Source organism: Streptosporangium sp. NPDC020145 (assembly GCF_040631275.1).
GTDB lineage: Bacteria > Actinomycetota > Actinomycetes > Streptosporangiales > Streptosporangiaceae > Streptosporangium.
Window position 1 is genome coordinate 1 of record NZ_JBEXZT010000009.1, and the last position, 57,177, is coordinate 57,177.

Consider the following 57,177-nt stretch of genomic DNA (forward strand, 5'->3'; position numbering starts at 1 on the left):
CCCAATGGATGATTGGGTTGATAGGCCGGGTGTGGAAGCGCGGTAACGTGTGGAGCTGACCGGTACTAATAGGCCGAGGACTTGACCTCAAGGTTGTTTTTGTCCATCACAGACCATGGTTGTGGTGTGGTGGGGTTTTGCTCGCGTCCACTAGGCAATTCTGAGACAACAGACACCCGTGTTGGTACGGTGGTTGTTTGTGTGTTTCACAGTGTTACGGCGGTTATGGCGAAGGGGAAACACCCGGTTACATTCCGAACCCGGAAGTTAAGCTCTTCAGCGCCGATGGTACTGCACCGGGGACGGTGTGGGAGAGTAGGTCGCCGCCGGACAATCTTTTGTGGGGGGTCGCTTTTGGGCGGCCCCCCTTTTTTTTGTGCCTGGCCTGGGAGTTGGTGCCTGGCCTGGGAGTGCGGGGGTGTTTGAGGGGTAGCGGGGCTGCCCCTTTTGCGCCTGGCTCCGGGGGTCCCGGGGGTGTTTGGTGCGGGTGGGGTTGCGTTCTGGGCGGGATGTCTGGGGGTTAGGGGTGGCGAAAGCCGCCCCTTTTTTGTTTCAGGAGCGGGGTGGGAGGGTGTGGGGTTCGCCGGACAGGACGGGTTACCGCTCGTCCGCTCGTCCGGTCTTCCAGGGGTGTTTGTGGTGGGTGGGGTGGCCGGTGGAACGATGGGTGAAAACTGATCCTGTGGCGACGGGCGGGTTCCAGGGGGCCAAGATTCAGCCGCTGTTGACAACGGCTGCCCCTTTTTCTGTTGCGGGGGCGGGTGGTGGGAGGACCAGGTGGTGCCGTAGAGGTGTGTTCCATTGCTTGAAGAACGGTGCCTGGCGAGAACCGCTCTTTTTGTGCGCGGTATGAATAAACCGGCCCGGCGGAGGAGAAGCCGACCCTACACCTTTCATGTCCAACCAGCTGGCCAACCGGATCAGTGAGGAATCTGCCGAGCGGCACGGCGTGTCCTCAGCGGGCCGGGTGATCAAGATGAGCATGCCGTCGAGGACGACATAGGCCAGGTAAGAGGCCTTCAGCGAGGCAGCGTACGTGTGGTGTGGTCGGCTTTCACATCTGTGTTGGTCAGTGCCATCAGGTCGTGAAGTTCTCAAGGTCGGCGAGAGCCATCGTGATGGTTGGCCGCTGCCGCCGGTTGACTCCTCCGGGTGAGGGCCAGGTGTCTTCCGCGACCCATGTCCCCCACCGACGCACGTAGTGCCGGAACCCGGTCTCCGTCAGTGGCATCTCCGGCCACTCCTGGGCCGCGAGTCTGAACTCGCGCATGGCCAGGGCATCGCGATGTCGGTCCCGTAGCCGGCGGGCCAGCCATCGAGGACGTCGTCGATTCCCATCCAGGCGCTGTAGAGCTCGCCTACTTCCGGCAGGTGCTCGAAGTACGGCCTCTCCGTACAGTTCCACGCCGCTTCGCGGACGAAGCCACTCATCTGCTCCACATCCCCACTGACGAGGACGCTCTGCATGAGCGGATCAATCTTCGCGGCGAATCCAGTGAGCAACTCCAGACCGACAGGCTCAAGATCGGTCATGGCTTCAGCATCGCAAGAGGTGCGATCTGCTTGCTGTTGGCGCGGCCAGGGTTCTGCTGATCGTGGGGCTCACCGGCTATGAGCTGCGATTTCAGGATAAAAAGACTCCAGGGAACAGTACGGGGGCTGCGGAACTGTAAAGGCAGGTAGGGGCTGGGCAGTCCGTATCCTTGGCCGCCTTCGATACGACGGCATAGGCCTCCGGACTTTGAGTGGCTTGCTAGGCTGGAGGAGCCGGGCCGCCCCACCGAGGGTGGCCTTCGTTGCGCCAGACCACGATAGGACAGGGCAGCGATAGCGAACGGGATGTGTCCTGCGGCCGGAGATCGCCCGCACAGCGAATCGTCCCATTCATCTGAAGATCGGGACGCGCTCGCCGAGTGAGCAAACGAAATGGAACCAGAAGTGAACAGTGACAACGGGCGTGACGGCGCGGGCCGGCGCGAAGAAGGCGAAAACCGCGGATTCGGCGGTCAGGGGGGCTACCGCGACAACCGCGGGGCTGGCGGCAGGGGACGTCCAGGGGACGGTCCTCGATATGGCGAGCGCCGAGAAGGGCGTTCAGGAGGTTCGTACGGTTCCCGTGATCGGGGGGATCGTCCTTCGTATGGTCGTGATGACCGTCCCGGTGGTGGTTACCGCGACAACCGCGGTGGCGGTGAGCGCCGTTCCTACGGTGACCGTGACCAGTCCCGTGGTTCGTACGGTTCCCGTGATCAGGGTGACCGTCCCGGTGGTGGTTATCGGGACAACCGTGGTGGCGGTGAGCGCCGTCCCTATGGTGACCGTGACAACCGTGGTGGTGGCGAGCGTCGTTCTTACGGTGATCGTGACCAGGCTCGTGGTCCGCGTCCTGGGGGGGATCGTCGTCCGTTCAACCGTGACGACCGTCCCGGCGGTGGCTACCGCGACGACCGCGGCGGAGAGCGTCGCTCCTACGGCGATCGTGATCAGGCTCGTGGTTCGTACGGTTCCCGTGATCGGGGGGATCGTCCTTCGTATGGTCGTGATGACCGTCCCGGTGGTGGTTACCGCGACAACCGCGGCGGCGGTGAGCGCCGTTCCTACGGTGACCGTGACCAGTCCCGTGGTTCGTACGGTGACCGTGACAACCGTGGTGGCGAGCGTCGTTCTTACGGTGATCGTGACCAGGCTCGTGGTCCGCGTCCTGGGGGGGATCGTCGTCCGTTCAACCGTGACGACCGTCCCGGCGGTGGCTACCGCGACGACCGCGGCGGAGAGCGTCGCTCCTACGGCGATCGTGATCAGGCTCGTGGTTCGTACGGTTCCCGTGATCGGGGGGATCGTCCTTCGTATGGTCGTGATGACCGTCCCGGTGGTGGTTACCGCGACAACCGCGGTGGCGGTGAGCGCCGTTCCTACGGTGACCGTGACCAGTCCCGTGGTTCGTACGGTTCCCGTGATCAGGGTGACCGTCCCGGTGGTGGTTATCGGGACAACCGTGGTGGCGGTGAGCGCCGTCCCTATGGTGACCGTGACAACCGTGGTGGTGGCGAGCGCCGCTCCTACGGTGATCGTGACCAGGCTCGTGGTCCGCGTCCTGGGGGGGATCGTCGTCCGTTCAACCGTGACGACCGTCCCGGCGGTGGCTACCGCGACGACCGCGGCGGAGAGCGCCGTCCCTACGGCGACCGCGACAACCGTGGTGGCGAGCGCCGTCCCTACGGTGACCGCGACAGGCCTTCCTATGACCGAGGCGACCGAGGTGACCGGGGCGGCGCGTTCCGCGGCGAAGGTGAGGGTTCCCGCACGCGCTACAGCAGGAACCAGGAGCCCGGCGAGCGCGGTGAGGCCCCGGCCAACGCGCGCGAGGAACTGCCTGCGATGGCTCCCGACATCACCGCCGAGGAGCTCGACAAGGAGGTCAGGGAAGAGCTGAGTTCCCTCCCGCTCGACCTCGCGGACCTGGTCTCCCGCCACCTCGTGGCGGCGGAGCGGGCCCTCGGGGAGGACGAGGCCGAGCAGGCCTACGAGCACACGAAGGTGGCTCGTCGTTTCGCGGCCCGCATCGGCGTGGTCCGCGAGGCCGTCGGCATCGCCGCCTACCGGGCGGGGCACTTCGCGGAGGCGCTCAGCGACCTGCGCGCCGCCCGCCGCATGACGGGTTCCGATTCCTTCCTGCCGGTCATGGCGGACTGCGAGCGGGGACTCGGTCGTCCTGAGCGGGCGCTGGACCTGGCCCGTTCGAAGGAGGCGGAGCGTCTCGACAGGGCCGGCAAGATCGAGCTCGCCATCGTGGAGTCCGGTGCCCGTCGTGACCTTCACCAGAAGGACGCCGCGGTCATCACCCTCCAGCGTCTGCCTGAGCTGCGTGACACGCGTCCGCACCCCTGGTCGGCGAGGCTCGCCTTCGCCTACGCCGACGCGCTCGCCGACGCGGGGCACGAGGAGGCCGCCACCGAGTGGTTCGGCCGTGCCATGGCCTTCGACGAGGACGGCGAGACCGACGCGGCCGAGCGGTACGCGGAGCTGACCGGAACGATCATCGACGACATCGAGGATCTTGAGGACGACGAGGACTTCGACCTCGACGGGCTGGACGCCGACGAGGTGGCCGACCTTCCCGAAGCGGAGGACGAGGGAATCGTCGTGGAGACCGTCATGATCGACGACGCCGCCGTCCTCGACGCGGAGATCGAGGCTGAGGACGACCTTCAGGACCTTGAGCCTGTGGGCGACCTCGCCGCTGGAGAGCCGCTCCTCGGCGAGGCCGAGCTCAAGCCCGAGGGCGAGGAGGACAAGGTGACGGAGCGGATCGAGCCCGGCGTCGGTCCTGCCTTCATCGAGCCCGACTTCGGTGACACGCTCGGTGACTCTCCGGCCGACGACGACGATGACGTCGCCAAGGACGAGAAGAAGAAGTGACCCGTACCCGTCCCGGGTGAGGCGCCTGCCCGCCCGGGACGGGACGTCGTCTCACGGCTGGGCGCGGTCCAGCCAGTGGATGATCCCCGCCACGTTGGACGGAGCGCCGCTGAGCAGTTCGAACTGTTCGGCTGTCGCGTCGTCGGCCTGCAGTGCCGCGTATCTCTCCCGGGTGCGTTCCCTGACCATCGCCACGGCGTGGTCCAGGTCCATACCGGCGGAGTGCGCCTGGCGGGTCAGGTCCACCCAGACGCGTAGTTCCTCAGCGGAACGCTCCAGAGTCTCCTGGACGTCGTCAACGGGCCCGTAGTGGCTGAACAGTAGCCGCTGCGGGCCCAACGCCTCGAACAGGGCGATCGAGTCCAGCGCGGTCCGCAGGTCGAAGTCCGGCGGGGGAGTGGCCGGACGCAGATCTCCGGTCTGCGGCAGGTAGACCCCGGCGGCGTCGCCGACATACAGGTCGCCGGTCCCCGAGTCGATCAGTCCCACATGGTGTTTGGCGTGGCCCGGCGAGTAGTGGCTGCTGAGCGTACGGCCGTTGCCGAGGTCGACGCTTCCCGTGTCGCCGAGCGCGCGGATTCTCGCAGCCTCGGTCGGGGACATCTCGCCGAACAGAACGTCCAGCTTGTCACCCCACACCATTCTCGCACTGGCCATCAGCCGGGAGGGGTCGGCGAGGTGTCTGGCGCCTTTCTCATGAACCACGATCTCCGCCTCGGGATAGAACCTCGCCAGATCGCCGACCCCACCGGCGTGGTCCAGATGGATGTGCGTCACCACGATTGTCGCGAGATCACCGGGGCCGACGCCGAGGGAGGCGAGGGCGTCGCGGACCACGGGAGCGGAGGTCGCGGTTCCTGTCTCCACCAGACAGGGACGATCTCCCAGAATCAGGTATCCAGCCGTGATACCTGAGTATCCCGCCATCCTTGTGTCGATCTCATAGACCTCTCCGCCGAGGGCGGTGATGTTGTCCACAGGCCACCTCAGAACTGGAACGGTTATCCCCAGAACGGCGTTCTAGTCGTTCCGGCACAGCTCACATCGTAAAGAGTGGTCCTCGGTCGGCAGAGATCGAAGGAGGATCCGATGGACCGCAACGAGGTCACACTTGTGGGTCGACTGCCCGAGGCGGTGCGCATCCGGTCACTGCAGAGCGGCGGCACGCTCGGCACCTGGCGGATGATCGTCAGACGGCAGCGCCGTGGCAGAGGAGGCCAGGTGGACACCATTCCGTGCGCGTCGTTCGAGCCTGAGGTCACCGTGACCGCAGCCGAGTGGCTCGCCGACGACATGGTGGAGGTGGAGGGAGCACTGCGTCGCCGTTGGTGGGGAAGTGAGGGTTCGAAGTCGTCGGGTTACGAGGTCGAGGTCCGCTCGGCCAGACGTCTCGGGCATCCGGGCGAGCCCGCAGGTGGAAAAGAGGGCGGAGTTTCCGGCCCGGAGCAGCCCACGCCGGTGATCACGTCGTCGGCGGCTCCGGGGCAGGCGTCTGAAGGCGGGGCCGCTCTTACGAAGGGCGCTCACGAACCGGCCTCGCCTGGGCGCCCCCCGGAGGGCGTAGATCCGGTGTCCTTTCCCGGGGCCAGGAGAGCGGGGCGGGCCCGTCTGGTCACGGGCATGAGCCGATCGGATGGTGGTTGACCGGGAGTCTTCTTCCGTACGGAGCCTCAGCCGAGGGACAGCACGCGCAACACCAGTCCCGTGCGGGGTTTGGGGCCGAAGGAAGTGGACTTGCGCGGCACCCGCTCCGCCTGGGCCGCGACCGCGAGCACGTCGTCGACCGTCAACGGGTTGAGCAACACGGCCGTTCCCCCGCTCACCCGCGCGAGCCGTACGGCTGCCGCGGGGTCGTGGTGCACGATGCGTACCGTCTGTTCGTCGTCCCGCAGTCCCCAGAGTCCGGGCAGGACGAACTCCGCGAGGACGGCGGTGTTCAGCGCGCGCCATCGAGCGGAGCGATGTTCGGGCATGGCGCTGCCGAGCCGCACGGGGTCAGGGTCGGTGAGCAGATACGTGTCGTCTCCGTCCGACAGGAGAAAGGAGGGTTCCTCCGCTTGGGTCAGGGCCGCCAACCCCTCCGTGAGGTCGGTGTGCCGGCGGACTTTCCAGGCCTGCCCGGCTCGGTCCACGGCCTCCCGAAGCGGCAGACCCGGGATGACGCGGTGGATGGCCCGCAGGTTCGGCGGATAGGAGTCGGAGTCCACCAGAAGAGCCAGACCGAAGTCCCAGGGCCCCGGCTCAACGGGCTGATCCTGTGTGCTCGCGCCCGGCGGAAAGCTGTTCATCGGGGAAGCGGTGCCCGCAGAAGAGGAAGGAGCAGAGCCGGAGGCGGCGTGGTGTTCGCGCTGAAGGGCGAGATAGGTGGCGTAACGGTGATGGCCGTCCGCGATGAGGGCCTGGCGGGAACGGAGGTCGGCGTTGATGCCGGAGAGTTCCTCCGGATCGGTGACGGCCCACAGCCGGTGCCTGACCCCGTCCTGGGTCCATGCCTCGACCAGGGGCGACCGGTCGGCGGCGATCCGGTCGACAAGGCGGGTGGCGGTTCCTCCCGCGCCCTCGTAGAGAAGGAAGATCGGCTCCAGGTTCGCCTCGGTCACCCGCATGAGGGCCAGGCGGTCGGCGACCGGGCCGGGCATCACGTCCTCGTGCGGCAGGATGACACCCTGTTCCGGCTCGGCCAGGCCGACGTCGCCGATGAGCCCGCGTTGCAGGATCCCGGGGCCATCCTGCTCGTAGACGTAGACGGCCGGCGTCTCGTCGGCGGCCAGCACCCCGGAGGAGAGCCACGCGTCCAGGGTCTGCCGTGCCTCGGCGTACCGGTGGCGGTCGGCTCCGGGAAGGATGAGCCGCACCACGTTGTTGGGATGTGAGGTGAGCAGGTCCTGAACGCCGTTTTCCTCGATGAGGTCGTAGGGGGGAGAGGTCACCTCCGCGGGATTGCCGACCGTGAACCGTACGCCACGGAACGGGCGAAGCACGAGCCCGTCGTGTATCGGCAGTTCAGGATTCGCCATATAGGGCATGCTGCCATAAAGGCCTGAAACGTCCAGGGGCCGCCTCGGTGATGCGGTACCCGGGTCCGTCAGGGGATCGGTCAGATCTGTCGTCTGTCGATGAAGGAGGCCTAACGCATGGTCCAAGGACGTAGCGGTCCGTCTGATTCCCCCAACCCCGAGACGGGCGCTCCGGTCGGGGACGTCTATGAATGGTTTCAACGAGGGATGAAGCTGCTGGGCGAGGGCAGTCCGGCCGCGGCCGCCGCGCTGCTGGAACGCGCCGCCGACGCGGAGCCGGAGTCGCGAAGCATCCGCGAGGCACTCGCCCGTGCCCAGTTCAACTCCAGACAGTACGCCGACGCCGCCGACAGCTTCCGATGGATCATCGACGCGAACCCGGCCGAGGACTACGCCTATTTCGGGCTCGGGCTCGCTCTGTGGCGGACCGGTGACATGGAGGGGGCACAGGAGCCCCTTGCCATCGCCGTCGCCATGCGTCCCGACCAGCGGCACTACGTGTCGGCCCTGAAGAGCGTCCGGGCGACGCTACGCGCCCGCCGGGCGTGATTCCCGAGGGTGATGGAATGGGCGGGTGGACACGCAAACGTTGATCGACCCCTATGACACTCTTCTCCTCGATCTCGACGGGGTGGTGTATCTCGGGCCCGACGCCGTGCCGGGGGCTCCCGAGGCGCTGCGTGAGGCGGTGGAACGCGGCGTACGGCTCGCGTACGTCACCAACAACGCCTCACGCACTCCTCGCGCGATCGCCCAGCACTTGAGCGCGCTCGGCGCTCCCGCCACGCCCGATGACGTGGTCACCTCGGCTCAGGCCGCCGCGAGACTGGTGGCCGAACGGGTCGATCCGGGTGCCGCGGTGCTGGTCGTCGGCGGGATGGGTCTGCGTGACGCCGTACGCGCCCATGGGCTGCGTCCGGTCAGCACCGCCCTGGAAGACCCGGCGGCGGTGGTGCAGGGCATGGCCCACGGCATCTCCTACGGCTTGCTGGCCGAGGGGGCGCTGGCCGTACGGCAGGGGGCTCTGTTCGTGGCCGCGAACGCGGACTCGACCATGCCCACGGGACGCGGTGAGGTGCCGGGCAACGGCGCGATGATCAGGGTGATCGCCACGGCGACCGGGGCCGAGCCGATCGTCGCGGGAAAGCCGGAGCCGCCACTGCACCGCGAGTCGATCCTGCGGACCGGTTCGAAGCGGCCCCTGGTGGTCGGCGACCGGCTTGACACCGACATCGAGGGAGCGACCAACGCCGGGGTCGACGGGCTGCTCGTGCTGACAGGCGTGACCACTCCGCTGGACCTGCTGACGGCGCCACCCGAGCACAGGCCCTCGTACGTCGCGGCGGACCTGTCGGCTCTGCACCTGCCCTACCCTCAGGTGCGACGGGCCGGAGACGGCTGGTCCTGCCGCAGGTGGAACGCCCGCTGGCAGGAGGGCCGTCTCAGGCTGGAGGGGGAGGGGGACCCCGTCGACGGCCTCAGGGCGGCCTGCGCCGCGGCGTGGGAGGCGGCCGGTGCCGGCCGGGCGGACGAGGACGCCGTGAAGGCCGCCCTCGGCTCCCCGCTCTCCGGCCGGACGTCCTCACCCGGGTGAGACGTCCCGAACCCGGGGGCCGTGACGGCTCACAGGAGCTTACGCAGGCGCATCAGGTCGCCGAAACTGGCATCGATCTTGACACGGCCGCCGAACACCGCGCGCCCCATGTCGAGTTCACCGTTGACCAGGGCGATCAGGTCGTCACTGCCTATGGTCAGCTTCACGTTCGCGGATCTGGCGTCACCCGGAGGAAGGTCGTCGAAGGGGCCGAGCCCTCCGTGGTGGATGCGGCCGTAGAAGGTGACCCCCAGGTCGCTGATGTGACAGCTGATGCTGCGGTCGACCACGTGCCTGGCGCGGCTCTCCTGGTCGAGTTCGTCGAACTGCTCGCCGAGTTTGCGCAGTGCCACCCGGCACTCGTCGACGGTCGCCATCGTTTGGCGCTCCCTTCTGTCCGGGCGGCCCGAACTCCTTGTCGTCTCTACGGACGGTAGCGTTCCACATCGATGTGGCACGTGATCCGGTGCGTGCGGGAAGCCTCCCGACACGGTGTTCCTGGATGACGTGAGGGTACGCGCGGGCGGCCTTCCGTTCCATCAAGGTGACAACGGGCGAGACACGTACAGTAGTTCGCGGACCGCCCACTTCGGTCGGTGAGTGGCCGATGCGACGCGCGGCACGGCTTCCGATACGGTCAAGGCGACACGGGGCGGTGTGGATCCGTTCCCGTGCGACCACCACGCCGGCCGCCGAGCCGGCGGGGAACGGCTTTCGATGGGGGGCGCATGACGGACCTGCCGGGGGAGACCGGAGAGGAGCGGGTCGACACGGCGCTGGGCGGGCTGGCCCGGCTGGGTACGACGCCTGTCTCCGCGCACGCGAGTGTGTTCGAGGAGGTGTTCGCCGGGCTCGAGCAGGCACTCGCCGCGGCGGACGGCACCGCGGACCAGCACCGGTGAGCCGCCGAACACGCCTCGACAGCGAACTGGTACGGCGCGGCCTGGCCAGGTCCCGCGAACAGGCGTCCCAGCTCATCGAGGCGGGCAGGGTCACCGTCGGCGGCCAGGTGGCCGCCAAACCGGCCACCCAGGTGGAGACCGCCTCCGCGATCGTGGTCGCCGAGGCCGCGGAGGGCCCCGACTACGTCTCGCGGGGGGCGCACAAGCTGCTCGGCGCCCTTGAGGCCTTCGGCCCCCGGGGGCTGACCGTCGAGGGACGCCACTGCCTGGACGCGGGAGCCTCGACCGGGGGTTTCACCGACGTGCTGCTGCGCAACGGCGCCGCGCACGTGCTGGCCGTCGACGTCGGTTACGGCCAGCTGGCCTGGTCGTTGCGGACCGACGAGCGGGTCACGGTCATGGAGCGGGTCAATGTCAGGGACCTGACCCCCGAGATGGTCGGGCAGCCGCCCACGCTGATCGTCGGGGACCTGTCGTTCATCTCGCTGCGTCTGGTGCTGCCCGCCCTGGTCGCCTGCGCCGCGGAGCGGGCGGACTTCGCGATGCTGGTCAAACCCCAGTTCGAGGTCGGCAGGGAACGGGTCGGCGCCGGCGGGGTCGTCAGGGACCCGGTGCTGCGGGGCCAGGCCGTACAGGACGTCGCCGACAGCGCGCGGGCGCTCGGCCTGACCGTGCGGGGTGTCACCGCGAGTCCGCTGCCCGGCCCTTCGGGAAACGTCGAGTACGTCATCTGGCTGGGCCGGGGAGAAGGCCCGCCACAGGTAGCGGACGTCGCGGCCGAGATCGGGCGCGCGGTCGCGGAAGGTCCCCAGTAGTGCCCGCCCTCCGGGAGAGTGGAACATGACTGCCAAGCGCACCGTGCTGGTCACCGCCCACACCGGGCGGGGCGCGGCCGTCGACAGCGCCCGTCTGGTGATCGGCAGGCTGGTCAAGGCCGGGCTGACCGTCCGTGTCCTGAGAGCCGAGGCCGAGTCGATCGCGTGCGCGGGCGTCGAGGTGACGCCCGCGGGTGAGACGGCGGTACACGGCGCCGAGATGATGATCGTTCTGGGCGGTGACGGCAGCCTGCTGCGGGCCGCCGAACTGGCCCGTCCGGCGGGGGTGCCGCTGCTCGGCGTCAACCTCGGGCACGTCGGCTTCCTGGCCGAGGCGGAGGTCGAGAACCTCTCGGACGCGGTCGACTCCGTGGTGCGGGGCCGCTACGACGTCGAGGAGCGGATGACCGTCGAGGTCACCGCCCGCCTCAACGGGCAGCTGCTGGCCGACACGTGGGCGCTCAACGAGGCCACGGTGGAGAAACGCGAGCGGATGCTCGAAGTGGTCGCCGAGGTCGACGGACGGCCGCTGTCGCGCTGGGGGTGCGACGGGGTCATCTGCGCCACGCCGACGGGTTCGACCGCCTACGCCTTCTCCGCGGGCGGCCCGGTGGTGTGGCCGGAGGTTGAGGCGATGCTGCTGGTGCCGATCAGTGCCCACGCGCTGTTCGCCAGGCCGCTGGTCGTTTCGCCCCGTTCGACGCTGGCGCTGGAGGTCCAGCCCGCGACGGCGGGGGCGGTGCTGTGGTGCGACGGGCGCCGCCGGTTCGACCTGCCCGCCGGGGCGCGCGTCGAGGTCCGCAGAGCCGACCTCCCCGTACGGCTGGCGCGTCTGCACGGGATCGAGGACACCGGGGCGCCTTTCACCGACAGGCTGGTCGCCAAGTTCGACCTTCCCGTCCAGGGGTGGCGCGGCCGGACGCGAGCCTAGATCGTCCGGGCGGTGGTCGTCCCGAACGCGTAGGATCGTGCCCGCGCACCGCACTGATGTTCGGTGAATTCGATGTGACGGGAGGGACCAGTGCGACCCAGGGTCGAGGAGGTCCGCATCCAAGGGCTCGGTGTGATCGACGAGGCCGTCCTGGTGCTCTCGCCGGGGTTCACCGTGCTCACGGGCGAGACGGGTGCGGGTAAGACCATGGTTGTGACCGGTCTCGGGCTGCTGTTCGGAGGCAGGGCGGACCCGGCCCGTGTCCGGCCCGGTTCGGACAGGGCGACGGTCGAGGGCACTCTCGTGGTCGATCCGGAGGGCCGGGTCGCCCAGCAGGTGCAGGACGTGGGCGGCCAGGTCGAGGACGGCGAGCTGATCATCTCCCGCACCGTCTCGGCGGAGGGCCGCAGCCGGGCCTGGCTCGGCGGGCGGAGCGTGCCCGTCGGCACCCTCACCTACCTGGCCGAGGATCTGGTCGCCGTGCACGGCCAGATGGACCAGCAGCGGCTGCTGCAGCCGGGACGCCAGCGCGCGGCCCTCGACCGCTACGTGGGCGAGGAACTGGTCAAGCCGCTGCGCTCCTACGAGCAGGCCTACAAACGGCACAGGCAGGTCGCCGACCAGCTGGCCGAGCTCACCGACAGGGCCAGGGAACGCGCCCAGGAGGCGGACCTGCTCAGGTTCGGGCTTCAGGAGGTCGAGCAGGCCGACCCCAGACGTGGGGAGGAGACCGAACTGCGTGAGGAGGGGGAGAGACTCGCCCACGCCGACTCCCTCAGGAGCGCGGCCGAGACCGCGCACGGCGCGCTGCTCGGCGACCCGATGTCCGGCGAGGGGGAGATGCAGGACGCCGTCACCCTGGTCGGACGGGCACGAGCCGCCGTCGAGGCGGTCCGCGAATTCGACCCGGTGCTCGCCGGGATCGCCGACCGGCTCGCCGAGGCGGGTTACCTGATCTCGGACGTGGCCACCGAGCTGGCCTCCTACGCCGAGTCCGTCGAGGCGGACCCGGCTCGGCTTGCGGCCGTGCAGGAACGGCAGGCCGTGCTCAACCACCTGCTGCGCAAGTACGGCGAGGACACCGGCGTCGTGCTCACCTGGGCCGAGCAGGCCGCGGCGCGGGTCGCCGAACTGGAGGGTGACGACGAGCGGATCGGCGAACTCGCCCGCGAACACGAGGAGCTCACCGGCAGGCTGACCGAGCTGGCCGCCGAGCTGACCCGCGTCAGGACGGCCGCCGCCGAACGGTTCGGACAGGCCGTCACCGAGGAACTCACCGCTCTGGCCATGCCGCACGCCAGGGTGACCGTCGTCATCACCGCCGCGGCGGAGTTCGGGCCGCACGGGATCGACGAGGTGGAGCTGCGCATGGCCCCGCACCCCGCCTCGCCGGCGCTGCCGCTGAACAAGGGCGCCTCCGGCGGCGAGCTGAGCCGGGTCATGCTCGCCATCGAGGTCGTCTTCGCCGGTGCCGACCCCGTCCCGACGTTCGTCTTCGACGAGGTCGACGCGGGAGTCGGCGGCAAGGCCGCGGTGGAGATCGGCCGCAGGCTGGCACGCCTGGCGCGCACCGCACAGGTGATCGTCGTCACTCACCTGCCCCAGGTCGCGGCCTTCGCCGACCAGCACCTCGTGGTGGAGAAGGCGAGCGACGGCAGCGTCGTACGCAGCGGTGTGGTCGCCCTGGACAAGGACGGACGGGCGCGAGAGCTCTCCCGGATGCTCGCCGGGCTTGAGGACTCCGAACTGGGCAGGGCACACGCGGAGGAGCTTCTGTCGATCGCCGCCGCGGACAAGGCCTGAACCCGTCGCGCGAAGGCCCGGCCACCGACGGCGGCGAGGTAGGAATAACGGGAGGTCTTTCGGATAGCTCAGGGGGCGGGGCCGCGTGGGGATCTTCAGTGACGAATCTGACACACCGTCAACCGCATGGCTCGGCCGGTCTTTCCCTCTGGCAGGATGGGCGTGATGAAGGTGCCGACGGACGAGCTTCAACGCAGGCTCAACGGTTACCTCCGCCGCAGGAAGGCCACGGACCTTCCCGGGGTGACGGCAGTGGCGAGAATCGATCGGCGGACCAAGAGGCTGACCAAGCGCCTCAAGGCCGGGGAAATCGCGATTATCGATCACGTTGACGTTGACCGGGTGAGCGCGGAGGCGCTTGTCGCGTGCGGTGCGGCGGCGGTTATCGACGTCGCGGCGGGCATCAGTGGCCGTTACCCCAACCTGGGTCCGCAGATCCTCGTCGAGGCGGGCGTGACGTTCGTCGACAACGCCACCGCCGAGATCTTCGACCGTGTCAAGGACGGCGACCTGGTCAGGGTGCACGAGGGCGTCGTCTACCTCGACGACGAGGTGGTCGCCAAGGGCGACGTGCAGTCGGCCGAGTCGATCGAGGCCGCGATGGTCGAGGCCAGGGCCGGGCTGACCGTCCAGATCGAGGCGTTCGCGGCCAACACCATGGAGTACGTCAGGCGCGAGCGCGACCTGCTCATCGACGGGGTCGGCGTCCCCGACATCGCGACCGTCATGGAGGGGCGGCACGTTCTCATCGTGGTGCGCGGCTACCACTACAAGGAGGACATCGCCGTCCTGCGCCCCTACATCCGGGAGTACCGCCCGATCATGATCGGGGTCGACGGCGGCGCGGACGCCCTCCTGGAGGCCGGTTACGTGCCGGACATCATCGTCGGCGACTTTGACTCCGTCTCCACCAAGGCCCTGACCTGCGGGGCCGAGCTGGTCGTGCACGCCTACCGGGACGGCAGGGCACCGGGTCTCGAACGGGTGCAGCAGCTCGGCTGCAGCGCCGTGGTCTTCCCCGCCATCGGCACCAGCGAGGACATCGCCATGCTGCTCGCCGACGACAAGGGCGCCGATCTGATCGTCGCGGTCGGCACCCACGCGACGCTGGTCGAGTTCCTCGACAAGGGCCGCTCCGGCATGGCCAGCACCTTCCTCACCCGGCTGCGGGTCGGGGGCAAGCTCATCGACGCAAAGGGCGTCAGCCGGCTCTACCGCAGCCGGATCTCCACTCCGTCTCTGCTCCTGCTCGTCGCCACCACGCTGATCACCATGGGGCTGGCCGTCATCGTCTCCCCGGTGGGCAAGATCTGGCTCGACAGCGTCCGCGACATCTGGAACGGCTTCATCTTCTGGTTGGTCGGACTCTTCTCGTGATCGATTTCCGCTATCACCTCGTCTCCATCGTCGCGATCTTCCTCGCGCTCTCCGTCGGCATCGTGCTGGGCACGACCCTGCTGAAGGAGCCCGCCATCGACACGGCGGAGACCCTGGCCAACCAGCTCAGACTGAGCAACAACGAGTTGCGCGCCGAGCTGAAGACGGTGCAGGGCCAGAACGCCGCCAACGACGCGTTCGTCACGGCCGACACCCCCAGGCTCGTGCGCGACACGCTCGCCGGTGAGCGCGTCGTCATCGTCGAGGCCCCCGGCAGTTCGGTGAGCATGCGCGAGGCGGTGCAGCAGGTGGTCACCGAGTCCGGGGCGATCGTGAGCGGCCGGGTCACCCTCACCGACAAATACCTCGACGCGACCCAGTCGGACGTCGTCGACAGGCTGGCCACCGACGCCAAGCCGGTTGAGATGACCTTCACCGCCGAGGACACGCCGTACGACAAGGCGGCCGCGGTGCTCGCGAACGCGATCGTGACCGGCGACCCCGCGCAGGTCGGCAAGGCGAACCCGGTCGCGACCGGAGTCCTTGAGGCATTCCAGCGCGGCGGTCTGATCAACGTCGCGGAGCAGCCGGCCAAACGCGCCGACCTGGCCCTGGTGATCGGCCCGGCCGAGCCGTACGCGGGGGAGACCGCCGTCGCGCAGTCGGCCGCGGTGGTCTCGATGGCCACGGCGCTCGACGAGGCGGGCCGGGGGACGGTGCTGGCCGGTCCGCTGAACAGCAGCGCCGCAGGCGGCGCCCTGGCCGCGCTGCGGGAGGACACCGTCGCCGCGGAGAAGGTCTCCACCGTGGACAACGTCGATATGCCCGCGGGCAGGGTCGTGGTGGTCTACGCTCTGCGGGAACAACTGTCAGGCTCTTCAGGCCAGTACGGCATGGGCCCCGGCGTCTCGGCCATCGAGCCCAGCGCGCCCGCCGTCCCCACGCCCACCTCCGGAGGATGAACCCCATGGCTCGTCGCGCTCTTCTCGGCGCCCTGGCCGGCGCCCTCGCCGGAGCGGCCGCCGCCAGGCTCGCCTACGCGGCCTTCAGCCGCAGGCCACCGGTCGGTGACGCGGAGACCTGGGAGAGGACCAATCACAGAGGCGAGCCGATCACCCTGCTCGAAGGGCCCGCCTTCGCCGCAGGCGCCGCCGCGGCCGCCGCGGCGCTTCCCGGGCTGCCCGTGAGGACCCGCGCGGCCGTGCTGCTCGCCGTGACGGGAAGCGGTGCTCTGGGCGCCTACGACGATCTGTACGGCGCGACCTCCTCGAAGGGCTTCAGAGGGCATCTGAACGCCCTTGCGAAGGGGGAGATCACCAGCGGTGCCGTGAAGCTGGTCGGCATCGGCGTGACGGGCTTGGCCGCCGCGGCCCTGACCGCCCGCGGCCCGGTGGACGTCGTGGTCGACGGGGCGCTCGTCGCGGGCTCGGCCAACCTGGCCAACCTGTTCGACCTGAGGCCGGGACGTGCGATCAAGGTGGGCCTGCTGGCCGGGGTTCCCCTGCTGGCGGCCGGGCTGCGCCGTGGCGACCCGGTCCCGGCGGCTCTGATCGCGCTGCCCATGGGTGCGGCGCTCGCGCTGCTGCCCGAGGACCTGGGCGAGCGGGCCATGCTGGGAGACGCGGGGGCGAACGCCCTGGGCGCGCTGGTGGGCCTGGCGGCGGCCACGACTCTCGGCAGGCCTGGCCGCCTCGCCGTGCTCGGCACCGTGGTCGCGCTCACCGCGGCCTCGGAGCGGATCAGCTTCACCAGGGTCATCGCCGCCAACCCGGTGCTCAACCGCATCGACATGCTCGGCCGTCGTCCCGTGGAGCAGGCGCCCGCCGACTGATGATCAGGAAGATCGGCCAGGGGGTCGCGGGGGCGGCGCTCCTGATCGGGATCGTGACCGTCGTGGCTCGGGTGGCGGGGTTCGGCCGCTATCTCGTTCAGTCCCAGACCGTCGGCAACCTCTGCCTGAGCACCGCGTACAACACCGCCAACTACGTTCCCAACATCGTCTTCGAACTGGTCGCGGGGGGCGCGCTGGCCGGGACGGTGGTTCCGGTCCTGGCCTCGGCGGCCTCCAGGTCCGCCACTGATCCCGAGGCCAGGGCCGAGGTCGGCAGGACCACCTCGGCACTGCTGACCTGGGTACTGCTGGCACTGGTCCCGCTGACGCTGCTCATCGCCGCTTTCGCGGGGCCGGTCGTCACCCTGCTGGTCGGCGACGTCGGCGACTGCGACGTGAGTCAGGTCATCGGGGTGGGCACGGACATGCTCGTCGTCTTCGCCCCTCGAATGATCTTCTTCGGGCTCGCGGTCATCCTCTACGGTGTGCTCCAGGCCCACCGGCGCTTCATGGGGCCCGCCCTGGCGCCGCTGGTGTCCAGTCTGCTGATCATCGGCTTCTACCTGGTCTTCCAGCCACTCGGCGGTGACGCCGCACACGACCTCTCCGCCCTCACCACGGCGGGGCAGCTGACGCTCTCCCTCGGCGCGACCGTCGCCGCGGCGGCCATGGTGGTCACGGTGATCGGTCCGGTGGCCCGGCTGCGGTTGCGGTTGCGGCCGTCGTTGTCCTTCCCGCCCGGCGTCGCCGCCCGTGCCCGGCGGCTCGCGACCGCGGGCGTCGCGGTCCTCGTGGCGCAGCAGATCGCGTTGACCGTGGTCGTCCGCCTGGCCAACGACCTGGGCGGGGCGGGGGCGACGGGCGTCTACACATACGCCTGGGCGCTTTACCAGCTTCCCTTCGCGGTGCTCGTGGTGCCGATCGCGACGAGCTCGTTCCCTGTGCTCGCCACGCGGGCGGGTGAGGGGGACCTGGCCGGGTTCGACGACCTCACCGCCTCGACCACCCGGGTCGTGTTGCTGGTCACGGGGCTGGCGGCCGGGGTGATGGCGGCGGTCGCCGTGCCCGTGGCCCGGGTGTTCCTCCAGGGGACCCCGGGCGGTGATCCCGCGGAGATGGCACGGGCGGTCGTGCTGTTCGCGCCGGGCCTGGCGGGATACGCGCTGATGTTCCACCTCGCCCGGGTGCTGTACGCCTGCGGCCGGGGCAGGTCGGCCGCGATCGCCTCCGTCGCGGGGTGGGTGGCGGCGCTGGTGGCGCAGATCCTGCTGGCCGGGGCCACGGGTGAGCGGACCGAGGTGGTCGGCGACCTGGCGCTCGGCAGCACCGTCGGCATGACCGTGGGCGGGATCCTGCTGGTGTTCGCCGTGCTGCGGGCCAGGGGGACGGCGGCGCTGCACGGGGCCTGGCGGGGCCTGCTGGCCGCCGTGGCCGGTGGCGGGGCGGCCTGGGCGGCGGGACTGGCGGTCGTCACGCCCTTTCAGAACGTCTCCAAGTGGATGTGCGTCCCGGTCGGGCTGGGCGCCGCGGCGGCGGGTTGCGTGGCGTTCGCGGTCGTGGCCTCGGTGATCGACGGACCGGACGCCCGGATGCTGCTGGCGCGGTTCAGACGGGCGCCCTCCAGAAGCTCTCAGGACATTCAAGACTCTCAGGGCTCCCGGGACCCGCAGGAGTCACGAGAGAGGAACGGTGCCGATGAGTGAGCGGACGGCGCTGGTGCTGGGAACCAGCACGGGCGGTGTGGGGCGGCACGTGGCCATGCTGGCCGAGGGCCTGACCCGCGAGGGACACCGGGTGGTCGTCGCAGGGCCACCGGGTACCCGGGAGGTCTTCGCCTTCGAGCGGCTCGGCGCGGTCTTTCTGCCCGTGCCGATCTCCGACAGGCCGCGCCCGCTGCACGACCTGCGGGCCGTACGGGTGCTGCGGGGGCTGCGGGGGGCGGACGTCGTGCACGCGCACGGGCTGCGGGCCGGGGCGCTGGCCGCGCTCGCCCTGGCCGGGACCGGGACAGGTCTGGTGGTGACCCTGCACAACGCCGCGACGGCGGGCGGGGCGGTCGGCACGGTTTACGCCCTGCTCGAACGGATCGTCGCCCGGCTGGCGGACCGGATCCTGGTGGTCTCCCCGGACCTGGGCGAGCGGATGACCGGGCTGGGCGCCCGGAACGTCGCGGCCGCCGTCGTCCCGGCGCCCGCCTTGCCCCCATCGGGGCGATCGGTCCAGGACGTCAGGGCGGAACTGGGCGTCGGCGGGCGGCCCGTCCTGCTGACGGTCGCCAGGCTCGCCCAGCAGAAGGGGCTGGAAACCCTCCTGGACGTCGCCTCGGCCTTCGCAGGGAAGGAGAGTACCGAGGGACCGGTGTTCCTGGTCGCCGGGGACGGGCCGTTGCGCGGGCCGCTTGAGGAGCGCGTCGCCCGGGAGGGTCTGCCCGTCAGGCTCCTCGGGAACCGGGAGGACATCGGGGACCTGCTCACCGTCGCCGGAGCCCTGGTGGTGCCCAGCCGCTGGGAGGGCCAGCCGCTCGTGGTGCAGGAGGCCCTGCGGGCGGGCACACCGGTGATCGCCACCGCGGTCGGCGGAATCCCGCCGATGGTCGGGGACGCCGGGCTGCTGGTGCCGTACGGCGACGCCGTCGCGCTGCGCGGGGCGGTCGGGAGGTTGCTCGCCGACGGCGGCCTGGCCACGGCCCTGAGAGAGGCGGCCGTACGGCGAGGCCGTGAGCTGCCCGGTGCGGTTGAGGCCCTTGAGGCGGTGCGGGAGGTCTACGGCGATCTACGTGGGGATCGGGGAGGGATTACCTGAAGGATCCCATGGCAGGCGGCGGTCCGCCGTGGGAACATCCTTGTGGAACCCACCGCCGAATTGGGCACTGCCAGGCCCGGCATCTATACTGGTTTGGTTAGGGGGGGAGTATCCCTTCGTGACAGTCTCGTCATCACGGTGTTGCCTCACTCCACGGGGCCCCCGGGGCTGTCGGTTCGTGCTTGGTTATGCACGGGCGGGAGAGACCTCCGGCTGTCAGTCATGCGCGCCGCCGGAGGTTTTGTTGTGACTATTCCCGTATGGGCTTGGATCGCCGTTATTGGTGGTTTGCTGGTCATTCTTGCTTTTGACCTGTGGATCGTCGACCGGGGTGAACCCCGGGAGTTCTCCCCGCGGCAGGCCGGCTTCTGGGTCGGCTTCTATGTGACGCTCGCGGTGATCTTCGGTGTGGTGTTGTGGATCTTCGCCGGGCCGACCTCGGCGGGCCAGTTCTTCGCGGGTTACCTGACCGAATACAGCTTGAGCGTCGACAACCTCTTCGTCTTCTACATCATCATGAGCCGCTTCGCGGTGCCGAAGATCTACCAGCACAAGGTGCTGCTGGTCGGCATCCTGATGGCCCTGGTCATGCGAGGCGGCTTCATCGCCGTCGGCGCGGCCGCGCTGTCCAGCTTCGGCTGGCTGTTCTACGTGTTCGGCCTGTTCCTCATCTACACCGCGGTGCAGCTGGTCCGCCAGCACGGCCAGGACGAGGAGGAAGAGGTCAAGGAGAACCTGGTGCTGCGCTGGGCCCGCAGGGCGCTGCCCCACACCGACGACTACGTCGGCTCCCGGGTCCTCGTCAAGGTGGACGGCAGGCGCATGGTCACCCCGCTGCTCATCGTGATGATCGCCATCGGCACCACCGACCTGCTCTTCGCGCTCGACTCGATTCCCGCCATCTTCGGCCTCACGACCGACGCCTTCATCGTCTTCACGGCCAACGCGTTCGCGCTGATGGGACTGCGTCAGCTCTACTTCCTGCTGGGCGACCTGCTGCAGCGTCTGGCCTACCTCAGCTACGGTCTCGCGTTCATCCTCGGCTTCATCGGGGTTAAGCTGATTGCCGAGGCGCTGCACTCCAGCGGCGTGTCCTGGGCACCCGAGGTGCCTATCTGGCTGTCATTGTCGGTCATCGGCGTCACCATGGTGATCACTACCGGAGCCAGCCTGATCAAGGCCCGCCGCGACGCACGCGAGGGCGAGCACATCACCACCGCCGCGAGCGCCGACCAGGGCTAGCGGATTGGCTTGTGACGCGCTTTGCTTGTCTCGTTACGCCGTACCAGGGCTGAGAGACGGGTAGCATCCTGCCGGAGAGCAGGCAGACAATACCGGTCTAATGCCGCAAGACATCAAAAGGTTTCCTGTGTCCCACGATTCAGCAAGCCATAAGCCGGGCCGTGTACGGCTGGCGCGTGGCGTCTCCCCGTGGTTGCTCCCAACCGTGGCCGCCACTGCAGCGACCTCGCTGCTCAGCCGTCGTGACCGGCGCTGGGCGCTGGCGGCGGCTCCGCTGGCCGTACTCACCGGTGGCATGCTCTGGTTCTTCCGGGACCCCGAGCGCACGCCGGGTACGGCGCGGATCCTGTCGCCCGCGGACGGCGTGGTGCAGAGCATCGACCCGTGGCCGGACGGCCGCACCCGTGTGGCGATCTTCATGAGCCCGCTCGACGTGCACGTCAACCGTGCCCCGCTGGCCGGTACGGTGACCTCGATCGAGCACGTCACCGGAGGGTTCGTTCCCGCGTTCAACAAGGACAGCGACAAGAACGAGCGGGTGGTCTGGCACTTCGCGACCGAGGTCGGCGACGTGGAGCTGGTCCAGATCGCCGGTGCCGTCGCGCGGCGCATCATCCCCTACCTGACCGTGGGAGCCAAGGTGGCCAGAGCCGAGCGCATCGGTCTCATCCGGCTCGGTTCCCGGGTGGACGTCTACCTGCCCGAGGGGATCGAGCCCGCGGTCTCGGTCGGCCAACGGACTGTCGCGGGGGTGACCGGCCTTGACCACGGCTGACGCGAGCTGGCCTCTTGACGAGACGGACGAGGAGCCGAGGGGGCCGGTCGGCAAGGCCTTCCGGCTCTCCGCGGCCGACTCGCTGTCCCTCGGCAACGCGCTGTGCGGCTTCCTGTCGGTCTGCGTGCTCGCCTGGTCGGCGATCCGCGCGCTGCAGGAGCACAAGCCCTTCGCCGCAGACCCCCGGTTCTTCGGCACCGCCGTGGTGCTGTTGCTGATCGGCGCGACCTGTGACCTGTTCGACGGTCTGGTCGCGCGCAAGTTCCGCGCCTCGGCGATGGGCGCCGAACTGGACAACCTGGCCGATGTGATCAGCTTCGGGTTCGCCCCGGCGTTCATGGTGGTCATCTGGGCCGGATTCACCCCCCAGGTGCCCTTCCCGCTGGTGATGACCGCCGCGGGGTCCGTGCTGCTGGCCGGGGTCATCCGGCTGGCCAGATTCGCCTGCGTGAAGACCAAGAGCGGTGACTTCATGGGGCTGCCCATCCCGATGGGCGCCATGACCGTGGTCTCGGTCGTGATGTTGTTCGCACCGTCGATCTGGACGGTGCTGCCGATCTTCGGGATCGCCTACCTCATGGTCAGCCGGATCGAGTACCCCAAGCCCAAGGGCAACCTGGCGGCCGCGGTCCTGGCCTGGATGATGATCAACGTGGCCTGCCTGACCATCTGGGCCGCGGGCCTGGCAGGCGGTGACACGCTCATCAAGGTCGGCGCGATCATGCAGATAGCGATGGTCTCGGCCATCCCGCTGCGCGTGCTCATGTTCAAGCGGGAGAAGCGCAGGGAGCAACGCCGGGAGTCCGAGCTGTCCTCCCTGTGACGGCCGCCTGAGGGACGTTCCGTTCGCCCGGGGACCATCGGAGGTCCCCGGGCGAACGCGTTCCAGGGAGGCTCACCAGCCGCGTGCGCGCCACTGCGGCAGGGACGGGCGTTCGGCGCCCAGCGTGGTGTCCTTGCCGTGGCCCGGGTAAACCCAGGTCTCGTCGGGCAGCCGGTCGAAGATCCGCTCGGAGACGTCGGTGAAGAGCCGGTCGAACCGCTCGGGGTCCTTCTCGGTGTTGCCGACGCCGCCGGGGAAGAGCGAGTCACCGGTGAACACGTGGCCCGGCCGGTACAGGGCGATCGAGCCAGGCGTGTGCCCGCGCAGGTGGATCACCTCCAGGGTGACCACGCCGACGGTGACCCCGTCTCCGTGCTCGACCTTCAGGCCGACGGGAACCGGTAGCGCGGGCGCGTCGAGCGGATGCGCCACGACGGTCGCACCCGTCGCGGAGGCGACCTGCTCCAGGGCCTGCCAGTGGTCACCGTGCCGGTGGGTCGTGACGATCTTGCTGATCGGGCGGTCCCCGATGAGCGCCAGCAGCCGGTCGGCCTCGGCGGCGGCGTCGATGAGCACGCCGTCACCGGTCTCGTTGCACCGCAGCAGGTAGGCGTTGTTGTCGTAGGGGCCGACCGCCAGCTTCGAGATCGTCAGGTCGGGCAGCTCACGCACGTCGGCTGGACCGCCGACCTGCACGTCGCCGGTGTACGTCATGGATACTCCTCTGGCGGGTTCGAGGGAAGGCCGGTAGGAGCGGAGCGGGCGGGCCATCCGGGCGGTGCGGGCGCTGCCCGCGCCTCCGCGGGCAGGTTGCCCGCCGTTCCCTCCGGCATCACCTTAAGCCCCGCACCCGACGCCCGGCCGGTAAGCCACCCGAGCAGGCTCCAGACGTCGCCCTGGAGCACCGGCCCCGTGCCGAGGTCCCGCCAGACCTGGTGGTGGTTCTCCCCGTCCCTGACCTCCTCGACCACGATCTCGCTCACCACCGAGAGTTCCCGGGGCCAGCACAGCATCGCGTCGTGCAGTTCTCTGCGGGCGAACGCCTCCGGCCAGTCGGCGGGTCCGTACCCTGTGCCGAGGTCGGCGTGGTGCATCTCGACCTCGCGTGCCCTGCGCGCCAGCACGTACCAGGCCGGGTGGAGGACGGGGGCCGTGCCGACCGGGGCCGACCAGTTCGCGCCGGACAGGGCGGCGGCCGCCTCGGCGAAACGCGCCGTGCTGGCCTCGAGGTCGGCGAACTGTTCCCGCGCGGGCCGTCCCGCGCCCGCCTCGATGTCCAGGTCGCGCCTGCCCGGGTCGGGATACTGAGGGGTCTTTACGCCCGTCCTGGCCCATGTCAGCAGGTTGACGAGGCTGTCGGCGTTGCGGGCGAGATGAGTCAGGACGTGCCCCCTGCTCCAGCCGGGCAGCCGTGAACCGCCTGTGACGTCGGTGTCCGACAGCTCGGCGACGCCGGCCAGCAGGCGGTCGTTCGAGGCGGAGAGCTCGGCCTGGAGAACGTCTGTGACATCCATCCCCCCACTCCACCACCGCGGCGGGTGATCGGGCCAGGGCATAAAGGGCGTGTCCCGGCGGTTGACATCGACAAGCGGCCCGAAGGGCCCCCGGGAAGGCCGTAACCTGGTGAGGGCGGGGAAAGACCAACAGGCGCATCGCCGCTTGCGGATTTTTGTCGGACCCCGTGGCTAGTCTTCCCGCGACCGCTTCTCAACCCTCTACATCGACGTCGGGATCGCAGTGGCTGACCGCCTCATCGTGCGTGGCGCACGTGAACACAACCTCAAGGACGTCTCGCTGGACCTGCCGCGGGACTCTCTGATCGTCTTCACCGGGCTGTCCGGCTCGGGCAAGTCGAGCCTGGCCTTCGACACCATCTTCGCCGAGGGCCAGCGCCGCTACGTGGAGTCACTGTCCGCATACGCCAGGCAGTTCCTCGGGCAGATGGACAAGCCGGACGTCGACTTCATCGAGGGGCTCTCGCCCGCGGTCTCGATCGACCAGAAGTCGACGAGCCGCAACCCCCGTTCGACCGTCGGCACGATCACCGAGGTCTACGACTACCTGAGGCTCCTGTGGGCCCGCATCGGCAAGCCGCACTGTCCGCAGTGCGCCCGCCCGATCGCCAGGCAGAGCCCCGAGCAGATCGTCGACCGGGTGATGGAGCTGCAGGAGGGCACCCGTTTCCAGGTGCTCGCGCCGGTCATCCGCGGCCGCAAGGGGGAGTACGCCGAGCTGTTCGGCCAGCTCCAGGCCAAGGGCTTCGCCAGGGCACGCGTCGACGGCACCGTGGTCCGCCTCGACGAGCCGCCCACGCTGAAGAAGCAGGAGAAGCACGACATCGAGGTGATCGTCGACCGCCTCACGGTCAAGGAGAGCTCACGCAGCCGCCTGACCGGGTCGGTCGAGACCGCCCTGCAGCTGTCGGGCGGCACGATCACACTGGAGTTCGTCGACCTTCCCGAGACGGACCCGAACCGCGAGCGCTTCTACTCCGAGCACCTCTACTGCCCCTACGACGACGTGTCGTTCGAGGAGCTCGAACCCCGCTCGTTCTCCTTCAACTCGCCCTTCGGCGCCTGTCCCGAGTGCACGGGTCTCGGGGTGCGCATGGAGGTCGACCCCGAGCTCGTCGTGCCCGACCCGGAGAAGACGCTGGAGGACGGCGCGATCTCCCCGTGGGCGGGTGGGCACACCAGCGACTACTTCGTCCGTCTCATCGAGGCGCTCGGCCTGGCCACGGGGTTCACCCTGGGCACCCCGTGGGAGCGGCTGCCGAAGAAGGCCCAGAAGGCGCTGCTGTACGGCCACGACGAGCAGGTCCACGTCCGCTACAGCAACCGCTACGGCCGTCAGCGCTCCTACTACACCACCTTCGAGGGGGTCATCCCCTGGGTGCAGCGCCGCCATGCCGAGTCCGAGAGCGACGGCATGCGGGAGAAGTACGAGGGCTACATGCGGGAGATCCCCTGTCCCGCATGCCAGGGGGCCAGGCTCAAGCCCGTCTCGCTGGCCGTCACCGTCGAGGGGCGCTCGATCGCCGACGTCTCGGCGATGTCGATCGGCGACTGCGCCCGCTTCCTGGCCGGGCTCACGCTGTCGGACCGGGACATGCAGATCGCCGAGCGGGTGGTCAAGGAGATCAACGCCCGGATGGGCTTCCTGCTCGACGTGGGCCTGGACTATCTGACCATGGACCGCGCCGCGGGCACCCTCGCCGGTGGCGAGGCGCAGCGCATCCGCCTGGCCACCCAGATCGGCTCCGGCCTGGTCGGCGTCCTCTACGTGCTCGACGAGCCGTCCATCGGCCTGCACCAGCGTGACAACCAGCGGCTGCTGGAGACCCTGATCAGGCTGCGTGACATGGGCAACACGCTCATCGTGGTCGAGCACGACGAGGACACCATCGCCGCCGCCGACTGGGTGGTCGACATCGGCCCCGGCGCGGGCGAACACGGCGGCCAGGTCGTCGTCTCCGGCACCGTGGCCGACCTGCTGTCCGCCGAGGACTCGCTGACCGGCGCCTACCTGTCAGGCCGCAGGACCATCGCCGTCCCCGCCGCCCGCCGTAAGCGGGACAGGAAGCGGCAGATCACCGTCAAGGGGGCCCGTGAGCACAACCTCAAGGGCGTCGACGTCGAGTTCCCCCTGGGCGTGTTCACCGCGGTCACCGGCGTCTCCGGCTCGGGCAAGTCCACGCTCGTCAACGACATCCTCTACAACGCCCTGGCCAAGGAGCTGAACGGCGCCCGCACCGTCCCCGGGCGTCACGCACGGATCAACGGCATGGACCTGGTCGACAAGGTCGTGCACGTGGACCAGTCACCGATCGGCCGCACCCCGCGCTCGAACCCGGCGACCTACACCGGGGTCTTCGACAAGGTGCGCGACCTGTTCGCGCAGACCACGGAGGCCAAGGTCCGCGGATACGCCAAGGGCCGCTTCAGCTTCAACGTCAAGGGCGGCCGCTGTGAGGCCTGTTCCGGCGACGGGACCATCAAGATCGAGATGAACTTCCTGCCGGACGTCTACGTGCCGTGTGAGGTCTGTCACGGCGCGAGATACAACAGGGAGACCCTGGAGGTCCACTACAAGGGCAAGACCATCTCCGAGGTGCTCGACATGCCGATCGAGGAGGCCCTGGAGTTCTTCGACGCGATCCCGGCGATCAAGCGTTACCTCAAGACGCTCAACGACGTCGGCCTGGGCTACGTCCGTCTCGGCCAGCCCGCGACCACCCTGTCGGGAGGCGAGGCCCAGCGCGTCAAGCTCGCCTCCGAACTGCAGCGCCGTTCGACGGGCCGGACCATCTACGTGCTGGACGAGCCGACCACCGGCCTGCACTTCGAGGACATCCGGCGGCTGCTCGGCGTGCTGGGCAAGCTCGTCGACGGAGGCAACACCGTCATCGTCATCGAGCACAACCTCGATGTGATCAAGACCGCCGACTGGATCATCGACATGGGGCCGGAGGGCGGTTCGAAGGGCGGCACCGTGCTGGCGACCGGTACGCCCGAGGACGTCGCCCTGGTCGAGGACAGCCACACCGGGCGTTTCCTGCGCAAGATCCTGGGCTCCTAGGGTCTGTTCCGCGGGCGTCACCCGGGCGGTCGCAGAAGGTATGAAGATCCACAAAACGGGACCCAAGGGTCGATCCGGAGGGCGGCACTCCTCGCCAATATCCTTGACGAGGATGCCCGCCTCCCGGCCGGGCGACGTCGGGGGAGGTCCCAGTGAGCGGTAACGACGGCTTCGCCGCGCCCACACGCAGGCATGTGATCGGTGCCGCCGCCGTGGCGGCGTGCGGGGCGGCGCTCACCGGGTGCGCCGCCGCCGAGCCGGGGCCGGCCATCGTGCCCCCGGGCATCAAGGGGCAGGTCATCGTCAAGACCGCGGACGTCCCCGTGGGGGGCGGCAAGGTCGTCAGCAAGTGGAAGATCGTGATCACCCAGCCGAAGGCGGGGGTGTTCAAGGCCTTCAACGCGAGCTGCCCCCACCGGGGCTGTTCGGTCGGCCGGGTCGCGGACGGCGTCATCCACTGCCCCTGTCACGGCAGCGAGTTCGCCGCCGACTCCGGCAAGTGCCTCAAGGGCCCGGCCGAGGCCCCGCTGGTGGAGTACGCCCTGAGGGTCGACGGCGATGGCATCGTCATGGTCTGAGCCCCGGTGACCGTTATGAGAGAAGATTAAATCTTCCGCATGCGTAATTCTTCACAGTCTCCTGACGGCGGGTACGGCATGCTGAACCAGCGGCGATGCGCTGGTGTGCCGGCCGTACCCGCAGGAACAGGAAGACGAAAGGACGACCATGACGGAGACGACGCGTCGCTCGGTGATGCTGGGCGCGGGAGGCATCGGGGTCGCGGCGCTGCTGACCGCGTGCGGCAGCGAGGGGGGCGGTACAGGCGGCGGCGAGCCGGCCGCGGAGGCCCCGGCCTCGACGCCCTCGGGTTCGCCGGTGGCCGGCAAGAAGGAGGCCCTCGCGCAGACCGCCGACATCCCGGTGGGGGGCGGCACGGTCTTCAAGGACAAGAAGATCGTGGTCACCCAGCCGAAGGCGGGGGAGTTCAAGGCCTTCACCTCCGTGTGCACCCACCAGGGGTGTGACGTGGGGAGCGTTTCCGACGGTGTCATCGTGTGCCCCTGCCACGGCAGCAAGTTCGCCATCACCGACGGCTCGGTCACCGACGGCCCGGCGGGCAGGCCCCTGGAGAAGAAGGAGATCAAGGTCGAGGGCGGCTCCATAGTCCTGGGCTGAGCGGCGGTCCACGCGGCGCCGGAGCAGGAGGGGGCGGCGCCGCGTGCCCGCGCCGTACCGGATGCGCGGGGCTCGCCGGGCAGGGGTCCTGTCGGTGAGGGCCGATAGGCTTTCGGGCGTGGCGAGATCTATGGGCGGTCCGGTGAGTTTCCGGCCCGAGCCGGGCACGATTCCCGAGTCCCCCGGCGTCTACCGGTTCAGGGACGCCGGTGGCAGGGTCATCTACGTGGGCAAGGCCAAGAGCCTGCGCCAGCGACTCAACTCCTACTTCGCGGACTTCGCCGGGCTGCATCCGCGCACCCAGACCATGCTCACGACGGCCGTCGGCGTCGACTGGACGGTCGTCGGCACCGAGGTCGAGGCGCTCCAGCTCGAATACTCCTGGATCAAGGAGTACGACCCCCGGTTCAACGTCAAATACCGCGACGACAAGTCCTATCCCTATCTCGCGGTCACCATGGGGGAGGAGTTCCCCAGAGTCCAGGTGCTGCGCGGCGCCAAGCGCAAGGGCATCCGCTACTTCGGCCCCTACTCCCACGCCTGGGCCATCAGGGAGACGGTGGACCTCCTGCTGAGGGTCTTCCCGATCAGGAGCTGCTCGGCCGGGGTGTTCCGGCGCGCCGCCCAGATCGACCGCCCCTGCCTGCTGGGCTACATCGGGAAGTGCTCGGCTCCCTGTGTCGGCAGGGTCACCGCCGAGGAGCACCGGGCGCTGGCCGACGACTTCTGCGACTTCATGGCGGGCAACACGGGCCGCTTCACCAAACGCCTTGAGCGTGAGATGCGTCAGGCCGCAGCCGAGCAGGAGTACGAACGCGCGGCCAGGCTGCGCGACGACATCCAGGCGCTGCGGCAGGCGATGGAGAAACAGGCGGTGGTGCTGGCCGACAACACCGACTGCGACGTGATCGCCCTGGTGGAGGACAACCTCGAGGCCGCGGTCCAGGTCTTCTACGTGCGTTCGGGGCGGATCAGGGGCCAGCGCGGGTGGGTGGTGGACAAGGTCGAGGACGCGGAGCCCGGCGAGCTCGTCGAGCAGTTCCTGCTCCAGATGTACGGCGAGGCCGCCCCCGAGGCGCTGCCCCGCGAGGTCCTGGTGCCCGCCATGCCCCCCGACGCCGAGGCGGTCGCCGAACTGCTCGGCGAGCACCGCGGGACCAGGGTGGAGATCCGCGTCCCGCAGCGTGGCGACAAGAAGACGCTCATGGAGACCGTCGAGCGTAACGCCAAGGAGGCCCTCAAGCAGCACAAGCTCAAGAGGGCCAGTGACCTGAACACCCGCAGCAGGGCGCTGCAGGAGGTCGCCGACGCGCTCGGGCTCGACCAGGCGCCGCTGCGGATCGAGTGCTACGACGTCTCCCACACCCAGGGCACCAACGTGGTCGCCTCCATGGTGGTCTTCGAGGACGGCCTGGCCCGCAAGAGCGAGTACCGCAGGTTCTCCGTCAACTCCACCGAGGGTGACGTCGCCTCGATATACGAGGTGATCTCGCGCAGGTTCAAACGCTACCTGGAGGAACGTTCCGAGACCGGGGAGCTCGACGTCGAGACGGGGGCGGCGGCGGAGACCGGCGGGACCGGCACCGGGGCGGCTCTCGACCCGGAGACCGGCAGGCCGCGCAAGTTCGCCTATCCCCCCAATCTCGTCGTCGTCGACGGCGGCCCCGCCCAGGCGGCCGCCGCCCAGCGGGCGCTGGACGAGCTGGGGGTCGACGACGTGGCGGTCTGCGGCCTGGCCAAGCGGCTGGAGGAGGTCTGGCTGCCAGGAGAGGACCTGCCGGCGATCCTCCCCCGGTCGAGTGAGGCCCTTTACCTCCTGCAGCGCGTACGCGACGAGGCCCACCGCTTCGCCATCACCTACCATCGGTCGAAGCGGTCGAAGAGCGTGAGGGAAAGCGCCCTGGACGAGGTTCCCGGGCTCGGCCCAGCCCGCAGACAGGCGCTGATCAAACACTTCGGATCCGTGAAGCGGCTGAGTGAGGCCACCGCCGAGCAGATCCGCGAGGTTCCCGGGATCGGCCCCGCCACGGCCGAGACGATTGTGTCGGCGTTGAAGGGGGAGCACCCATGAACGACAGAGAGACCGCGTTCGTCATCGTCACCGGCATGTCGGGCGCCGGACGCAGCACCGCGGCCAAGGCGCTTGAGGACCTGGGCTGGTTCGTCATCGACAACCTGCCCCCCGGCCTGCTGTTCGCCATGGCGGAGGAGGCCGGGCGGGTCAAGCTGGCCGCGGACAAGGTGGCCGCCGTGGTCGACGTGCGCAGCCTGGCCTTCACCACCGACCTCAACGCCGCGATCGAGGAGCTCGACGGGCGCGGCGTCGCGGTGCGGGTGGTGTTCCTTGAGGCCAGCGACGAGGAACTGGTCCGCAGGTTCGAGAACGTCCGCCGCCCGCACCCGCTGCAGGCGGAGGGCCGGCTGGTCGACGGCATCGCCAGGGAACGCGGCATCCTGCGTGAGGTCCGTGCCAACGCCGACCTGGTCATCGACACCTCCAACCTCAACGTCCACGAGCTTCGCGGCAAGATCGTCGCCTTCTTCGGCGGGGAGGACCGCCCCGGACTGCGGGTCAACGTGGTCTCCTTCGGCTACAAGTACGGCCTGCCCGTGGACGCCGACCTGGTCGTCGACTGCCGCTTCCTGCCCAACCCGCACTGGGTCCCCGAGCTGCGCCCGATGAACGGTCTGGACGCCTCCGTGCGCGACTACGTCCTCAACCAGGCGGGCGCCAAGGAGCTTCTCGACGCCTACGAGGAGGTGGTCGGCATCATCGCCGCCGGTTACACCCGTGAGGGCAAGAGCTACGCCACGCTCGCCGTCGGCTGTACCGGCGGCAAACACCGCAGTGTCGCGATGGCCGAGCAGCTCGGCGGCCGATTGCGAGATCGGGGAGGAATGGAGGTGCAGGTGAGCCACCGGGATGTGGGCCGCGAGTGAGCGAGGATCTCAAGGTCGTCGCGCTGGGCGGCGGACACGGGCTGTACGCGTCGCTGTCGGCGCTGCGCAGGGTCACCTCCGAACTGACGGCCGTCGTCACCGTGGCCGACGACGGCGGGTCGAGCGGACGGCTTCGCCGTGAACTCGGCGTGCTGCCTCCCGGAGACCTCAGGATGGCCCTGGCCGCGTTGTGCGGCGACGACGATTGGGGCCGCACCTGGAGTGAGGTCGTCCAGCACCGCTTCCGCAGCGAGGGCGACCTGCACGGGCACGCGGTCGGGAACCTGCTGATCGTCGCCCTGTGGGAGCGTCTCGGTGACACGGTCGCCGGGCTCGACTGGGTCGGGCGGCTGCTCGGCGCGCACGGGCGGGTCCTGCCGATGGCCTCGGTGCCGCTCGACATCGCCGCCGAGGTCGAGCTGGACGGCCGGGTGAGCACCGTGTACGGCCAGGTGGCCTGCGCGCTCACCCCGGGCAGGGTTCGCGCGATCTCGCTGCTGCCCACCGACCCGCCGGCCTGCCCCGAGGCGGTCCAGGCGGTGCTCGAAGCCGACTGGGTGGTCTTCGGGCCGGGGTCGTGGTTCACCAGCGTGCTGCCTCACCTCAAGGTGCCCGAGCTGGCCGACGCGCTGCTGCGTACCCGGGCGCGCAGGCTGGTCGCACTCAACCTGGCCCCGCAGCCGGGTGAGACCGACGGTTTCTCACCGCAGAAACACCTGGAGGTGCTGCGTCAGCACGCCCCCTCCCTGACGATCGACGTGGTCCTCGCCGACACCGGTGTCGCCGAGGACGGTGAGGAGCTGGAGAAGGCCGCCGCCGAGCTGGGCGGGCGGCTCGTCATGGCCCCGGTCGCCGACGAGGACGGCTCCCCGCGGCACGATGCGCAACGTCTTGCCTCCGTCCTGGACGAGATTTTCCGTGAGAAGCGTTGATCCTGGTCAGCGCCGCTCAGGAGTGCGAGAAACTTCTGTGAGCCTGGTTTCTCGGCCGCATGAGGTCTGTATGGGGGAGGACGAACGCGCATGGCGATGACAGGTGTGGTGAAAGACGAGCTGAGCCGCTTGCCGGTCCTGAAGCCTTGCTGTCGTAAGGCCGAGGTGTCGACGCTGCTGCGGTTCGCCAGCGGGCTGCACCTGGTGGGCGGGCGGATCGTGATCGAGGCGGAGCTGGACACCAACGTCACCGCGAGGAGGCTCATCAAGGACATCGGAGAGGTGTTCGGGCACAAGGCGGAGGTGCTCGTCCTGGCACCCGCCGGGTTGCGCAAGGGGTCACGCTACGTGGTCAGGGTCTACCGCGACGGTGAGGCCCTCGCCCGTCAGACGGGGCTGATCGACAACCACGGCCGTCCGGTCCGGGGCCTGCCGCGTCAGGTGGTCGCGGGGGCGACCTGCGACGCGGAGGCCGCCTGGCGGGGTGCCTTCCTGGCACACGGCTCGCTCACCGAACCGGGCCGTTCCATGTCGCTGGAGGTGACCTGTCCCGGCCCGGAGGCGGCGCTGGCGCTGGTCGGCTCCGCACGGCGGCTGAAGATCCACGCCAAGGCGCGCGAGGTGCGGGGTGTCGACCGCGTGGTGGTCCGTGACGGTGACGCGATCAGCGCGCTGCTGACCCGGCTCGGTGCCCACGACAGCGTGCTGGCCTGGGAGGAGCGGCGGATGCGCCGCGAGGTGCGGGCCACGGCCAACCGGCTGGCCAACTTCGACGACGCCAACCTGCGGCGCTCGGCCCGTGCGGCGGTCGCGGCGGGGGCCCGGGTACAGCGGGCGCTGGAGATCCTCGGGGAGGAGGCGCCGGAGCATCTGGTGATCGCGGGCCGTCTGCGGGTCGAGCACAAGCAGGCCTCCCTGGAGGAGCTTGGCCAGCTCGCCGACCCGCCACTGACCAAGGACGCCATCGCCGGCCGCATCCGCCGCCTGCTGGCCATGGCCGACAAGCGCGCCCAGGACATCGGCATCCCCAACACCGAGGCGAATCTCACGGTGGACATGCTGGCGCCGTAGTCCGGTCTCCTCGTCTCGCGGGCGGTCCCGGTTCCGGGACCGCCCGTTCGCATGCCCGGCCATCGTTTTGAGATGTCTTTGCTGGTCACAGCAGCGTTGTACGGATTTATCGTGACAAGCCGGGCACTTCACTTGAATAGTGCGATACCTACGCATGAGGCAAAGGAGAAGAGACCTGCCCCCGCAAGTGGTCTAAACCAATTTGGGTCCGATAGTGTTCGTGTTTGAGGTATCAGCCCGCCCAAGTCGCCGGTCTTCTCGGCCGGCGCATGACGTACGAGGAGACCGGAACCGTGAGCATCCGCGTAGGCGTCAACGGATTCGGCCGTATCGGCCGCAACTTCTGGCGTGCGGCCGCCGCCAGCGGCAAGGACATCGAGATCGTCGCGGTCAACGACCTGACCGACAACGCCACGCTCGCCCACCTGCTCAAGTACGACAGCATCCTCGGCCGTCTGCCGTACGAGGTGAAGAGCACCGCCGACGAGATCATCGTGGACGGCAAGACGATCAAGGCCTTCGCCGAGCGCGACCCCGCCAAGCTGCCCTGGGGCGACCTGGGCGTGGACGTCGTGGTGGAGTCCACCGGTTTCTTCACCGACGCCAACAAGGCCAGGGTGCACGCCGAGAACGGCGCGAAGAAGGTCATCATCTCGGCCCCGGCCAAGAACGAGGACGTCACCGTCGTGATGGGCGTCAACCACGACAAGTACGACCCGGCCAGTCACACCGTCATCTCCAACGCCTCCTGCACCACCAACTGCCTGGCCCCCATGGCCAAGGTCATCAACGACACCTTCGGTATCGAGAAGGGTCTGATGACCACGATCCACGCCTACACGCAGGACCAGAACCTGCAGGACGGCCCGCACAGCGACCTGCGCCGCGCCCGCGCCGCCGCGCTGAACATCGTGCCGACCTCGACCGGCGCGGCCAAGGCCATCGGCCTGGTGCTGCCCGAGCTGAAGGGCAAGCTCGACGGCTTCGCGCTGCGCGTGCCGATCCCCACCGGCTCGGCCACCGACCTGACCGTCGACGTCAGCCGCGAGACCACCGTCGAGGAGGTCAACGCCGCGCTCAAGGCCGCCGCCGAGGGCGCGCTCAAGGGCTACCTGACCTACACCGAGGACCCGATCGTCTCCGCCGACATCGTCACCGACCCGTCCTCCTGCATCTTCGACGCGGGCCTGACCAAGGTGATCGGCAACCAGGTCAAGGTCGTCGGCTGGTACGACAACGAGTGGGGTTACTCCAACCGTCTCGTGGACCTCATCGAGCTGGTCGGCGCCGACCTCTGATGAAGGACCTCTCCGAGTTCGACGTGAAGGGTCGGCGCGTCCTGGTGCGCGTCGACCTCAACGTCCCCCTGGACGGGGACGTCATCACCGACGACGGCCGCATCCGGGCCTCGGTCCCGACGATCCAGGAGCTGGCGGGCAAGGGCGCGTGTGTGATCGCCTGCGCCCACCTGGGGCGTCCCAAGGGCGAGCCCAATCCGAAGTACTCCCTGGCCCCCGTCGCCAGGCGCCTGGGCGAACTGCTCGGCGCCGAGGTCGCCTTCGCCTCCGACGTGGTCGGGCCGTCGGCCCAGGCCGTCGTCGCGGGTCTTGAGGACGGCCAGGTGGCGCTGCTGGAGAACCTGCGCTTCGAGCCGGGCGAGGAGTCCAAGGACGACGCGGTGCGCGCCGCCTTCGCCGAGAAGCTGGCCGCCCTGGCCGAGCTCTACGTCGGCGACGGCTTCGGTGCCGTCCACCGCAAGCACGCCAGCGTCTACGACGTGCCGCTGCTGCTGCCGCACGCGGCGGGCAGGCTCGTCCTGGCCGAGGTCGAGGTGCTCAAGAGGCTGACCGAGGAACCCGCCAGGCCGTACGCCGTGGTGCTGGGCGGGGCCAAGGTCTCCGACAAGCTCGGCGTCATCGGCAACCTGCTCACCAAGGTCGACCGGCTGCTCATCGGCGGCGGCATGGCCTACACGTTCCTGGCCGCCCAGGGATACGAGGTCGGTCAGTCGCTGCTGCAGCGTGACCAGCTCGACCAGGTGCGCGACTTCCTCAACGAGGCGATCAAGCGCGGCGTGGAAATCGTCCTGCCCGTCGACGTGCTGGCCGCCACGCACTTCGCCGAGGACGCCGACCACGAGGTCGTGGACGCCACCGCGATCCCGGCCGACCGGCAGGGGCTGGACATCGGCCCGCGCAGCCGTGAGCTGTTCGCGACGAAGCTGGCCGACGCCCGGACGGTGTTCTGGAACGGCCCGATGGGCGTCTTCGAGTTCGAGGCGTTCTCCGGGGGAACCCGAGCCGTGGCTGAGGCGTTGATCCGTTCGGAGGCCTTCACGGTCGTCGGGGGCGGTGACTCCGCCGCCGCCGTACGACAGTTGGGCCTGCCGGAGGACGGTTTCTCGCACATCTCGACCGGTGGCGGCGCCAGCCTCGAATACCTTGAGGGCAAGACCCTGCCCGGCCTCGTCGCCCTGGAGGCGTAGGGGTGGACCGACGCGACGAGCGCCGTGCCGCCCGCCGTCCCCGGAACACGGGGGCGGCGGGTCCGGGACATGACCGAGACGAAGGCGGACGAGAGACGGTGAGCCACTGATGAGCACGACGCGCAAGCCGCTCATGGCCGGCAACTGGAAGATGAACCTCAACCACCTTGAGGCCATCGCCACCACCCAGAAGCTGGCCTTCGCCCTCAACGACAAGGACTTCGACAAGGTCGACGTGGCGGTGCTGCCGCCGTTCACGGACCTGCGCAGCGTGCAGACCCTGATCGACGGCGACAGGCTGCGCCTCCTGTACGGCGCGCAGGACCTCTCCCTGCACGACGCGGGCGCCTACACCGGAGAGGTCTCCGGGGCGATGCTCGCCAAGCTCGGGTGCACCTTCGTCGTGATCGGGCACTCCGAGCGGCGGCAGTACCACCGCGAGGACGACGACGTGGTCAACGCCAAGGTGCAGGCGGCCTACCGCAACTCGCTCACGCCGATCCTGTGCGTGGGGGAGGGGCTGGAGGTCCGCAGGGCGGGTGACCAGGTCTCCCACAGCGTCTCGCAGCTCGACGGGGCGCTCAGGAAGGTCCCCGCGGAGCAGGTCAGGTCGATCGTGCTGGCCTACGAGCCGGTCTGGGCGATCGGGACCGGTGAGGTGGCGACCCCGGCCGACGCGCAGGAGGTCTGCTCGGCGCTGCGTTCCCGACTCGCCGAGCTGTATGACGGCGAGGTGGCCGCCGCCGTCCGTATCCTTTACGGAGGATCGGTCAAGTCTGACAACGTCGCCGGCATCATGGCTCAGCCCGATGTGGACGGTGCCCTGGTCGGCGGCGCCAGCCTCGACCCCGGAGAGTTCGCCAAAATCTGCCGCTTTAGCGAAATGTCCGGCTGACTGGGCCATTCGGAGGGTACGACTTGACAACAGGTCGTACCCTCTTAGAGCAAGTTTGAATCGTCACGCCACAGGCGTCATCCAGGGACACACCCGGACGCGGGTCGCACACAGGGACAGGTCACGGTGACAATCGGAATCTCCATCGCCCTCATTTTGTCGAGCATGCTGATGGTGCTGCTTGTTCTGCTCCACAAGGGCAAGGGCGGCGGCCTCTCGGACATGTTCGGCGGCGGCTTCTCGTCGTCGTTTGGTGGCTCCTCCGTGGTGGAGCGCAACCTCGACCGGCTCACCGTCATCACCGGTGTGGTCTGGTTCGTGTGCATCATCGCGTTGGGCCTCATTCTCAGGCCCTGATCCGGCTACGCAAGCGTGACAGTGGTTCAGCCCCCCGCATCCAACCGAGCGCAGGGGCCATCGAGCGAGGAGTTCATCCGTGGGTAGTGGCAACGCGATCCGTGGCAGTCGTGTCGGCGCGGGCCCGATGGGGGAGGCGGAGCGTGGCGAGGCGGCTCCCCGGGTAAGGGTTCCGTTCTGGTGCGCGAACATGCATGAGACGCGCCCAAGCTTCGCCAGTGACGCCGCCGTCCCTGAGTTCTGGGACTGCCCCCGGTGCGGTCTTCCCGCCGGTCAGGACGAGGCGAACCCGCCCGCTCCGCCGCGCAACGAGCCTTACAAGACGCACCTGGCCTACGTGAAGGAACGTCGCAGCGACAAGGACGGCGCTCAGATCCTGGCCGAAGCCCTGGAGCGGCTGCGCTCCTCCTCGCGACCCATTTACTAGTACGGCATGCCGAGAGGCCCTCGTGGAACATCCGCGCGAGGGCCTCTCGGCATGACTACGGAATGGTTACGGATCTTGTCATGCGGAGATTTCTCCGCTTATATGGGGGGTGATGGCTCCGGCTGGGGCCGATCTTCGAACTCGAAGTCCGGTTGCCTGAGTGTGCGCACCAGTTCGTCCAGACCGGCTTTCACCCGTTCGACGTCCATGCCCAGTGTCCTGCGCTGGTGCAGGTAAAGAGGAGCGGCCAGCGGGGCAAGCAGGGCGTCCGCCAGGTAGTGGACGTCCGTGTCGGGACGAAGGTTCAGCAGCAGCGTCGTCAGATGCAGGTGGTAGGCGGCGTAGGAGCCGCCGGTGTACCGCGCCTCCGGCGCGCTGGCTTCTGCGAAGAGCAGCAGGTCGGCCTGTTCCTCGGTGCGGTCGACCAACGCCTCCATGAAGGCGATGATGCGTTCGGAGGCTGGCGCCCCCGGCCCGAGTGGTGGCGGTCCGTGCAGGAACGCGGCCTGCAGGGTGCGTTCTCGCTCGTCGATCAGCGCGTACGCCAGACCGGCCCGATCCCCGAATCGCCGGTAGACCGTGCCGACCCCGACACCTGCGACCTGAGCCACTTCGTCCATTGACAAGCTCTCCACACCGCCGGAGGCCGTGATGCGCCGGGCGGCGGAGAGAATCTTTCTCCGATTCTCCGCCGCGTCGGCCCGCTCTCTGGGAGCGTCTCCGACGAGTGGTAGCTCCTTCCCCGTTACTGAGGGCTCCTTCCTGGTCGGCTCAGCCATCGAAGGCGGTTCCGGATGCGGCGCCCGTCTCCCCGGCCGCGCCCATGTCCTTCTTCATATTCATGATCGTATCTGTGTGGAGGCTCCCGCGCGTCTCGGCGGCGAAGATCCTTATATCTTCCTTTCTGGACATAGGGGACATAACGGATGCATCTCCTGTTCTTGCTGGACTGCGCTGGTTTATCCGTTGGCTCCTGTCCCGGCCGGGGCTGTAGGTTCCTGCCGTGACCGGCACAGAGGCGACGACGAAGATCAGGCCCGCGAACACGGCGGACGCGGCGGCGATAGCGCACATCCACATGACCTCCCGGGCGGTGACCATGCCGTACCTGCCGCCGCAGAGACGCGACCACGCCCAGGTCACCCGATGGATCGAGGAGGTCGTGCTCACCTCGTGCCGGACCTGGGTCGCGGTGCGGGACGGAGAGGTCGTCGGCTACGCCGCCCTTGAGGGGGACATGCTCGAACATCTCTACCTGAGGCCGGACATCCGCCGCCAGGGCATCGGCACGCTCCTGCTCGACGAGGTCAGGCGGCACAGCCCGGACGGCCTCTCCCTGTACGTCTTCCAGAGCAACGTCGAGGCCCGCGCCTTCTACGAACGCCACGGTTTCACCGTCTTCGACACCGACGACGGCCAGCGGAACATGGAGAAACTGCCCGACATGACTCTTCGCTGGACACCGTACGACGCACACCGCTGATTCGCTCGCGAGCCGTGCGGTCACGGCATCATGGGGAAAACGGGGATAAGCCCTCGGAAGGGGGTGGAAGCAAATATCGTTTCCCGTGTCTCCGGGGGCAGGAAGGCCGGTTGTCACCCGTCGAGGCGGTGGCCGTACCCGGTGAATTGGATCTTCGTCGTGACTCCGGGTAGCGTGCGCGAGGCCGCCGGACGCTCCGGCGCGGCCCAGAGCCCGGATGACCGCAACGCTGGAAGGACACGAACATGAACGCCGGAAACCCCCGTCCCCTGCGGATGCTCGTCACCGGAGGCGGAACCGGCGGTCACACCTACCCCGCGCTGACCACGGTCGCGGCCGTGCGCGAGCAGGCCGCCGCCCGCGGCCTCGGCCTCGACGTCCTCTGGGTGGGTACGGCGAGTGGCCTTGAGGCCCGCGTCGCGGCCGAGCACGGCATCCCGTTCCGCGCGATCAAGGCGGGCAAGCTCCGGCGTTCCCCCAATCCGCGTGAACTGCTCACCAATCTCGCTGACATGTTCCGCATCCCCGTCGGTGTCCTGCAGGCCTTCGGCATCGCCGCCCGCTACCGTCCCGACGTGGTGCTGTCGACCGGGGGATACGTGTGCGTGCCGCTGGGACTGGCCTCCAGACTGCTCGGCCGGCCGCTGGTGATGCACGAACAGATCACCGCGCTCGGCCTGGCCAACCGCATCCTGGCGCGCTTCGCCACCCGCGTCGCGCTCACCCATCCCTCGTCGGTCGAGCACCTGCCCGCCTCCGCGCGGGAACGTGCCGTGGTCACCGGCAATCCCGTCCGCCCCCACCTGCTGAACGGCAACGCCCCGTCGGGCCGCTGGCACTTCCGTCTGTCGCCCGAACTGCCGCTGGTCTACGTGACCGGCGGGGCACAGGGCAGCAGGCAGATCAACACCATGATCGAGGCCGTCCTGCCGTCGCTGCTCACCAGGGCGCAGGTGCTCCACCAGTGCGGCGCGGGCTGGATCGACGGGCTCAACCGGACCGCCGCGGCCCTGCCCCCCGAACTGGCGGAGCGCTACCAGCCGGTGGCCTACGTGGGGGAGGAACTGGCCCACGTGTTCGCCGCCGCCGACGTCGTCGTCTCCCGCAGCGGCGCCGGTACGATCGCCGAACTGACCGCGATCGGCAAGCCCTCCGTCCTGATCCCCCTGATCCCGTCGGCGGGGGACGAACAACGGCAGAACGCCCGCTACCTGGCCGAGGCGGGGGCGGCCAGGGCGCTCCTGGACGCGGGTCCCGCCCCGGAGCACCTGCTCGCCGAACTCGGATCGTTGCTGGCCGACCCCCACGCCCGCGCCACCATGGCCAAGGCCGCCAAGTCCCTCGGCCGTCTCGACGCCGCCGACGCCCTCGCCCGCGTCGTCCTCCAGGAGGCGGCCGTCGGCTGAGCCCGCGCGGCTGAACACCCGAAAGCGGGGAACGGGCGGCCGCGTCCCGGGGGTGCCGGGCCGGACCGGTACGTGCCCCGGGCACAGGATCGAGGCGTGACGCGCCGAGGGCGCCGGGACAGGGCCGCCATGAGGCGTTCACGGCCGCGCTCGGCCGGTGGACCCGGGACGCGGTCCGCCTCGGTCACCAGTGCGCGACCTCGAACATCATGCCCGGCCGGATGTCCTGGCGCGCGGGGCGACCTGAGCCCGTCGCCCTGTCCGGCTCGGGCACGGTCTCGCCCGAGAGCAGCGCCTGCAGGATCGTCTCCCAGGTGCCGTCCGTCGACCAGCGCCGATGGCGGTTGTAGACGGTCTTCCACCGGCCGTAGACCTCGGGGACGGCACGCCACGAGCAGTCGGCCCGGCTGCGGAAGAACACCCCGTTGATGGTCGCCCGGTGATCGGCCCAGCGATGACCCCTGCGGGGATGCGAGGGTAAAAGCGGCGCCAGCCGTACCCACTCGTCCTCGGTCAGGTCGTGACGCTTCAACCGGTTGTCCACGACCTCATGATGTACACCATTTGTGCCCACTGATCTATCCGCCACGTCTTCGCCCTGACGGGACGGCGTGTCGCCGGGGTGTATCGGGTGCCCGTTAGGCGGACGCGCCCGCGGGGTCCTCGCCGCCACGGGGCCGGGGAAGGGACGGCGCGGTCGTTACGGGACGCCAATCGCGAATCGCGGGCCGCGCGGCCGGTCGTCCGAAAAGCGCCGGACATTGCCGTGCCGCCTGCGAATTTGTATTTTCCAGGAGAAAACGACCCGGGCGACGGGCGTTCTCCACGTGTCGATTCTGACGAGGAACCCCCAGAAGAAGGAGCCGTCAGATGACCTCCAAGATCGTGCTGGGCGCCGTCGTGGTCGTGACGGCGCTGACGTCGGCCACACCGGCGACGGCGTCCGAGCCGGAGAGCCCGGTCCAGCAGGGCGTGGGCCACAGCTACTACAACGGCGATCCGGTGTCCCTGCGGACCGCGGGAGGCCCCGACCACTACATCATGAGCGATCCCACCTACTCGGGACTGAGCTGCAACGTCGGGGCGTTCGGTGTGCCCCTCGTCAAAAGTGGCAACGACTGGGGCGACAGGAGCCCGGTCAACCAGGAGACCGCCTGCGTCGACGGCATGTTCGCCGCGCAGCGGTACATGGACATGCTGCGCGACTGGTTCGGGCGCGACGGCACCGATGGGCAGGGCCGTACCCTCCCGGTGTATCTCAAGCCGGACCTGGTCGGCTCCTACCTGAGCGGGTGGGTCGCCCTGGGCCGGAACCAGGCGGGCACGAAGTGGGCCACCTCACTGGACACGGTCGGGCACGAGTACGGTCTGCGGACCTTCCTGGAGTCCGGCTCGGGCTGGAGCGGCTCCTCCGGCGGTGACGGCCAGGAGCACCAGGGACTCAACGAGTCGTCGGGTGACATCTTCGCCACGCTGCTCGAACACTACGTCGGCCACCCGGACACACTCGACGAGCCGGACTACCTGATCGGTGAGGAGTTCGACCTGAAGGGCGACGGGCCGGTCCGCAACATGTACAACCCCTCCCGGCTGGACGGCAAGAACTGCTACACCCGCTTCACCACCGACGCCGGCCCGCAGAACCACTGGTTCTACCTGCTCGCGGAGGGGACCAACCCGGTGGGCAAGCCCTCCAGCCCCGTCTGCTCCGGGCCCTCGGTGCTGAGGGGCATCGGCATCCGTAAGGCGGGGGAGATCTTCTACCGCGGCGTCCAGCTCAAGACCGCCCCCTGGAACTACGCCAAGGCACGCGCGGCCACCGTACAGGCCGCCGCGACCCTCTACCCGGGAAGCTGCACCGAGGTGAACGCCGTCAGGGCCGCCTGGAGCGCGGTCGGGGTCGCCGCCAAGACCGGGGAACCGATCTGCGACTGAGATCCCGTCCCGGAGACTCCGCATCGCTCCCGGCGGCGGTGAGGGCCTCGCCGGGGGCGCCGATCGCGTTGCCCGGCCGGAGGGCGGTCCGAGGTCTCCCGTCCCGGCGCCTCCGCCGGGACCACGGCCGCCCAAGCGAAACGATCGAGGTGTGGGCCGCCGGTCAGCGGTGGTAGACCTCCTCGCCGCCGACGAAGGTCATCGCGACCCTGGTCCGCCAGATGTCCGCCGCCGGTTCGGTGAACGGGTCGCGGTCCAGGACGACCAGGTCCGCGCGGTTGCCGGGGGAGATGACCCCGGCCTCGTCGTCTCCGTTGATCCAGGCCGAGCCCGCGGTGTAGGCGGTCAGCACGGTGGACAGATCCAGGCACTGGCCCGGCAGGAACGGCGTCCGGGCGGTGGGGTAGTCCACGTGCACCGAGCCGCCGGGCTCGGTGCGGTTGACCCCGACGTGCATGCCCTGGAACGGGTCGGCGGTCGAGACGGGCCAGTCACTGCCCGCGCAGAACCGGGCGCCCGAACGCAGCAGGTCGGCGAAGGGGTACTGCCAGGCGGACCGCTCCTCGCCGAGGAAGGGGATCGTCAGCTCGTCCATCTGCGCGTGATGGGTCGCCCACAGCGGCTGCAGGTTGGCGGTCACCCCGAGGGCGGCGAAGCGCGGCACGTCCGAGGGCTCGATGATCTGCAGGTGCGCGATGTGGTGCCGGTTGGCGGGGTCCGTCCCCTCGAAGCTGTCGAGGGCCTCGCGGACCGCGCGCTCGCCGATGGCGTGGAAGTGCACCTGGAAGCCGTGCCGGTCCAGCTCGGCGACGTGGCCCTTCAGCAGCGCCGGATCCACGTAGGAGAGGCCGGTGCCGCCGCAGCGGCAGTAGGGCTCGATCACCGCGGCGGTGAAGTTCTCGGTGATGCCGTCCTGCATGATCTTCACCGAGGTGGCGCGGAAGCGCTCCAGGCCCTCGGCCGAGGCACGGCGTTCGATCAGCTCGGGGATCTGCTCGGCGCCACGGGTACGGTCCCACCACAGCGCGCCGACGACCCTGGCCCTCAGCCGCCCCGAGGCGGCGGCCGACAGGTAGACGGGCAACTGGTCGTCCCAGCCCGCGTAGGAGCCGACGATGGCGTCCTGCCAGCCCGTGACGCCCAGGGAGAACAGGTGGTTCTGGGCCTCGACGAGCGCGTCGGCCATGTCGCCCGGCGTCGGGCTCGGTGCGAGCAGCCCGACCAGGTCCATCGCGCCCTCGTGCAGCACGCCGCTCGGCGTGCCGTCCGGGTCGCGCTCGATGCGTCCGTCCGGCGGGTCGGGCGTCTCGCGGGTGATGCCCGCCCGCCGCAGGGCGAGGGTGTTGACCCAGGCCGCGTGGTGGTCGCGCTGGAGCAGGTAGGCGGGCCGGTCGAGGAAGTCGATCTGTGAGCGGTGCGGCAGGCCGCCCGGGAAGGCCGCCATGTCCCAGCCGCCGCCGTCGATCCACTCGCGGGTGGTGTTCGCCTCCGCGTAGGAGATGATCCGCTCCAGGTACTCCGGCAGGCCGTAGACCTCGGACAGGTCGCACCTGGCCCGTTCGAGGCCCGCCTGCACCGGGTGGATGTGCGCGTCGGTGACGCCGGGGATCAGCAGGCCGCCGCCCAGGTCTACGGTCTCGTGGCCGGGGGCGGCCCGCCGTAGGAGGTCGGTCTCGGGGCCGACGGCGGCGATCCTGCCGTCACGGACCAGCACGGCCTCGGCGAAGGCGTCCGCTGCCAGGAACGCCCGGCCGCCGCGGAACAGGATGTCGTTCACCGCTCCTCCGCGTACACGTGGGACGGGTGGGTCATGGCTCTCCTCTGTGTGCGGTGACGGTGGTGGCTCAGCGTCCGGTGATGGAGTCGGCGACCCGTGCCAGGACGGAGGTACGGCCCAGCCCGGCCCGCTCCCTGGCGTCCGCCCTGCGGTACAGGTCGTACATGGCGTGTACCCCGATCCAGCGCAGCGGCTCGACCTCCCAGCCTCGCACCCTGCGGCCGACCCAGGGCAGCGAGGCCAGTTCGGTGTCCCGGCGCAGGATCAGGTCCCGCAGTGTACGGCCCGCCAGGTTGGTCGTGGTCACCCCGTGCCCGGTGTAGCCGCCCGCCCAGCCGATGCCGGTGGCGTGGTCGACGTGCACGCTCGCGCACCAGTCGCGGGGCACGCCGAGCACGCCGGACCAGGCGTGGGCCACCCTGGAGGCGCGCACGGCGGGGAACATGCCGGTCAGCAGCTCCCACAGCGCCTCGATCGTCCAGCTGTGCGTGTGCCCCCTGTCGTCGACGCGCGAGCCGTACAGGTAGGGCTTGCCGCGCCCGCCGAAGGCGATCCTGCCGTCCGCGGTGCGCTGGGCGTACATGTAGTAGTGCGCCATGTCGCCGAGCAGCTCGCAGCCCTCCCAGCCGATCTCGTCCCATAGCTCGCCGAGCGGTTCGGTGACGATCATGGAGCTGTTCATCGGCAGCCAGGCCCGGTGGTACTGCCGGAGTTCCGCGGTGAACCCCTCGGTCGCCCTGATGACGTAGTCGGCGCGGACGGTGCCGTACGGCGTGCGGGCCCGCCCCGGCGCGATCTCGATGACGGGGGTGCGTTCGACGATCTCCACCCCGAGGTCCCGTACGGCCCGCGCCAGGCCACGGGCGAGCTTGGCCGGCTGGATGCGGGCGCAGTGCGGGCTCCAGATCGCACTGACCGCCCCCTCGACCCGAAGGCGGGCCTCCCGTTCGGCCGGGTCGAGCAGTCTGACGTCCTCCTCCGTCCAGCCCCAGTGCCGTTCGTGCGCGAGCAGCTCACGCAGCCGCCGGTCCTGGGCGGCGTTGGTCGCCACCGTGGTCACGCCGCCCTTGACGATGTCGGCGTCGACGCCCTCCTCCCCGGCGACGGTCACGACCTCGTCGACCGCCTCGAACATCACCCGCTGCAGCCGTCTGGCCGCCTCGACGCCGTGTGTCCTGGCGTAGCGTTCCGGCGTTCCGGCCAGCTCGCCGACGAGCCAGCCGCCGTTGCGTCCTGAGGCGCCGTATCCGGCGAACTCCTTCTCCAGTACGACGACCCGCAGTTCCGGTCGCGCCTTCTTCAGGTAATACGCCGTCCACAGACCGGTGTAGCCCGCGCCGACGATCGCCACGTCGGCGTCGCGGTCGCCGCCGAGGGGGGCACCCGCCTCGGGAAGGCCGAGGGAGCGGTACCAGAAGGAGACGTCTCCGTTGACGAAGTCATCGGAGAGTGGAACACGCGTGCTCATGGCCATACATACTGCTATATCCGTCAATTAGTACGAACCTTCCAACGGAAACCGTTGTATAAACGCATCATGGGTGATATTTCATGACGTAACTGGGGTCTCACTCCCGTGTAGCGCTCCCGTAACGGAGACGCGGCAGGCTGTGCCTGACAGAGGGAGTGATCCGATGGGGTTTCTGAGGATTCGTACCACGGTTGACGAGCGTCCCGGGCGGCTGTCCTCGCTGGCCGCCGCACTGGCGGACAAGGGTGGCAACATCCTGGGCCTGAGCGTCCAGACCGACACCGAGGGCACCGTGGACGAGTTCCTCGCCGACATCCCCTCGGGGCCCGAGACGGTGCGCCGGGTGCTTGAGGAGGCGGGCGGCCGCCAGGTCCAGGTCGTCACCGCGACCGCCCACGAGCTGACCGACGAGCCGACCCGCGCCCTGCTGCTCGCCGCCGGGCTGCGCGCGGAGCCCTGGCGCCTCCCCGAACTGCTGGCCGAGCTGCTGCGCGCCGAGGACGCCCGCTGGGTCGACGGCGCGGAGAGGGGCGACCTTCCCGACCCGACGCTGCTGACCGTCCCGGTGACCCCGCGCCGCTCCGTGCGGCTGCGCAGAGCCGGGCTGCCCTTCACCCTGACGGAGGCCGCCAGGGCCGCCTCCTTCGTACGGCTGGCCCAGCCGACCCTGAGGCAGCGGCCCGGCGCCGAACGGGTCGTCACGCTGTCCGACGGCACCCAGGTGCGGGTCCGCCCGCTCACCGAGCTCTACCGCGAGGCGGTCCGCGACCTGCACGACCGCTGCTCGCCGGAGTCCCGCCGCTTCCGCTACCTCACCCCGGAGCCCGTGCTGCCGCCCCAGGCCTTCGACCGGCTCTGTGACCGCTCCCGGGGCCGGTCGCTGGTGGCCGGGCACGACGGGCAGGTCATCGCCGTGGCCACCCTCGCGCTCACCCCCGGACCGGGGACCGCAAGGATGGCCCTGCTGGTCGAGGACCGCTGGCAGGGCATGGGACTGGGCGCCGCGCTGGCCAGGATGATCCTCACCGCCGCCCGCGATCTGGGACTCGCCGAGGTCAGGGCCGCGATGCTCACGGACAACGCGCGAATGCTCGCCCTGCTGGCCTCGCTGGGAGCGGCGGTCACCCCGACCGACGACCCCGGCGTGGTCGAGGCCAGGCTCGCGGTCGGCACACTGGCCGGGGCGTTCCCGGGGTGAGTCTCCAGCCGGGTGCGCGACCTGTCCGCTGACCCGCCGTCATACGACAGGGGAGGGGGTCAGGGGGAGGAGATCCGGCCGAGGGAGGCGGGGATCTTGGCGGCCGCGGCCCTGTCCAGCAGGAACAGCGTCCGCTGCCTGCCGCGGGCGCCCGCCGCGGGAATCTGCACCGGCCCCGTGTCGGACAGCGCCAGCCGTACGGCGGAGGCCTTCTCCGCACCGGCGGCGACCACCCACACCTCACGCGCCGCCTGGATGACCGGCAGCGTCAGCGAGATCCGGGTGGGCGGCGGCTTCGGCGAACCGTGCACCGCGACCACGGGACGGGTCTCGTAGAGCGCGGGCATGCCGGGGAACAGCGAGGCGACATGGCCGTCCGGGCCCATGCCCAGCAGAAGGATGTCGAACGACGGCGCGGGCCCGTGATCCTCGGGGAGCGCGGCGCGGTGCAGCTTCTCGGCGTAGGCGTCGGCGGACTCCTCGGCCGTCATCCCGGAGTCGGGGCCGCGCATCACGTGGACACGGGCGGGGTCGAGGTCGACCTGGTCGAGCAGGGCGGCACGGGCGCCGGTCTCGTTGCGCTCAGGGTCGCCGGACGGCAGGAAACGCTCGTCACCCCACCAGATGTCCAGGTGCCGCCAGTCGATCGCGTCACGGGCGGGGCTGGCCGCGATCTCGGCCAGGGTCGCGATGCCGACGGTGCCGCCGGTCAGCACCAGGGAGGCCGAGCCCCGGCTCGACTGGACGTCGACGAGGCCGGTGATCACCCGGGCGGCGACCGCCTTGGCGAGCATGTCGGCGTCACGATGAATGATCACAGTGGGAACGCTCACGGGACTTCTCTCTCAAGAACTCTCGGCGGGTGCCACGGCCGGGCCTTCGGTACGGGAGCCCCGCCGTGAGGGCGTCCCGCGGCGGACCGCGGGACGCCTCACCCGGGTTTCAGGACTTGCGGCCGCGGGCGATCCGCCGGATCGCGGCCTCGTAGATCTCGTCCGGGTCGAGACGGCGCATCTCCTCGGCGAGCAGTTCCGCGGTCGGCCGCCTGGTCAGCGCGACCTGCCGGTCGGGCCTGCCGGGACGTGACAACGTGGCCAGCCGCCCGTCGCCACGGGTGATGGAGATGTCGCCGTTGGTGGTGGTCAGCCTGACCGCGGTCAGGCCCGGCCCCTCCGAGTCGACGACCTTGACCGGGACACCGAGGCGCTCGCTCAGCCAGGCCGCCAGCAGCAGCGCGCTCGCGTGCCCCGGCACGGCCTCGACGACCCCCTTCTTGACCTTGCCGACCGGTTGGTCGAACACGGCGGCCAGCAGGCTCCGCCACGTCGTCAGCCGGGTCCAGGCCAGGTCGGTGTCGCCGGGCACGTACCCCTTCGACCGGCCCGTGATCGCCTCGACCGAGTCGGCGGCCGACCTGGCGTCGACGATGCGGCGCTGCGCGAGCAGGCCGATCGGGTCCTTCGCCGGGATGGCGGGGCAGGAGCCCGGCCACCAGACGACCACCGGGGTGTCGGTCAGCAGCAGCGGGCCGACCACCGATTCGGCGTGCTCGGTGAGCTCGCCGTACAGGCGCAGCAGGATCACCTCGCCCGGGGTCGTCTCGCCGACCCGGATCTCGGCGTCGAGACGGTTGGGCTCCCTCTGGCCACGGGGGATGACGACCAGTATCCGGGAGGGGTGCTCCCTGGCCGCCTCGGTCGCCGCCCTGACCGCGTCGTACTGGTTGCCCTCGTCGCACACCACCACCAGCGTCAGCACCATGCCGACCGCGGGGGTGCCCATCTGGTGCCGCAGCTGGGTGAGCTGGGAGGAGATCTTCGACGCCGTCGTGCCGGTGAGCATGAAGCTCGTCATCTACAACCTCCTCCACTCGCGTCCGTCGCGGGCCATCATCTCGTCGGCCGAGGTGGGACCCCAGGTGCCGGAGGGATACTCCTCCGGCGGGCCCTGGGTGGCCCAGAAGTCCTCGATCGGGTCGAGGATCTTCCACGACAGCTCGACCTCCCGCTGGTGCGGGAAGAGCGGCGGATCACCGATCAGCACGTCCAGCAGCAGCCGCTCGTAGGCCTCGGGGGAGGACTCCATGAACGACTCGCCGTAGGCGAAGTCCATCGAGACGTCCCTGACCTCCATCGCGGTCCCCGGCACCTTCGAACCGAAGCGCACCGTGATGCCCTCGTCCGGCTGGACCCGGATGACCAGGGCGTTCTGTCCCAGGATCTCGGTGTCGTCCTTGCTGAACGGCAGGTGCGGCGCACGCTGGAAGATCACCGCGACCTCGGTCACCCTGCGGCTGAGGCGCTTGCCGGTGCGCAGGTAGAACGGCACCCCGGCCCAGCGGCGGTTGGCGATCTCCAGCTTGACCGCGGCGTAGGTCTCGGTGATGGAGTCCGGCGGGATGCCGTCCTCCTGGGTGTAGCCCGCCACCGGCTCCCCGCCCTGCCAGCCGGGCCCGTAACGACCCCTGGCGGTGGACAGCTCCAGGTCCGGCGGGAGCTGTACCGCCTTGAGGACCTTCTCCTTCTCCCTGCGCAGCGAGTCGGCCCCGAACGACGTCGGGTCCTCCATCGCCACCAGCGCGAGCAGCTGCAGCAGGTGGTTCTGGATGACGTCACGGGCCGCGCCGATGCCGTCGTAGTATCCGGCCCTGCCGCCGATGCCGATGTCCTCGGCCATTGTGATCTGGACGTGGTCGACGTAACCCCGGTTCCAGATCGGCTCGAACAGGTTGTTGGCGAAGCGCAGCGCCAGGATGTTCTGGACGGTCTCCTTGCCCAGGTAGTGGTCGATGCGGAACACCGAGCTCTCCGGGAAGACGGCGCTGGTGATCGCGTTGAGCTCCTGGGCGCTCCGCAGGTCGTGCCCGAAGGGCTTCTCGATCACCACGCGGCGCCAGGAGCCCTCCGGGGCGTTGGCCAGCCCCGTGCGCTTGAGCTGCTGGACCACCACCGGGAAGAACTTCGGCGGAACCGACAGGTAGAACCCGTAGTTGCCGCCCGTCCCCCTGGTCTGGTCGATCTCCTTGAGCATCATGGCCAGCGCGTCGAAGGCCCCGTCGTCGGTGAACTCCCCGGGGCAGAAGAAGATGCCCTCGGAGAGCTGCTTCCAGACCTCCTCGCGGAAGGGCGTGCGCGCGTGCTCCTTGACGGCGTCATGGGTGAGCTGCGCGAAGTCCTGGTCCTGCCAGTCGCGGCGGGCGAAACCGACCAGGGAGAAACCGGGGGGCAGCAGCCCCCGGTTCGCCAGGTCGTAGATCGCCGGCAGCAGCTTCTTGCGCGCCAGGTCGCCCGTCACGCCGAACAGGACCAGCACGCACGGGCCCGCGACCCGGGGCAGCCGCTTGTCGCGGGGGTCGCGCAGCGGATTGGACTCGATCAGGGCCTCGGTGGTGCTGACGGTCGCCGCCGCGGACGTCTCGGCCGCGGACCGCTCGCCCCCCACGGGGTCGGCGTGCGCGTCCTCGCCGCGCACGTCCTCCGGCTCCGCCTCTGCCGGGCGGGCTCCGGACTGCTTGTCACTCATTCAGGCCTCCCGCGCAGCCTCAAGGAGGCGTGCGACACCGGCGGTGCGGTCGGTCAGGTGGAGTCGTACCGCGGGCCGTCCCCGCCCGGCCAGCGCGTCCTGGTCTCCCAGAGCCTGCGCCAGCTGCAGCCTGCCCAGCGTGTACGGCTTGCCGGGCACCTCGACGTCCTCCTCGACGGCCCCGGTGATCTGCAGGAACACACCGTTCTGCGGGCCGCCCTTGTGGTACTGGCCGGTCGAGTGCAGGAAACGGGGGCCCCACCCGAAGGTGACCGGCCGCTCGGTGCGCACCGCGAGGCGGCCACGCAGCGTCGCCGGGTCGGCGGCGCTCCAGGCGTCGGTCATCTCCTCGAAGGAGGCGTCCTCGGCGTGCGGGGCGTCGAAGGCCGCCTCCCTGTCGAGGTAGGCCATGATCGCCAGATAGCCGTCCTCGGGGACGGCCTCCAGCAGGCGGGTGAGCACCTCGGGCAGGTCCTTGGGGACCTCGCCGCCGGGCAGCTCGCCGTACACCTCGACCGGGCCGTCGACCAGGATCGGCGTGCCCGTGGGCAGCTCCTCCCGGTCGAGCAGCCTGCCGGTGTTCTCCTTCGACTCGGCCACGTTCGGCTGGTTGAAGGGGTCGATGCCCAGCAGGCGGCCCGCGACGGCCGTGGCGTACTCCCACACCAGGAACTGGGCTCCCAGCGGGCCGCCGACCGTGACCACCCCGTCGGAGTCGATCCCGGCGACCAGCTCGTCCGGAGCCTCACCGGGGTCGGCGCCGACGACCGGCAGGATGCCCCTGCCGGACTTGCCGGTCGACTCGGCGATCAACTGCTCGATCCAGTCGGGCAGGCCGTTGATCTCGGACAGGCCGTCCTCAAGCACGAGCTTGTCGCGCCCGGCGAGCGCGGCGGCGCCGAGGGCGGCGCCCAGCTCCAGGCCGGGGTTGCCCTCGGACCGCGCGAGCAGCGGCCGCACCTCGGCGGCCTCGTCGAGCAGCCGCTCGACGTCGGCGCCGGCCAGCGCGCTGGGCACCAGGCCGAAGGCCGTCAGGGCGCTGTAGCGGCCACCGACGTTCGGGTCGGCCAGGACGACCGGGTAACCGGCCTCGACGGCGATCCGCTCAAGCGGCGAGCCGGGGTCGGTGACCACGACGATCCGCTCGGCCGGGTCGATGCCCGCCTCACGGAAGGCCTTCTCGTAGATACGCCGGTGGCTGTCGGTCTCGACGGTGCCACCGCTCTTGCTGGCGACGACCAGGACCGTGCGGTCGAGCCTGTCGCGCAGCGCGCGCAGCACCTGGCCGGGGTCGGTCGTGTCGAGCACGGTCAGCGGCACGTCGGCGGTCGTGGTGATGACCTCGGGGGCCAGTGAGGAGCCGCCCATGCCGGCCAGGACCACGTGGTCGAGGCCCCGCTCGCGGGCCCGCTCGACCAGCTCGCCGATCTGCGGCAGCAGCTGCCTGCTGCTCAGCGGAAGGTCGAGCCAGCCGAGACGGATCGCGGCCTCGGCCGCGGCGTCCGGGCCCCACAGGGCGGGGTCTCCGTTGGAGAGGGCCTCGGGAACGCCCTCTGAGGCGAGCCGGGCGGCCGCCTCGGCGGCCTGCTCGGCGAGCTTCTCCTCGGCGAACGTCACGGAAACCGACATGTGTTTCACGCCTTCCGGAGTTCGGCGGCGACGGTGGCCAGCAGCTCGTTCCAGGAGGCCTCGAACTTCTCGACGCCCTCCTCCTCCAGCACCCGCACGACGTCGTCGTAGTCGATGCCGGCCTCCTTGAGGGCGGCCATGGTGTTCCAGGCGTCCTCGTAGTGGGGGCGGACGGTGTCACCGGTGACGCGGCCGTGGTCGGCGACGGCGTTGAGGGTCTTCTCCGGCATGGTGTTGACCGTGTTCCGGGTGACCAGCTCGTCGACGTAGAGGGTGTCGGGGTAGCTGGGGTCCTTGGTGCCGGTCGAGGCCCACAGCGGGCGCTGCGGGCGGGCCCCCGCGGCGCTCAGCGCCTGCCAGCGCGGAGAGTTGACCACGTCCTCGTAGGCGGCGTGGGCCAGGCGGGCGTTGGCGACCGCGGCCTTGCCCTTGAGGGCCCCGGCCTCGGGGGTGCCGACCTTGTCCAGGCGCTTGTCGATCTCGGTGTCGACCCGGCTGACGAAGAAGGAGGCGACCGACTCGATGCCCGCCAGGTTCAGGCCGTTGGCCTTGGCCCGTTCGAGGCCGGTCAGCCAGGCGTCCAGGACCGCGCGGTAGCGTTCGAGGGAGAAGATCAGCGTGACGTTGACGCTGATGCCCTCCGAGATCGCCTGCGTGATCGCGGGCAGGCCCTCGGCCGTCGCGGGGATCTTGATGAACAGGTTGGGACGGTCCACCATCCACCACAGCGCCCGCGCCTCGGCGACGGTCTCGTCCGTCTTCTTGGCCAGGCGGGGGTCGACCTCGATGGAGACCCTGCCGTCGACGCCGCCGGTGGCGTCGTAGACGGGCCTGAGCACGTCGGCGGCCCAGCGGATGTCGTAGGTGGTGATGGCGCGCACCGCCTCCTCGACCTCCACCCTCCGCACGGCGAGGTCGTGGAGCTGGGTGTCGTAGGCGTCGCCCTTGCTCAGCGCCGAGGCGAAGATCGTCGGGTTGGAGGTGACGCCGACCACGTGCTTGTCGCGGATCAGCGCCTCCAGGTTGCCGGTGCGCAGGCGCTCCCGGCTGATGTCGTCAAGCCAGATGGAGACGCCCTGGTCGGATAGGCTCTTGAGAATCTCACTCATGATCAATTTCCCGTCGTCTCGCCCTTGTCGGCCCCGGTCCTGGCGAGGCTTGCCTTGGCTGCGGCGGCCACGCGCTCGGCGGTGAGACCGAACTGCTCGTAAAGGGTCCTGTAGGGAGCCGAGGCTCCGAAGTGCTCCAGGCTGACCACTTCCCCCTCATCTCCCACGAACTCCCGCCAGCCCAGCCCGATTCCCGCCTCGACGGCGACCCTCGCGCGGACCGCCGGCGGCAGCACCGTCTGCCGGTAGGCGGCGTCCTGGGCGTTGAACCACTCGACGCACGGCATCGAGACGACCCGGGCGGAGATGCCCTGGGCCTCAAGGAGCTCACGGGCCCCGACGGCCAGTTCGACCTCCGAGCCGGTGCCGATCAGGATGACGTCGGGCTGCCCGTCGGAGGCGTCCTGGAGTACGTAGGCGCCCTTGGCGACCTTCTCCGCGTCGGCGGTGCCCTCGTAGACCGGCAGGTTCTGCCGGGTCAGCGCCAGCGCGGCCGGGCGGTCGGTGTGCTCGATCACGGTCCGCCAGGCGGCGACGGTCTCGTTGGCGTCGGCGGGCCGCACCACGTCGAGGCCGGGAATGGCGCGCAGCGACCACAGGTGCTCGATCGGCTGGTGGGTCGGGCCGTCCTCGCCGAGGCCGATGGAGTCGTGCGTCCACACGTAGACGACCGGCAGCTGCATCAGCGCCGCCAGCCGTACGGCGGGGCGCATGTAGTCGCTGAAGACCAGGAACGTGCCACCGTAGGGCCGGGTGCCGCCGTGCAGCGCGATGCCGTTGAGGATGGCCCCCATGCCGTGCTCGCGGATGCCGAAGTGCAGCGTCCTGCCGTAGCGGTTCCCGGGGAACTCCTTGGTCTGGTACTCGTCGGGGATGAAGGACGGCTCGCCCTTCATCGTGGTGTTGTTCGACTCGGCGAGGTCGGCCGAGCCGCCCCACAGCTCGGGCAGTACCCGTGCCAGGCTGCCCAGCACCTCGCCGGAGGCCTTGCGGGTCGCCACGGAGGCGCCGGGCTCGAAGGCCGGCAGCGCCTCGGTCCAGCCGGCGGGCAGCAGCCTGGCGGAGATGCGGTCGAACTCCGCGGCCCGCTCGGGGTTGGCCTCCCGCCAGGCGATGTAGCCCTTCTCCCACTCGGCGTGGGCGGCGCGGCCCCGCGCGACCACCTCGCGGGCGTGCTCCAGCACCTCGCCGGGAACGTCGAAGCTCTTGGCCGGGTCGAGCCCCAGGATCTCCTTGGTGGCGGCGACCTCGTCGGCGCCCAGGGCCGAGCCGTGGACCTTGCCGGTGTTCTGCTTGTTGGGCGCGGGCCAGCCGATGACGGTGCGCAGCCTGATGAAGGAGGGCTTCCCGGTCTCGGCGCGGGCGGCCTCAAGGGCCTGGTACAGCTCCGCGACGTTCTCCGAGTAGGTGTCGCCCGCCGTCCAGTCGACGGTCTGGACGTGCCAGCCGTACGCCTCGTAGCGCTTGACGATGTCCTCGCTCAGCGCGATCTGGGTGTCGTCCTCGATGGAGATGTGGTTGCTGTCGAAGACGACGACCAGGTTGCCGAGCTTCTGGTGACCGGCCAGGGCGCTGACCTCGTGGCTGATGCCCTCCTCGATGTCGCCCTCGGAGGCGATGCACCAGATGGTGTGGTCGAAGGGGCTGGTGCCCTCGGCGGCGGCCGGGTCGAACAGGCCGCGCTCACGGCGGGCGGCCATGGCCATGCCGACGGCGTTGCCGATGCCCTGGCCCAGCGGGCCCGTGGTCGTCTCGACGCCGACGGTGTGGCCGTGCTCGGGGTGCCCCGGGGTGAGGCTGCCCCACTGGCGGAGGCTCTTCAGGTCGTCGAGGGACAGTCCGTAGCCGGACAGGAAGAGCTGGATGTAGAGGGTCAGGCTCGAGTGCCCGGCGGAGAGCACGAAACGGTCCCGGCCCACCCACGTGGGATCGGAGGGGTCATGGCGCATCAACCGCTGGAAAAGCAGGTAGGCGGCGGGCGCCAGGCTCATCGCGGTGCCCGGGTGACCGGATCCCGCCTTCTCTACCGCGTCCATCGCCAGGGCCCGTACGACGTCGACCGCCCGGCGGTCAAGGTCGCTCCATTCAAGGGCTGGCACGAGTTCGCTGCTCAACTGCTCGATCTCCGGATCTATTCGTGTGATGGTGGCGCCGGTTTGGCTTTTCCCGCCCACACCGGACCCTAACGGTTCGGCATCGCTACCGTTGCGTAGGCTGAGCCGGGGCGAGTCCGCAGGAGCTTCAACAGATGTGGACACAGCCCCCCAAGGCATCACATCGTGCCGCTTCCCCACCCCATGCCGGAACCGGCCACCCCAACAACTACAGTTGATTGCTCAGGCTGGCTGGTGCCCGCATCCACGGATTCGCTCTCAATCAGAGGTTACGCGTTGACCCCGCACGTGCTGGAAGCGCCGTAAATGGTGCTGACCGACAAGCAATCGACGACCCCGCCCGCGACGGAGGCGGCCGCGTCCGACGCGCCGCGCTCGTTCGGCGACGTCGTGAAGGCCTATGTCGCCCTCACCAAGCCGCGGATCATCGAGCTGCTGCTGATCACGACGCTGCCGGTGATGTTCCTGGCGGCCAAGGGCCTGCCCCCGCTGTGGATCGCCGTCTGCACGCTGGTCTTCGGCACCCTTTCCGCGGGCAGCGCCAACGCGCTGAACTGCTACATCGACCGCGACATCGACGCGGCGATGCGCCGCACCCGGCGCCGCCCGCTGGCCCGTGACCAGGTGCCGCCGACGAACGCGCTGATCTTCGGCGTCGTCCTCGGCGTGCTGTCGACTCTTGGCCTGGGTTTGACGGTGAATTGGCTCGCCGCGCTGCTCTCGCTGGCGGCCAACCTCTTCTACGTGCTCGTCTACTCGATGATCCTCAAGCGCAGGACCCCGCAGAACGTGGTGTGGGGCGGCATCGCGGGCTGCATGCCGGTGCTGATCGGCTGGGCGGGCGTCACCGGGAGCCTCTCCTGGGCCCCCGTCGTGCTCTTCGGCGTGGTGTTCTTCTGGACGCCGCCGCACACCTGGACCCTGGCCATGCGCTACAAGGAGGACTACGCCGCGGCGAAGGTCCCCATGCTTCCCGTGGTCGCCACCGAGCGCCGGGTGGTGCTGGAGAGCCTGGCCTACACCTGGGCCACGGTGCTGTGCTCGCTGCTGCTGTGGCCGATCGCGGGGACGACGCTCCTGTACCCCGTCGTGGCCACCGTCCTCGGCGCGGCCTGCCTGTGGGAGGTCTACCGCCTCCTCGGCCGGGTCAACGCGGGCAAGACCGGTGTGGACCTGCGGCCGATGCGCTTCTTCCACTGGTCGAACGCCTATCTGGCGTTGCTCTTCCTCGCGGTCGCCGTCGACTCCCTGCTCGTCTGAGCCCGCCCGCTCCGAGGGGTCCCACCGTTTCGTGCCGCCCTGTCCGGCAATACCTCTTCGTGGCCGGTTACGGACCACCATGAGGCGAGAGGGGACACGTCGTGGCTGATCGGTTACGGTTGCCGCATGGCGAGTCGTGATCCCCGCTGGGTCTTGAGGGACCGCCCGTCCGTCGCGCTGATCGCGGGGCTCGTCGTGGCCGGTCTGTGCGCGCTGGCCTCCTTCTCCTTCGACCTGCTCAACGGAGATCCGGTCTACTTCTTCATCGCCCTGGCCCTGGCGCTCGCGCCGGTCCCCGTGCTGCTGGCGGCGGTGCTGGCGCTGGACCGGATGGAGCCCGAGCCCCGCAGCAACCTGATCTTCGCCTTCGCCTGGGGCGCCGGGGTCGCGGTCCTGGTGGCCGGTGTGGTCAACTCCCTCGGCCTGATCTACATCGAGAGCACCGTCCAGCTCGGCTACGACAGCGCGCGCAACATCGCCGCCACCTTCGGCGCCCCGGTGGTCGAGGAGACGATGAAGGGCCTGGTCCTGCTGGGTCTGCTCAGGTTCAGGCGGGCCGAGCTCGACGGGCCGACCGACGGCGTCATCTACGCCAGCATGGTCGGCCTCGGCTTCGCGATGAGCGAGAACGTCAGCTACTACGTGGCCGCCCTGCACGAGATGGGGGCCAGGGGACTGGCCGTGACGGTCGTGCTGCGGGGCATCCTGTCGCCGTTCGCCCACCCGCTGTTCACCTCGATGATCGGCGTCGCGGTCGCCTACGCCGCCCAGCGCCGGGGGCCGGGACGCATCTGGGTGGTCGCGGCGGGCTGGGCCGGCGCCATGCTGCTGCACGGCATCTGGAACGGCCTGGCCTCCTACGTGGGCGTGGGCGGCCTGGCCGCCGCCTACCTGCTGCTGCTGGTCGTGCTGGTGGTGCTGATCTGGATCGTCTTCAGGGACCGCAAGCGGATCGTCGGGCTGATCACCACCTACCTGCCCGCCTACGGGGCGACGGGCCTGGTCGGGCCGTACGACGTGGTCATGCTCTCCTCACTGCCCGGGCGCCGCAACGCCAGGCAGTGGGCGAAGGAGAACGGTG

The 57,177-nt window shown here is 69.8% G+C and carries 51 protein-coding genes and 2 rRNA genes (1 of these 53 only partly in view); 36 read left to right on the forward strand and 17 right to left on the reverse strand.

The window, feature by feature from the left end:
* Positions 1 to 89 (forward strand): 23S ribosomal RNA (locus tag ABZ463_RS18275); the annotation flags it as partial.
* Positions 90 to 215: 126 nt separating this feature from the next.
* Positions 216 to 332: ribosomal RNA gene (gene rrf / locus ABZ463_RS18280) — 5S ribosomal RNA — on the forward strand.
* An 889-nt stretch (positions 333 to 1,221) separates the two neighbouring features.
* Here the strand turns inward: rrf and ABZ463_RS18285 are convergent.
* On the reverse strand, positions 1,222 to 1,533 hold the full coding sequence (locus ABZ463_RS18285; RefSeq protein ID WP_362777260.1) for a hypothetical protein: 312 nt from the start codon (positions 1,531 to 1,533) through the stop codon (positions 1,222 to 1,224).
* A 561-nt stretch (positions 1,534 to 2,094) separates the two neighbouring features.
* Complete coding sequence (locus ABZ463_RS18290; RefSeq protein ID WP_362777263.1) at positions 2,095 to 3,474, reverse strand: hypothetical protein; 1,380 nt, start codon at positions 3,472 to 3,474, stop codon at positions 2,095 to 2,097.
* Between ABZ463_RS18290 and ABZ463_RS18295 the strand changes: the two genes are divergently transcribed.
* Positions 3,379 to 4,419 carry a hypothetical protein gene (locus ABZ463_RS18295; RefSeq protein ID WP_362777266.1) on the forward strand — a complete coding sequence of 347 codons (1,041 nt, stop codon included), beginning with the start codon at positions 3,379 to 3,381 and terminating at the stop codon, positions 4,417 to 4,419. The two genes, ABZ463_RS18290 and ABZ463_RS18295, sit on opposite strands and share 96 nt — an antisense overlap.
* A 51-nt stretch (positions 4,420 to 4,470) precedes the next feature.
* Here the strand turns inward: ABZ463_RS18295 and ABZ463_RS18300 are convergent, their stop codons facing one another.
* On the reverse strand, positions 4,471 to 5,397 hold the full coding sequence (locus ABZ463_RS18300; protein WP_362777269.1) for an MBL fold metallo-hydrolase: 927 nt from the start codon (positions 5,395 to 5,397) through the stop codon (positions 4,471 to 4,473).
* Between the two features lie 111 nt (positions 5,398 to 5,508).
* Between ABZ463_RS18300 and ABZ463_RS18305 the strand changes: the two genes are divergently transcribed.
* Positions 5,509 to 6,063, forward strand: coding sequence for a single-stranded DNA-binding protein (locus tag ABZ463_RS18305; protein ID WP_352013226.1), 555 nt, complete (start codon positions 5,509 to 5,511; stop codon positions 6,061 to 6,063).
* A gap of 26 nt (positions 6,064 to 6,089) precedes the next feature.
* On the opposite strand, the gene ABZ463_RS18310 is transcribed toward ABZ463_RS18305, so the two are convergent.
* Positions 6,090 to 7,436, reverse strand: coding sequence for a DUF1015 domain-containing protein (locus ABZ463_RS18310; RefSeq protein ID WP_362777273.1), 1,347 nt, complete (start codon positions 7,434 to 7,436; stop codon positions 6,090 to 6,092).
* A 207-nt stretch (positions 7,437 to 7,643) separates the two neighbouring features.
* Here ABZ463_RS18310 and ABZ463_RS18315 point away from each other — a divergent pair, with 207 nt between their 5' ends.
* On the forward strand, positions 7,644 to 7,985 hold the full coding sequence (locus ABZ463_RS18315; protein ID WP_352013224.1) for a tetratricopeptide repeat protein: 342 nt from the start codon (positions 7,644 to 7,646) through the stop codon (positions 7,983 to 7,985).
* Between the two features lie 25 nt (positions 7,986 to 8,010).
* The gene (locus ABZ463_RS18320) at positions 8,011 to 9,030 is read left to right on the forward strand and encodes an HAD-IIA family hydrolase (RefSeq protein WP_362777276.1); all 1,020 of its coding nucleotides are present in this window, start codon (positions 8,011 to 8,013) and stop codon (positions 9,028 to 9,030) included.
* A 29-nt stretch (positions 9,031 to 9,059) separates the two neighbouring features.
* On the opposite strand, the gene ABZ463_RS18325 is transcribed toward ABZ463_RS18320, so the two are convergent.
* Entirely contained in the window at positions 9,060 to 9,407 is a 348-nt protein-coding gene (locus tag ABZ463_RS18325; RefSeq protein WP_352013222.1) for an SCP2 sterol-binding domain-containing protein, read from the reverse strand.
* 351 nt (positions 9,408 to 9,758) lie between these two features.
* Here ABZ463_RS18325 and ABZ463_RS18330 point away from each other — a divergent pair, with 351 nt between their 5' ends.
* The 12 genes from ABZ463_RS18330 (at position 9,759) to pssA (ending at position 22,331) form a co-directional block, all read left to right on the forward strand.
* The gene (locus ABZ463_RS18330; protein WP_352013221.1) at positions 9,759 to 9,932 is read left to right on the forward strand and encodes a hypothetical protein; all 174 of its coding nucleotides are present in this window, start codon (positions 9,759 to 9,761) and stop codon (positions 9,930 to 9,932) included.
* Positions 9,929 to 10,747 (forward strand): TlyA family RNA methyltransferase, encoded by an 819-nt coding sequence (locus ABZ463_RS18335; RefSeq protein ID WP_352013220.1) that lies wholly within the window; start codon positions 9,929 to 9,931, stop codon positions 10,745 to 10,747. Before ABZ463_RS18330 ends, ABZ463_RS18335 begins: the two co-directional genes overlap by 4 nt.
* A 25-nt stretch (positions 10,748 to 10,772) precedes the next feature.
* Positions 10,773 to 11,678, forward strand: a complete 906-nt coding sequence (locus tag ABZ463_RS18340; RefSeq protein WP_352013219.1) for an NAD kinase — start codon at positions 10,773 to 10,775, stop codon at positions 11,676 to 11,678.
* A 90-nt stretch (positions 11,679 to 11,768) separates the two neighbouring features.
* The gene (recN, locus tag ABZ463_RS18345) at positions 11,769 to 13,481 is read left to right on the forward strand and encodes a DNA repair protein RecN (RefSeq protein ID WP_362777283.1); all 1,713 of its coding nucleotides are present in this window, start codon (positions 11,769 to 11,771) and stop codon (positions 13,479 to 13,481) included.
* Between the two features lie 165 nt (positions 13,482 to 13,646).
* Positions 13,647 to 14,858, forward strand: a complete 1,212-nt coding sequence (gene steA, locus ABZ463_RS18350) for a putative cytokinetic ring protein SteA (RefSeq protein WP_352013217.1) — start codon at positions 13,647 to 13,649, stop codon at positions 14,856 to 14,858.
* On the forward strand, positions 14,855 to 15,820 hold the full coding sequence (locus ABZ463_RS18355; protein ID WP_362777285.1) for a copper transporter: 966 nt from the start codon (positions 14,855 to 14,857) through the stop codon (positions 15,818 to 15,820). Before steA ends, ABZ463_RS18355 begins: the two co-directional genes overlap by 4 nt.
* Positions 15,821 to 15,825: 5 nt before the next feature.
* Complete coding sequence (locus tag ABZ463_RS18360) at positions 15,826 to 16,689, forward strand: hypothetical protein (RefSeq protein ID WP_352013215.1); 864 nt, start codon at positions 15,826 to 15,828, stop codon at positions 16,687 to 16,689.
* Positions 16,689 to 18,392, forward strand: a complete 1,704-nt coding sequence (locus ABZ463_RS18365; protein ID WP_362777288.1) for a lipid II flippase MurJ — start codon at positions 16,689 to 16,691, stop codon at positions 18,390 to 18,392. Before ABZ463_RS18360 ends, ABZ463_RS18365 begins: the two co-directional genes overlap by 1 nt.
* Positions 18,385 to 19,491 (forward strand): glycosyltransferase family 4 protein, encoded by a 1,107-nt coding sequence (locus ABZ463_RS18370; protein ID WP_352013213.1) that lies wholly within the window; start codon positions 18,385 to 18,387, stop codon positions 19,489 to 19,491. Before ABZ463_RS18365 ends, ABZ463_RS18370 begins: the two co-directional genes overlap by 8 nt.
* Positions 19,492 to 19,713: 222 nt before the next feature.
* On the forward strand, positions 19,714 to 20,733 hold the full coding sequence (locus ABZ463_RS18375; RefSeq protein WP_352013212.1) for a TerC family protein: 1,020 nt from the start codon (positions 19,714 to 19,716) through the stop codon (positions 20,731 to 20,733).
* A 100-nt stretch (positions 20,734 to 20,833) separates the two neighbouring features.
* Entirely contained in the window at positions 20,834 to 21,508 is a 675-nt protein-coding gene (locus ABZ463_RS18380; protein ID WP_352013211.1) for a phosphatidylserine decarboxylase, read from the forward strand.
* Entirely contained in the window at positions 21,495 to 22,331 is an 837-nt protein-coding gene (gene pssA, locus ABZ463_RS18385; RefSeq protein ID WP_352013210.1) for a CDP-diacylglycerol--serine O-phosphatidyltransferase, read from the forward strand. Before ABZ463_RS18380 ends, pssA begins: the two co-directional genes overlap by 14 nt.
* Before the next feature lie 72 nt (positions 22,332 to 22,403).
* Here pssA and ABZ463_RS18390 read toward each other — a convergent pair whose 3' ends face one another.
* The gene (locus tag ABZ463_RS18390; RefSeq protein WP_352013209.1) at positions 22,404 to 23,045 is read right to left on the reverse strand and encodes an MBL fold metallo-hydrolase; all 642 of its coding nucleotides are present in this window, start codon (positions 23,043 to 23,045) and stop codon (positions 22,404 to 22,406) included.
* Positions 23,042 to 23,845, reverse strand: coding sequence for a maleylpyruvate isomerase family mycothiol-dependent enzyme (locus ABZ463_RS18395; RefSeq protein WP_362777293.1), 804 nt, complete (start codon positions 23,843 to 23,845; stop codon positions 23,042 to 23,044). Before ABZ463_RS18395 ends, ABZ463_RS18390 begins: the two co-directional genes overlap by 4 nt.
* A gap of 223 nt (positions 23,846 to 24,068) precedes the next feature.
* Between ABZ463_RS18395 and uvrA the strand changes: the two genes are divergently transcribed.
* The 12 genes from uvrA (at position 24,069) to ABZ463_RS18455 (ending at position 37,192) form a co-directional block, all read left to right on the forward strand.
* Positions 24,069 to 26,909, forward strand: coding sequence for an excinuclease ABC subunit UvrA (uvrA, locus tag ABZ463_RS18400; RefSeq protein ID WP_362777296.1), 2,841 nt, complete (start codon positions 24,069 to 24,071; stop codon positions 26,907 to 26,909).
* A gap of 152 nt (positions 26,910 to 27,061) precedes the next feature.
* Complete coding sequence (locus ABZ463_RS18405; RefSeq protein ID WP_352013206.1) at positions 27,062 to 27,487, forward strand: Rieske (2Fe-2S) protein; 426 nt, start codon at positions 27,062 to 27,064, stop codon at positions 27,485 to 27,487.
* A 148-nt stretch (positions 27,488 to 27,635) separates the two neighbouring features.
* On the forward strand, positions 27,636 to 28,085 hold the full coding sequence (locus ABZ463_RS18410; RefSeq protein ID WP_362777299.1) for a Rieske (2Fe-2S) protein: 450 nt from the start codon (positions 27,636 to 27,638) through the stop codon (positions 28,083 to 28,085).
* A 130-nt stretch (positions 28,086 to 28,215) separates the two neighbouring features.
* Positions 28,216 to 30,156 carry an excinuclease ABC subunit UvrC gene (gene uvrC, locus ABZ463_RS18415; protein WP_352013240.1) on the forward strand — a complete coding sequence of 647 codons (1,941 nt, stop codon included), beginning with the start codon at positions 28,216 to 28,218 and terminating at the stop codon, positions 30,154 to 30,156.
* Entirely contained in the window at positions 30,153 to 31,025 is an 873-nt protein-coding gene (gene rapZ / locus ABZ463_RS18420; RefSeq protein WP_352013204.1) for an RNase adapter RapZ, read from the forward strand. The genes uvrC and rapZ overlap by 4 nt, the downstream gene beginning before the upstream one ends.
* The gene (gene yvcK / locus ABZ463_RS18425) at positions 31,022 to 31,957 is read left to right on the forward strand and encodes a uridine diphosphate-N-acetylglucosamine-binding protein YvcK (RefSeq protein ID WP_352013203.1); all 936 of its coding nucleotides are present in this window, start codon (positions 31,022 to 31,024) and stop codon (positions 31,955 to 31,957) included. Before rapZ ends, yvcK begins: the two co-directional genes overlap by 4 nt.
* Before the next feature lie 90 nt (positions 31,958 to 32,047).
* Positions 32,048 to 33,028, forward strand: coding sequence for a DNA-binding protein WhiA (gene whiA / locus ABZ463_RS18430; RefSeq protein ID WP_012892507.1), 981 nt, complete (start codon positions 32,048 to 32,050; stop codon positions 33,026 to 33,028).
* A gap of 293 nt (positions 33,029 to 33,321) precedes the next feature.
* On the forward strand, positions 33,322 to 34,326 hold the full coding sequence (gap, locus tag ABZ463_RS18435; protein ID WP_352013202.1) for a type I glyceraldehyde-3-phosphate dehydrogenase: 1,005 nt from the start codon (positions 33,322 to 33,324) through the stop codon (positions 34,324 to 34,326).
* Positions 34,326 to 35,513 (forward strand): phosphoglycerate kinase, encoded by a 1,188-nt coding sequence (locus ABZ463_RS18440; protein ID WP_362777302.1) that lies wholly within the window; start codon positions 34,326 to 34,328, stop codon positions 35,511 to 35,513. The genes gap and ABZ463_RS18440 overlap by 1 nt, the downstream gene beginning before the upstream one ends.
* 109 nt (positions 35,514 to 35,622) lie before the next feature.
* The gene (gene tpiA, locus ABZ463_RS18445; protein WP_352013200.1) at positions 35,623 to 36,408 is read left to right on the forward strand and encodes a triose-phosphate isomerase; all 786 of its coding nucleotides are present in this window, start codon (positions 35,623 to 35,625) and stop codon (positions 36,406 to 36,408) included.
* A 126-nt stretch (positions 36,409 to 36,534) separates the two neighbouring features.
* Positions 36,535 to 36,765, forward strand: coding sequence for a preprotein translocase subunit SecG (gene secG / locus ABZ463_RS18450; protein ID WP_352013199.1), 231 nt, complete (start codon positions 36,535 to 36,537; stop codon positions 36,763 to 36,765).
* Positions 36,766 to 36,844: 79 nt separating this feature from the next.
* Complete coding sequence (locus ABZ463_RS18455) at positions 36,845 to 37,192, forward strand: RNA polymerase-binding protein RbpA (RefSeq protein ID WP_012892502.1); 348 nt, start codon at positions 36,845 to 36,847, stop codon at positions 37,190 to 37,192.
* A 98-nt stretch (positions 37,193 to 37,290) separates the two neighbouring features.
* On the opposite strand, the gene ABZ463_RS18460 is transcribed toward ABZ463_RS18455, so the two are convergent.
* Complete coding sequence (locus ABZ463_RS18460) at positions 37,291 to 37,971, reverse strand: TetR/AcrR family transcriptional regulator (protein WP_352013198.1); 681 nt, start codon at positions 37,969 to 37,971, stop codon at positions 37,291 to 37,293.
* A 224-nt stretch (positions 37,972 to 38,195) separates the two neighbouring features.
* Here ABZ463_RS18460 and ABZ463_RS18465 point away from each other — a divergent pair, with 224 nt between their 5' ends.
* On the forward strand, positions 38,196 to 38,675 hold the full coding sequence (locus ABZ463_RS18465) for a GNAT family N-acetyltransferase (RefSeq protein WP_352013197.1): 480 nt from the start codon (positions 38,196 to 38,198) through the stop codon (positions 38,673 to 38,675).
* A gap of 245 nt (positions 38,676 to 38,920) precedes the next feature.
* Positions 38,921 to 40,081 (forward strand): UDP-N-acetylglucosamine--N-acetylmuramyl-(pentapeptide) pyrophosphoryl-undecaprenol N-acetylglucosamine transferase, encoded by a 1,161-nt coding sequence (locus ABZ463_RS18470; protein WP_352013196.1) that lies wholly within the window; start codon positions 38,921 to 38,923, stop codon positions 40,079 to 40,081.
* Between the two features lie 184 nt (positions 40,082 to 40,265).
* Here ABZ463_RS18470 and ABZ463_RS18475 read toward each other — a convergent pair whose 3' ends face one another.
* Entirely contained in the window at positions 40,266 to 40,625 is a 360-nt protein-coding gene (locus tag ABZ463_RS18475; RefSeq protein WP_352013195.1) for a transposase, read from the reverse strand.
* A gap of 326 nt (positions 40,626 to 40,951) precedes the next feature.
* On the opposite strand from ABZ463_RS18475, the gene ABZ463_RS18480 reads away from it, so the two are divergent.
* Positions 40,952 to 42,016, forward strand: coding sequence for a M4 family metallopeptidase (locus ABZ463_RS18480; RefSeq protein ID WP_362777308.1), 1,065 nt, complete (start codon positions 40,952 to 40,954; stop codon positions 42,014 to 42,016).
* A gap of 163 nt (positions 42,017 to 42,179) precedes the next feature.
* Here the strand turns inward: ABZ463_RS18480 and ABZ463_RS18485 are convergent, their stop codons facing one another.
* Together ABZ463_RS18485 and ABZ463_RS18490 are read right to left on the reverse strand one after the other, a co-directional pair.
* Entirely contained in the window at positions 42,180 to 43,793 is a 1,614-nt protein-coding gene (locus tag ABZ463_RS18485; protein ID WP_362777310.1) for an amidohydrolase, read from the reverse strand.
* 67 nt (positions 43,794 to 43,860) lie between these two features.
* Entirely contained in the window at positions 43,861 to 45,261 is a 1,401-nt protein-coding gene (locus ABZ463_RS18490; RefSeq protein WP_362777313.1) for an FAD-binding oxidoreductase, read from the reverse strand.
* A gap of 166 nt (positions 45,262 to 45,427) precedes the next feature.
* On the opposite strand from ABZ463_RS18490, the gene ABZ463_RS18495 reads away from it, so the two are divergent.
* Complete coding sequence (locus ABZ463_RS18495; RefSeq protein WP_362777315.1) at positions 45,428 to 46,462, forward strand: GNAT family N-acetyltransferase; 1,035 nt, start codon at positions 45,428 to 45,430, stop codon at positions 46,460 to 46,462.
* Between the two features lie 59 nt (positions 46,463 to 46,521).
* Here the strand turns inward: ABZ463_RS18495 and pgl are convergent, their stop codons facing one another.
* From pgl to tkt, 6 genes are all read right to left on the reverse strand, one after another.
* Positions 46,522 to 47,295 (reverse strand): 6-phosphogluconolactonase, encoded by a 774-nt coding sequence (pgl, locus tag ABZ463_RS18500; RefSeq protein ID WP_352013190.1) that lies wholly within the window; start codon positions 47,293 to 47,295, stop codon positions 46,522 to 46,524.
* Positions 47,296 to 47,404: 109 nt separating this feature from the next.
* Complete coding sequence (locus ABZ463_RS18505) at positions 47,405 to 48,316, reverse strand: glucose-6-phosphate dehydrogenase assembly protein OpcA (RefSeq protein WP_362777319.1); 912 nt, start codon at positions 48,314 to 48,316, stop codon at positions 47,405 to 47,407.
* Entirely contained in the window at positions 48,317 to 49,984 is a 1,668-nt protein-coding gene (gene zwf, locus ABZ463_RS18510; protein ID WP_352013188.1) for a glucose-6-phosphate dehydrogenase, read from the reverse strand.
* Positions 49,985 to 51,613 carry a glucose-6-phosphate isomerase gene (locus ABZ463_RS18515; protein WP_362777322.1) on the reverse strand — a complete coding sequence of 543 codons (1,629 nt, stop codon included), beginning with the start codon at positions 51,611 to 51,613 and terminating at the stop codon, positions 49,985 to 49,987.
* Between the two features lie 5 nt (positions 51,614 to 51,618).
* A complete protein-coding gene (gene tal / locus ABZ463_RS18520) occupies positions 51,619 to 52,722 on the reverse strand; it encodes a transaldolase (protein ID WP_362777325.1) in 1,104 nt (367 codons plus the stop codon).
* Between the two features lie 2 nt (positions 52,723 to 52,724).
* Positions 52,725 to 54,821, reverse strand: coding sequence for a transketolase (gene tkt / locus ABZ463_RS18525; protein ID WP_352013185.1), 2,097 nt, complete (start codon positions 54,819 to 54,821; stop codon positions 52,725 to 52,727).
* Positions 54,822 to 55,142: 321 nt separating this feature from the next.
* Between tkt and ABZ463_RS18530 the strand changes: the two genes are divergently transcribed.
* Both ABZ463_RS18530 and ABZ463_RS18535 read left to right on the forward strand, forming a co-directional pair.
* Positions 55,143 to 56,096, forward strand: a complete 954-nt coding sequence (locus ABZ463_RS18530) for a heme o synthase (RefSeq protein ID WP_352013184.1) — start codon at positions 55,143 to 55,145, stop codon at positions 56,094 to 56,096.
* 126 nt (positions 56,097 to 56,222) lie between these two features.
* Positions 56,223 to 57,177 carry the 5' portion of a PrsW family intramembrane metalloprotease gene (locus ABZ463_RS18535; RefSeq protein ID WP_352013183.1) on the forward strand. The gene runs 272 nt beyond the window's last position, so the window shows 955 of its 1,227 coding nt (coding positions 1–955); its start codon is at positions 56,223 to 56,225; its stop codon lies off the right edge, out of view.

Bases quoted from the DNA above. Each gene is read 5' to 3' on its own strand.
- ABZ463_RS18285 (WP_362777260.1), bottom strand. From the start codon at position 1,533: ATGACCGATCTTGAGCCTGTCGGTCTGGAGTTGCTCACTGGATTCGCC.
- ABZ463_RS18295 (WP_362777266.1), top strand. From the start codon at position 3,379: ATGGCTCCCGACATCACCGCCGAGGAGCTCGACAAGGAGGTCAGGGAA.
- ABZ463_RS18305 (WP_352013226.1), top strand. From the start codon at position 5,509: ATGGACCGCAACGAGGTCACACTTGTGGGTCGACTGCCCGAGGCGGTG.
- ABZ463_RS18310 (WP_362777273.1), bottom strand. From the start codon at position 7,436: ATGGCGAATCCTGAACTGCCGATACACGACGGGCTCGTGCTTCGCCCG.
- ABZ463_RS18315 (WP_352013224.1), top strand. From the start codon at position 7,644: ATGAAGCTGCTGGGCGAGGGCAGTCCGGCCGCGGCCGCCGCGCTGCTG.
- ABZ463_RS18325 (WP_352013222.1), bottom strand. From the start codon at position 9,407: ATGGCGACCGTCGACGAGTGCCGGGTGGCACTGCGCAAACTCGGCGAG.
- ABZ463_RS18330 (WP_352013221.1), top strand. From the start codon at position 9,759: ATGACGGACCTGCCGGGGGAGACCGGAGAGGAGCGGGTCGACACGGCG.
- ABZ463_RS18340 (WP_352013219.1), top strand. From the start codon at position 10,773: ATGACTGCCAAGCGCACCGTGCTGGTCACCGCCCACACCGGGCGGGGC.
- steA (WP_352013217.1), top strand. From the start codon at position 13,647: ATGAAGGTGCCGACGGACGAGCTTCAACGCAGGCTCAACGGTTACCTC.
- ABZ463_RS18360 (WP_352013215.1), top strand. From the start codon at position 15,826: ATGGCTCGTCGCGCTCTTCTCGGCGCCCTGGCCGGCGCCCTCGCCGGA.
- ABZ463_RS18365 (WP_362777288.1), top strand. From the start codon at position 16,689: ATGATCAGGAAGATCGGCCAGGGGGTCGCGGGGGCGGCGCTCCTGATC.
- ABZ463_RS18370 (WP_352013213.1), top strand. From the start codon at position 18,385: ATGAGTGAGCGGACGGCGCTGGTGCTGGGAACCAGCACGGGCGGTGTG.
- ABZ463_RS18375 (WP_352013212.1), top strand. From the start codon at position 19,714: ATGCGCGCCGCCGGAGGTTTTGTTGTGACTATTCCCGTATGGGCTTGG.
- ABZ463_RS18380 (WP_352013211.1), top strand. From the start codon at position 20,834: ATGCCGCAAGACATCAAAAGGTTTCCTGTGTCCCACGATTCAGCAAGC.
- ABZ463_RS18390 (WP_352013209.1), bottom strand. From the start codon at position 23,045: ATGACGTACACCGGCGACGTGCAGGTCGGCGGTCCAGCCGACGTGCGT.
- ABZ463_RS18395 (WP_362777293.1), bottom strand. From the start codon at position 23,845: ATGGATGTCACAGACGTTCTCCAGGCCGAGCTCTCCGCCTCGAACGAC.
- ABZ463_RS18410 (WP_362777299.1), top strand. From the start codon at position 27,636: ATGACGGAGACGACGCGTCGCTCGGTGATGCTGGGCGCGGGAGGCATC.
- uvrC (WP_352013240.1), top strand. From the start codon at position 28,216: ATGGGCGGTCCGGTGAGTTTCCGGCCCGAGCCGGGCACGATTCCCGAG.
- rapZ (WP_352013204.1), top strand. From the start codon at position 30,153: ATGAACGACAGAGAGACCGCGTTCGTCATCGTCACCGGCATGTCGGGC.
- whiA (WP_012892507.1), top strand. From the start codon at position 32,048: ATGGCGATGACAGGTGTGGTGAAAGACGAGCTGAGCCGCTTGCCGGTC.
- ABZ463_RS18440 (WP_362777302.1), top strand. From the start codon at position 34,326: ATGAAGGACCTCTCCGAGTTCGACGTGAAGGGTCGGCGCGTCCTGGTG.
- tpiA (WP_352013200.1), top strand. From the start codon at position 35,623: ATGAGCACGACGCGCAAGCCGCTCATGGCCGGCAACTGGAAGATGAAC.
- ABZ463_RS18460 (WP_352013198.1), bottom strand. From the start codon at position 37,971: ATGGCTGAGCCGACCAGGAAGGAGCCCTCAGTAACGGGGAAGGAGCTA.
- ABZ463_RS18470 (WP_352013196.1), top strand. From the start codon at position 38,921: ATGAACGCCGGAAACCCCCGTCCCCTGCGGATGCTCGTCACCGGAGGC.
- ABZ463_RS18480 (WP_362777308.1), top strand. From the start codon at position 40,952: ATGACCTCCAAGATCGTGCTGGGCGCCGTCGTGGTCGTGACGGCGCTG.
- ABZ463_RS18490 (WP_362777313.1), bottom strand. From the start codon at position 45,261: ATGAGCACGCGTGTTCCACTCTCCGATGACTTCGTCAACGGAGACGTC.
- ABZ463_RS18495 (WP_362777315.1), top strand. From the start codon at position 45,428: ATGGGGTTTCTGAGGATTCGTACCACGGTTGACGAGCGTCCCGGGCGG.
- ABZ463_RS18505 (WP_362777319.1), bottom strand. From the start codon at position 48,316: ATGACGAGCTTCATGCTCACCGGCACGACGGCGTCGAAGATCTCCTCC.
- zwf (WP_352013188.1), bottom strand. From the start codon at position 49,984: ATGAGTGACAAGCAGTCCGGAGCCCGCCCGGCAGAGGCGGAGCCGGAG.
- ABZ463_RS18515 (WP_362777322.1), bottom strand. From the start codon at position 51,613: ATGTCGGTTTCCGTGACGTTCGCCGAGGAGAAGCTCGCCGAGCAGGCC.
- tal (WP_362777325.1), bottom strand. From the start codon at position 52,722: ATGAGTGAGATTCTCAAGAGCCTATCCGACCAGGGCGTCTCCATCTGG.
- ABZ463_RS18530 (WP_352013184.1), top strand. From the start codon at position 55,143: ATGGTGCTGACCGACAAGCAATCGACGACCCCGCCCGCGACGGAGGCG.